This is a genomic window from Pseudomonas sp. FH1, from assembly GCF_000510895.2.
GTDB lineage: Bacteria > Pseudomonadota > Gammaproteobacteria > Pseudomonadales > Pseudomonadaceae > Aquipseudomonas > Aquipseudomonas azotoformans_A.
In genome coordinates, this window is record NZ_AOHM01000001.1 from 55,912 (window position 1) to 112,273 (window position 56,362).

Consider the following 56,362-nt stretch of genomic DNA (forward strand, 5'->3'; position numbering starts at 1 on the left):
GCCACCCACATCCAGTTCACCATTGAGAATGGCCTGTTCGATCGTGCGGCTGCCGCCTTCCAGCAGTTGGATGGTGACCTTCGGGTAGCGCCTGCGGTACTCGGCAAACAGTCCCGCAAACAACGTATCCCCCGCCAATAGCGGCAGGCCCAGGCGCAACTCGCCGCGGGCCAGTTGCTGCATGTCATCCAGCTCACTCAGCAATTCCGTCTGCAAGCGCAGCATGGCTTCAGCCCGTTGCAGCACCACTTCGCCGGCAGCGGTCAGGCGAATGTGTGAACCGGTGCGCTCCAACAGCGGTGTGCCCAGGCTTTGTTCCAGTTGCGCCACCTGTTTACTGACGGCGGATTGACTGATGTGCAGGGTTTTCCCCGCTTGGGTAAAACCGCCTCGGTGGATCACTTCGACAAAGCTGCGCAGCTGTTTGAATTCCATGATCAGGATTCCCATTTGGAATAGTTGGCAGTCTAACAATTCGCTGTGGGGATGGGGTGCGCGTCTCTAAAATGGAGGCCTGCGAGGAACCAAAGCCCATGAAACGTTTCACCCGTCTGTTGATTGAATTGGTCGTGCTGTTGGCCATTTACCTGCTCGGTTGCCAATTGGCCGTGTGGCTGGCGTGGCCGATCCCTGGCGGCGTGGTGGGGCTGGGCCTGCTGCTGGCAACCTTCGCCAGCGGCCTGGTCAAGCCGGCGGCCCTGCAATTGGGCGCCGGAGTATTGATGGCTGAAATGTTGCTGTTCTTCATTCCTGCGCTGATGAGCCTGCTGGACTACGGCGGCCTGTTGCGCAATGACGGCTGGCGTATCCTGCTGGTGATTGGCTTCAGCACGCTTGCGGTGATGTTGGTGACCGCGTTCACCGTCGAACTGGTGTGCCGCTGGAGGCTGCGCCATGAAGCTTGAGCTGATGCCGGTGTTCTGGCTCGCCTTGACCTTGGGCGCGTATGTCTTCAGCCGGTGGATCTACCGTCGCACCGGGCGTTACCTGTTGTCGCCGCTGATCCTGGTGCCGGTACTCTTGCTGGCCGTGGCGGTGCCGATGAACACCGCCTACGCGGAATACTCCGCTGACACCCATTGGTTGATGCTGGTGCTGGGCCCGGTGACCGTGGCCTTCGCGGTGCCGATCTGGCAGCAGCGCACGTTGCTGGCGCGTTACTGGTCGGCCTTGTTGCTGGGCATGATCGCCGGCAGCGTGGCCTCCATCGCCACCTCATTCGGCTTGGCCAAGGCGTTGGCGCTGGACACCTCGGTGACGATGTCCCTGGTGCCGCGCTCCATCACCACGCCGTTCGCCATGCCCGTGTCGTCCGACTTGGGTGGCGTGCCGGAACTGACGGCCGTGTTCGTGATGTTCACCGGTGTGTTCGGCGCCATGCTCGGCGGTGTGCTGCTCAAGTGGTTGCCATTGCGCACCCCCTTGGCGCGCGGCGCGTTGTTTGGGGTGGGTGCCCACGGTGCGGGCGTGAGCCGAGCACACGAAGTGGGCGGTGAAGAGGGCTCCGTCGCGGGCTTGGTGATGGTGTTGACGGGACTGCTCAACCTGTTCGCCGCGCCTTTATTGGCGGCACTTCTCTGACGTCGCTTGGATGGATTTCAACTATTCTCAACGCTGACTCGTACGGTCATCAAGCTGGCTGCCAAGGCAACTACGGCGGCCACGGCGTCTGACTAGACTGGCCCATCACTCAAAAAAACAACAAGAAAGTGCGCCAAGGAGGTCGTTGCCGTGAGCCTAGCCCCCGTTCTATCGCCACAGAATGTCAAAGATCAGGTCAGCGCTGCCGAATGGCAGACCCGTGTCGACCTGGCTGCCTGCTACCGCCTGGTGGCGATGCATGGTTGGGATGACCTGATCTTCACCCACATCTCGGCCAAGGTGCCGGGCACTGATGATTTCCTGATCAACCCCTATGGCCTCATGTTCCACGAGATCACTGCGTCGAGCCTGGTCAAGGTCGACCAGGCCGGCAACAAGCTGATGGACAGCCCCTACGAGATCAATCCGGCGGGCTACACCATCCACAGCGCCATCCACGAAGTGCGCCACGACGTAACCTGCGTGCTGCACACCCACACCGCTGCCGGTGTTGCGGTGGCGGCGCAGAAGCAAGGCGTGTTGCCGATCAGCCAGCAATCGATATTCGTGCTGTCGAGCCTGGCCTATCACGCCTACGAAGGTGTGGCGCTGAATCACGAAGAAAAGGCCCGCCTGCAGGCCGATCTGGGTGACAACAATTTCCTCATGCTGCACAACCACGGCCTGCTGACCTGCGGCAGCACCATCGCCGACACCTTCCTGATGATGTTCACGTTCCAGCGCGCCTGCGACATCCAGGTGCTGGCGCAAAACGGTGGTGCTGAATTGATCGGCATCGGCCCACAGATTCTCGCTGGCGCCAAGGCAATGGTGGCGGCTGTCACAAAGAGCGCACAAGGTATGGGGGGCGCGCTGGCCTGGCCGGCGTTGCTGCGCAAGCTGGACACTCAAGACCCTGGGTATAGAAGCTGATGCCACTCGCCGAGATCCCGCTGAGAGCCTGGCGCAAACGCAGCCAGACGTTCGACTTCCACGGCCGCACCATCCGTTATTGGGTGGCGGGGCAGGGTGAACCGTTGCTGCTGATCCATGGCTTTCCCACCGCCAGCTGGGACTGGCACTACCTGTGGCAGCCCCTGGCCCAACGCAACCTGGTGATTGCCTGCGACATGCTCGGTTTTGGTGACTCGGCCAAGCCACTCGATCACGGATACTGCCTGCTGGAGCAGGCGGATTTGCAACAAGCCCTGCTGGAACATCTGCGCGTGGAGCAGCCGGTGCATGTGCTGGCCCACGACTACGGTGACAGTGTCGCCCAGGAACTGCTGGCCCGGCACTACGAGAGTCGCTTTCAGATGGCCAGCTGCGTGTTTCTCAACGGCGGGTTGTTTCCCGAAACCCATCGCCCGGCATTGGTGCAAAAACTCTTGCTCAGCCCGCTGGGCTGGATGATCGGCCGTGCCTTTGGGCGCAATGCCCTGGCAAACAGTTTCAGCCAGATCTTTGGCCCCAACACCCGCCCCAGCGAAAGCGCCCTGGATGATTTCTGGAGTTTGATCGACTGCCATGAAGGCACGCGCATCCTGCACAAACTCATTGCCTACATCCCTCAACGCAGGCGTATGCGTGAGCGTTGGGTGGCGGCGATGCAACAGGATGAAGTGCCACTGCGGGTGATCGATGGCGAGATCGACCCGATCTCCGGCGCTCATATGGTAGAGCGTTACCGCGAGTTGGTGCCCCACGCCGACACGGTGCTGCTGGCCAATATCGGCCACTACCCGCAGATCGAGGCGCCGGTTCAGGTGCTCAAGCACTACCTGGCGTTCCGTGATCGGATTGGGCAACCGGCACCACGATTGGCCTATTCCTGAGCTGACGATTATCCCCCAGCCTTATCGAGCACCATTCAGCCCTGGCCGGCTTTATTGTGACCAAAGCCCCCGTGCCTGACACTCGACCCATTCCCATTGTCGCCTTTGGAGTTCGGTATGAGTCAGTCAGTGCAGTTCCAGGATAAGGTCGTGATAGTCACCGGTGCCGGCGGCGGGTTGGGCCGGGCGCATGCGCTGCTGTTCGCCAAACATGGCGCCAAGGTGCTGGTCAACGATCTGGGCGGTTCCACCCAGGGCGAAGGCGCCAATGCTTCGGCTGCCGACCGTGTGGTGGCGCAGATCCGCGAAGCCGGTGGTATCGCCGAAGCCAACCATGACTCTGTCACCGACGGTGACAAGATCGTGCAGAACGCCCTCGACGCCTTTGGCCGTATCGACGTGGTGGTCAACAACGCCGGCATCCTGCGCGACAAGACCTTCCATAAAATGGACGACAGCGACTGGGACCTGGTTTACCGGGTGCATGTCGAGGGCGCCTACAAAGTCACCCGCGCCGCCTGGCCCCATCTGCGCGAGCAAGGTTACGGGCGGGTGATCTTCACCGCGTCCACCTCGGGCATCTACGGTAACTTCGGCCAGTCCAACTACGGCATGGCCAAGCTGGGCCTGTATGGACTGACGCGCACCCTGGCGCTGGAAGGTCGCAAGAACAACATCCTGGTCAACGCCATCGCCCCAACCGGTGGTACGCGCATGACCGAAGGCTTGATCCCGCCGCAGGTGTTCGAGCGCCTCAAGCCGGAGTTGGTCAGCCCATTGGTGGTGTACCTGGGCAGCGAAGCCTGCCAGGAAACCTCGGGGTTGTTTGAGGTGGGCGGCGGCTGGATCGGCAAAACCCGCTGGGAGCGCAGCCTGGGCGTGGGCTTTGATCCGCAAGCGGGCTTCTCGCCCGATGACGTGGCGGCGCATTGGCAGCAGATTTGCGACTTCGAAGGAGCGGCTCACCCCAAGGACAACATCGAGGCGTTGAAGGAGATGATGGCCAATTTGCAGAAATTCAGCCTGTGATCGTTGCTTGAAAAAGCTTGAATGCTACGGGGCGCTGAGGGCGCCCCGTTTTATTCCATGCATAAAAAAGGCCGCTGCATAGGCAGCGGCCGAAGTAAGACGTTGGATCAAGGAGCGACAAATCAACGTCAGTGAACACCGGTAACAGACTGAAAACAGGCATCAATCCATTTGAATCTGGCTTTTCTTCCGGTTGTGGAAGCGGGCCGTTTGCCCTGAAAGCCCGGTAAGAATAGCCGCTTGTAACAAAATGAGTAATGCCGATTCGTGACAAGGACTGTTGCGCAATCAGCAACAGTTGCGCGGTCCTCCATACATTCCCCTGATAACCCACCATCCACCCAATGCATGCCTGTGCCCGAAGCCCAGGCCAGAGCGCCCTGTCATCCTTTCGAGCGACAACACGAATCCCTCCTTGGTGCGCTTATCGCTCCTGATGGGCGGCAGTAGGGTGGGGCCTTCTGTCACTCACCGGGGAAGACGCATGACAAGAACAACAATGCGCGCCATCTTCAGGCCACAGGCGCTGGCCGCTGCGGTTGCGTTGGGGTGCTGTGCCCAGGCACAGGCTGTTTCATTCAACATTGGCGAGATCGAAGGGCAATTCGATTCCTCGCTGTCGGTGGGCGCGAGCTGGGGCATGCGCGACGCCGATAAAAAGCTGGTGGGCACCGTCAATGGCGGCACTGGCCAGGCGTCTACCGGGGATGACGGGCGCTTGAATTTCAAGAAGGGCGAGACCTTCTCCAAGATCTTCAAAGGTATTCACGACCTGGAACTCAAGTACGGCGACAGCGGCGTGTTCGTGCGTGGCAAGTACTGGTACGACTTCGAGTTGCAGGATGAAGATCGCGAATTCAAACAGATCAGCAATCACCACCGCGATGAGGGCGCACGTTCCTCCGGCTACGAATTGCTCGATGCCTTCGTCTATCACAACTATTCCATTGGCGACCAACCGGGCAACGTGCGCCTCGGCAAGCAAGTGGTCAGCTGGGGCGAAAGTACCTTTATCGGTAACTCTATCAACAGCATCAACCCCATCGACGTCTCAGCCTTCCGCCGCCCCGGTGCGGAGATCAAGGAAGGGCTGATTCCGGTGAACATGCTGTTCGCCTCCCAGAGCTTGACCAACCAACTGACAGTGGAAGGTTTTTACCAACTGAACTGGGAAAATACCGTACTGGATAACTGCGGCACATTTTTTGGTGGGGATGTAGCGGCGCATGGCTGTAATGGCAACTACACGGTGGGTAGCCCGGCGATTGCGCCGTTGCAGCCAGTGGCGGCACGGTTTGGCCAAGGCTTCGAAGTGACTCCCGAAGGCGTGATTGTGCAGCGCGCGCGTGACCGTGATGCACGCGATTCCGGCCAATTCGGTACCGCGTTGCGCTGGCTCGGGGATGATACCGAGTACGGCCTGTACTTCATGAACTACCACAGCCGCACGCCGACGGTGGGCACGATCACCAACAACTCCAACGCAACGACGATGGATTCCATCCGTAACCTTGCCAACTTCCTGCGACCTGGCACAGGTGATGGGCTGGTCACCAGCACGATGCTCGGTCGTGGCCAGTATTACCTCGACTACCCGGAAGACATCCGCCTGTTCGGTGCGAGCTTTTCCACCACCTTGCCTACCGGCACGGCGTGGACCGGCGAGATCAGCTACCGCCCCAATGCCCCGGTGCAACTCAACACCACCGACCTGACCCTGGCGCTGGTCAACCCGACCTCCGGCCAACTGGCCTCGCCAATCCGCAGCAACTTCGGCGACGACAACAAAGGCTACCGCCGCAAGGAAATCACCCAGATCCAAAGCACCATGACCCAGTTCTTCGATCAGGTGCTGGGCGCCGAACGCCTGACGCTGGTAGGCGAGGCTGCGTACGTGCATGTCGGTGGGCTGGAAGACAAATCCAAACTGCGCTACGGCCGCGACTCGGTCTACGGTGCCTATGGTTTCCAAGGTGACACCGATGGTTTCGTCACCGCCAATTCCTGGGGTTACCGCGCGCGGGCGATCCTTGACTACAACAACGCGATTTTCGGGGTGAACCTCAAGCCCAACCTGTCCTGGTCCCATGACGTGGCCGGCTACGGGCCCAACGGCCTGTTCAACAAAGGCGCCAAGGCCATCAGCATCGGCGTGGACGCGGACTACCGCAGCACCTACACCGCCAGCCTGAGCTACACCGACTTTTTCGGCGGCGACTACAACACCCTGACCGACCGCGACTTCCTCGCCCTCAGCTTCGGCGCGAACTTCTGACCTGGCTTAAAGAAGGACAAGCATCCATGCGTAAGACAATTGCAGTGTTGGCCCTCAGCCTGTTGGCCACCCACGTGATGGCAGCGGTGTCGCCGGAAGAGGCGGCCAAGCTCGGCACCACCTTGACCCCGGTGGGCGCCGAAAAAGCCGGCAACGCCGACGGCTCGATCCCGGCCTGGACCGGTGGCATCCCGAAAAACGCCGGCGCCGTGGACAGCAAGGGCTTCCTGGCCGACCCGTTCGCCAGTGAAAAACCGCTGTTCGTGATCACCGCGGCCACCGTCGACAAATACAAGGGCAAACTCTCCGACGGCCAAGTGGCGATGTTCAAGCGCTACCCCGAGACCTACAAGATCCCGGTGTATCCAACCCACCGTACGGTCAACCTGCCGCCGGAGATCTACGAATCGATCAAACGCAGCGCGCTGAACGTCAAGCCGATCAATGACGGCAATGGCCTGGAAGGTTTCACCGGTAATCGCTATTACGCGTTCCCGATTCCGAAGAATGGCGTGGAAGTGCTGTGGAACCACATCACCCGCTACCACGGCGGCAATTTGCGCCGCATCATCACCCAGGCCACGCCGCAGACCAACGGCAGCTACACGCCGATCCGCTTCGAAGAGGAAGTGGCGGTGCCGCAATTGATCCCGGACATGGACCCGGCGAAGGCGGCCAACGTGCTGACCTTCTTCAAGCAGTCGGTGACGGCGCCGGCGCGCCTGGCGGGCAACGTGCTGCTGGTGCATGAAACCCTCGACCAGGTGAAGGAGCCGCGCCTGGCGTGGATCTACAACGCCGGCCAACGTCGCGTGCGCCGCGCGCCGCAAGTGGCGTATGACGGGCCGGGCACCGCCTCCGACGGCCTGCGCACCTCGGACAACTTCGACATGTTCTCCGGCGCCCCGGACCGCTACGACTGGAAGCTGGTGGGCAAGAAAGAGATGTACATCCCCTACAACAGCTACAAGCTTGACCAGCCGACCCTCAAGTACGACGACATCATCAAGGCTGGCCACATCAACCAGGACCTGACCCGCTATGAGCTGCACCGCGTGTGGGAAGTGGTCGGCACGGTCAAGCCGAGTGAGCGGCACATCTACGCCAAGCGCCACATGTACATCGATGAAGACAGCTGGCAGGTGGCGCTGGTGGATCACTACGACGGCCGTGGCCAACTGTGGCGTGTCGCCGAAGGTCATGCGCAGTTCTATTACGACCACCAGACCCCGGCCTACACCGTGGAAACCCTCTACGACATCATCGCCGGGCGCTACATCGCGTTGGGCATGAAAAACGAGGAGAAGAGCAGCTTTGTGTTCGGTTTCGCGGCCAAGGCGGCCGATTACACCCCGGCAGCGTTGAGGGCCGAAGGGGTTCGCTGATCACCCTTTGATCTGGCCGGGACCCTTTAGGCTCCCGGCTTTTTTATGCCCGCCAATCACCCCGCTGAATACTTCTTCAACAACCGCCGACCACAGGACTAGGGTAGGCGCCACGTTGCATAACAATAAAAAAGCAGGATGCAGCAATGACCGCCATGACACGCTGCCTGGACCGTCCTGGATTCATGCCTCGGCTGTCCGCCCATCATTTGTTGCGCCCACGCTTGGCCGAGCCTTTGCTGGTGGCGCGGGTCAGGGTCAAGTTGCTGTGCGCGCCCGGCGGCAGTGGCAAGAGCGCGCTGCTCGCCGAGTGCGCGTTGCAGGCACCCAAGGATTGCCCGGTGTACTGGTTGCCGCTCAATGGTGTTGCCCTGAGCCCCCTCGATCTTTGCCAGCGCTTGGGGCAGAACCTGGGTTTGCCGTTCACCGATGAGGCGACCCTGCTGTCGGACCTTGCGCGTTGGCAGGCCCCGGCGTGGGTGTTCCTCGATGACTTCTGCCGCTTGCCCGCGCCGGACACCGACGCCTTGCTGGATCGCCTGCTCACTGCCAGCAGCCCGGCCCTGACCTGGTGGCTGGGCGCGCGGCGTCGCCCGCTGTGCAATTGGCCGAGGTTGCTGCTGGACGATGAGCTGCTGGAGTTTGGCGCAGACTTGGCGTTCAGCCCTGCCGAGGTCCAGCAATTGCTCATTCATGCGCCGGGGCAGTCCGTCGACAGCGTGTTGCAGTTCAGTGCCGGCTGGTGTGCCGGTACGCGCATCGCCTTGCTGGGGGACGGCCACCCGGAAAAGACCTTGCTCGATTACCTGCAACACGAGCTGTTCAGCACCTTGCCAGCCGAGCTGGCCGAAGCCTGGCGCGTGCTGGCGCATCTGCCGCGTTTCAACGCAGGGTTGTGCGAGCACCTGTTCGGCTTTGGCGACGGCGATCAGTACTTGCACGATCTGCAAGCCCTCGGCGCGTTTATCCAGCCTTGGGAAGACACCGAGTGGCTGCAGGTCTTTCCACCCCTCGCCGATTTGCTGCGTGACGAGCCCTGGCCAGCCAAGCGTTCATGGCATCGCCGCGCCTGCCAATGGTTCACCGCCGAACAGGACTGGCAGGCCGCGTTTGAACAAGCCTTGCTCGCCGAAGAATACGAAGTGGCGGTGAGCCTGTTGCAGCACTTCAGTTTTGAAGACTTGTTCCGCCAGCAGAACGCGATGCTGCTGTTGCGCCTGCATGAACAGCAGGGTGATGAGCTGATGCTCGGCTCGGCGCAATTGGTCGGGTTGCTGACGGCGGCGTTGCTGTTCGCCGGGCGCTTCGAGCAAGCCGCGCAATGCATCCATCAACTGGCACGCTTCGCGCCGCAACCGACGGCGGCGCAACAGCGCTACCTGCTGGCGCGCTGGCAGGCGCAGTGGGGCTGGTTGCTGCATCTGGGCGGTGATGCCGAGCGCTCTCGCGAGCATTTTCTGGAAGCGCTGCAAGCCTTGCCCGACAGCGCTTGGACGTCGCGGTTGATGTGCCTTTCGGGCCTGACCCAGCAAGCCTTGCTGCGCGGTGAACTGGACGTTGCCCAAGCCCTGAGTCGCGAAGCCTTGTGCTTGGCACGTTCCCACGGCTCGTTGCTGCTCGAAGCCTTGTTGGAGTTGGACCACGCGCAACTGCTGGAGCAGCGTGGCGCCCCTTATCGGGCGCAAAGCCTGCTGGAAAATGTGCAGGCGATGTTGCTCAAGCAGCGCCTCAAGGCCGGGCCCTTGGTCGGGCGCATTGCCCTGCGGCGTGGGCACTTGGCGTTGCGGCAAGGGCAGGACAGCCTGGCGGCCGAGTGTTTCGAGGCGGGCTTGAAGATGTGCCTGCACAGCCAGGACAAACGCGTACTTTACGGATTTCTCGGCCTGGCCCTGCTGGCCGCCAACCGTGGCGATTACGCCCAGGCCTTTGTGCAGCTGCGCGATGCCGAGCGGCTGATGCAACAGCGTCAGGTGCCCGACACGGTGTACCGCGCGGTGTTGCTGCTGGTCAGCGGGCATTTCTGGTTGCAGCAGGGGCGTGCCGAACTGACGGTGGAGGCGGTGCGCCGTGTGCTTCGCCACTTCCGTGGGCCTCAGGCCCGGCAGGCGCCCCCCGCCACCTTGGAGTTGGTGCCACGTCTGGAGTACCTGCTGGTGCTGGCGGAAGTGAAACTGGGTTGCGCCGATCAGCCAGTGGCGCGGCTCACGGCCTTGCTGGACACCACCCGCCAGCGCGGCATGCTCTGCCTGGAAACCGAGTTGCACTTGGTGCTGGGCGAAGTGGCCTGGCAAATCGGTGATTCCGCGCTGGCGCGCCGCTCGCTGCAAACCGGGCTGGCGCTGGCGGCACGCTGCCAGGTGCAGCAGGCGGTTCGCGAGCTGCGCTTGCGCTCGCCGGGGTTATTGAGCGAGCTGGGCTTGGAGCCGCAAACGCCAGCGTCGGGAGCGGTAGAGAGCCCACTCAGCCAGCGTGAACTGGAAGTGCTGCAGTTGATCGCCCTGGGCTATTCCAACCTGGAAATCGCCGACCGGCTGTTCATCTCCCTGCATACGGTCAAGACCCACGCGCGGCGTATCCACAGCAAGCTCGGCGTGGAGCGGCGCACGCAAGCGGTGGCCAAGGCCAAGACGTTGGGGTTGATGACCTAGGCGCAGAACGCCTGTCGGTACTCGCCGGGCGTGGCGCCCATGGCTTGGCGGAAGCGATGGGTGAAGTGGCTGGCGCTGGAGAAACCGCACATCAAGGCGATTTCACTCAAGGGCAGGGCGCCACTGCGCAACAGGGCCTGGGCGCGGGTCAGTCGGCGGGCCAACACGTACTGATGGGGCGGCAGGCCGAAGCTTTGTCGGAACATCCGCGCGAAGTGGTATTCCGACAGCGCACACATCCCGGCCAGTTGGCCCAGGCTGATCGGGTCTTCCAGGTGCTGGTCGATGTACTCCACCAACAGCCGTCGCTGATGCGCCGCCAGCCCGCCTTTCAACCGCAGGCCCTCGCGGGCGCCGACCTGGCTGAGCAGGGTGTGGCTGAGCATTTCGTGGGCCAGGCTGCTGGTCAGCAGGCGCTCGGCGGGTTCGTGCCAGTTCAGCGCGATCAACTGGTGAAAGCGCCGGGCCTGGCTGGCGTCTTCCAGGAAGGTGCTTTCGCGCAGTTGCAGGGTGCGCGGTTCGCGGTCGAGCAGGGTGACGCAGCCGAGGGCGAATTGCTCCGGGCTGAAGTACACGTGGGCCAGGCGGATTTCGCCGTTGATCACCCAGGCCGACTGATGCTCGGCGGGCAGGATGCACAGCTTGTCGGGCCCGCCCTTGGTGCCGGGCCGGTCGCGCCGAAAGGTGCCGGTGCCGCCGCCGATGTAGCAGGACAAGGTGTGATGGCTGGGCGCCTGGTAATCCTGGGCATCGTGATGGTTGCTCCACAAGGCTGCAGACAAGCCGTCACCGAGCTCGGCGCACGCTTCGAGGCGTGCATTGGGCGAGCGGTTAAGGGCTTGAAAGACTTGCAGGGATTCCAGATCAGGCATGGTTCGTACTCTCCGACGCCTTGCATCCTACTCCGCGCGGCGCGTGCTGTGCGCCCATCGCCCGACAAAAGCGCAAGATTGTGCAAGAGCGCGGCATGGATCGCGGGCCACACTGTGGCTCAATCGATGGAGCCCGCTATGAACCTTTCCCTGTATTTACTCACCGTGCTGATCTGGGGCACCACCTGGATCGCCCTTAAATGGCAGTTGGGCGTGGTGGCGATTCCGGTGTCCATCGTCTATCGCTTCGGCCTGGCGGCGCTGGTGTTGTTTGCGCTGTTGTTGCTGAGCCGTAAGTTGCAGGTGATGAACCGGCGCGGGCATTTGATCTGCCTGGCCCAGGGGCTGTGTCTGTTTTGCGTGAACTTCATGTGCTTCCTGACGGCCAGTCAATGGATTCCCAGCGGGTTGGTGGCGGTGGTGTTTTCTACGGCCACGCTGTGGAATGCGCTGAACGCACGGGTGTTTTTCGGCCAGCGGGTGGCGCGTAACGTGTTGATGGGCGGCGGGTTGGGCTTGATGGGCTTGGGTCTGCTGTTCTGGCCGGAACTGGTGGGGCATACCGCCAGCCCGCAGACCTTGCTTGGCTTGGGATTGGCACTGTTGGGGACCATGTGTTTCTCAGCGGGAAATATGCTCTCGAGTCTGCAACAGAAGGCCGGTCTGAGACCGCTGACGACCAATGCCTGGGGCATGTTGTATGGTTCGTTGATGCTGGCGACCTATTGCATGGTGCGCGGGATTCCGTTTGAGATGGACTGGAGTGCGCGGTATGTCGGCGCATTGTGGTACCTGGTGATCCCAGGTTCGGTGATCGGTTTTACCGCGTATCTGACCCTGGTTGGCCGCATGGGGCCGGAGCGCGCGGCGTATTGCACCGTGCTGTTCCCGGTGGTGGCGTTGAATGTCTCGGCGTTTGCCGAGGGCTACCAGTGGACCGCGCCGGCGTTGGCGGGGTTGGTGCTGGTGATGCTGGGTAATGTGTTGGTGTTTCGTAAGCCCAAGCCAGTCCCTGTCCCCACCGAGAAAGCCTTACTTCAGCCCTAGGCGCTTGGCCATCCGTCCGAGGTTGGCGCGGTCCAGGCCGAGTTCGCGGGCGGCGCTGGCCCAGTTGTGCTGGTGGCGCTCCAGGCAGGCGCTGATGACCTGGCGTTGGTAGTGCTCGGTGGCTTGGCGCAGGTCGCCTGTCACAACGGGTATCACCTCGGTGTGTGCTTCGATCACGGGTGCGCTGACGTCGGGCAGGTCCAGGTCCTGGGCATTCAAGCTGAGAATCTTCGGACGCTCGCGACAGTTTCCCAAGGCTTTCAGCGCGCTGCGTCCGATCAAATGCTCCAGCTCTCGTACATTCCCCGGCCAGTTATAGGCCAGCAGCGCCGCCTGGGCGTCGCTGGTCAGGCGCAGGCTGCCCAGGCCCATGCGTGAGCGGTTCTGTTCCAGGAAGAAACCGGCCAGCAGCAACACATCGCGCCCGCGTTCGCGCAGCGCCGGCACTTGCAGCGGGTAGACGCTGAGGCGGTGATAGAAGTCGGCGCGGTAGCGGCCATTGCGTACTTCGTCAGCGAGGTCGCGGTTGGTGGCGGCGATCAGGCGCACATCCACCTGGTGTTCCTTGTCCGAGCCCAGGCGTTGTAACTGACCGCTTTGCAGCACCCGCAGCAGTTTTGCTTGCACGGTCAGTGACAGTTCGCCCACTTCATCGAGGAACAGCGTGCCGCCGTTGGCCAGTTCGAACTTGCCACGGCGTTCGTTCAAGGCGCCAGTGAAGGCGCCGCGCACATGACCGAACAGCTCGCTCTCCACCAGGGTTTCCGGCAGGGCGGCGCAGTTGAGGCTGATCAGCGGTTTATCTGCGCGCGTCGAAGCGGCGTGGATGGCCTGGGCCACCAATTCCTTGCCCACCCCGGTTTCGCCGGTGATCAGCACGGTGAGGTCACTGCCGCCCACCAGCTTGATCTCTTCCACCAGGCGCTTGTGGGGTTTGCTCTGGCCGATCATCTCCTTGTGCTGCTGGCCGCTGGCCTCGCGGTAGATTTCGGCGCGCAGGGTCAGGCGTTCAATGCGTTCGGCCACGTTGACGGTAGCCGCGGCGAGGCTGGCGAAGGCTTGCAGGGCATCCAGTTCCACGCGCTCGAAGCGCTCGGTGTCGAGGGCGTCCAGGGTCAGTAGGCCCCAGGGCTGATCGTCGACGAACAGCGGGCAGCCCATGCAATCGTGGACTTCCAGGTGCCCGTGCAGGCCATCGACCAATCCGTCATAGGGGTCGGGCAGTTCGCTGTCACTGTCAAATCGCGTAGGGCCGGGGCTGCTCAGCAACACGGCGAAACGTGGGTGTTCGCTGACCTTGAAGCGCCGACCCAGGGTGTCGGCACTCAAACCGTCGACGGCCAACGGCACCAGCCATTCGCCGTCCAGGCGCAACAGCGCGGCGGCGTCACAGGGCAGCAGGGCGCGCATGGCTTGTAACAGGCGACGGTAACGCTCGCCTTCGGGCAGTTCGCGGGACAGGTCAGCGACCAGGGGCAGCAGGGTGGTGAGCAGCGATTGCGCAGTCATAATGACTCCTTGTAGTCCTTATGACTATACTTTGTAGGAAGTCATACTGACTACACATTAAATAAGTCATTGAAATATATAGGTTTATTAGTTGGCATGAATACTGAGTAGGTAGAGGCAATCAGTAAAGAAGCCCAGGAGGCTCCCATGCTTAGTGCCCAAGACCGTGCCATCGTCAAATCCACCGTGCCCCTGCTGGAAAGCGGCGGCGAAGCGCTGATCACCCATTTCTACCGCATGATGCTTTCCGAGTACCCGCAAGTTCGCCCGCTGTTCAACCAGGCCCACCAGGCCAGCGGCGACCAACCCCGCGCCTTGGCCAATGGCGTGTTGATGTATGCGCGGCATATCGACCAGTTGGACCAACTGGGTGACCTGGTGGCCAAGATCATCAACAAACATGTGGCCTTGCAGATCCTGCCGGAGCATTACCCGATCGTCGGCGCCTGCCTCCTGCGCGCGATTTCCGAGGTGCTGGGTAGCGAGATTGCGACCCCTGAAGTGATGAGTGCCTGGGGCGCGGCCTACGGCCAATTGGCGGATATCCTGATCGGCGCCGAGGCAGCGATCTATGACGAGAAAGCCCAGGCGCCCGGTGGCTGGCGCGGCGCGCGGCCGTTCATCGTGGTCAAGCGCGTGGTGGAGAGTGACGAAATCATCTCCTTCTACTTTGCCCCGGTAGATAACGGCCCGATTCTCGCCGCCGCGCCAGGCCAATACATCGGCATGAAATTGGTGCTCGATGGCGAGGAAGTGCGCCGCAACTATTCGCTGTCGGCCCTGACCGATTCGGGCCTGTACCGCATCAGCGTCAAGCGCGAAGCGGGCGGGAGGGTGTCCAACTACCTGCACGACCAACTGCATGTCGGCGCGACCATCGATCTGTTCACGCCTTCGGGTGAGTTCATCCTGGCGGCCAGTGACAAACCGCTGGTGCTGATCAGTGGCGGGGTCGGCATTACGCCAACCTTGCCGATGCTCGAAGCCGCCCTGGCTACCCAGCGCCCGGTGCACTTCATTCACTGCGCGCGCAATGGCGGGGTGCATGCGTTCCGTGATTGGGTTGATGCGCTGGCAGCACAGCATCCGCAGCTCAAGCGCTTCTACTGCTACTCCGAAGATGATGGCGTGAGCCCGGCGGCGGACAAGGTGGGTTTGCTCAGCCAGGAACAGCTTGCGGCGTGGTTGCCCGAGCAGCGCGACATCGATGCCTACTTCCTTGGCCCTAAAGGCTTCATGGGCGCGATCAAGCGCCACCTCAAGGCCTTGGGCGTGCCAGAGAAGCAAAGTCGCTACGAGTTCTTCGGCCCGGCTGCGGCGCTGGAATAAATACACCTATCCTTTGGCGAGGGAGCAAGCTCCCTCGCCACAGTCCACTACAACATTTCCGCAGATTAATCCCCCGTTAACCCCCCTCTGTTTAAACCACTCCCTGTGTGTAAACTTGCGGCCATTGGCACAACCAAACAAAGGGAAACGGTGATGAGTGACGAATTGCGTTTAGGCAGGGAGCGGCGCTTTCTGGTGTTGCTGGGCATCATCTGCCTGGCGCTGATCGGCGGTGCGCTGTATATGCAGGTGGTACTGGGCGAGGCGCCATGCCCGCTGTGCATCCTGCAACGCTACGCCTTGCTGTTGATCGCGATCTTCGCGTTCATCGGCGCAGCCATGCGCACTAAAGGGGCGCTCACGTTTTTCGAAGGGCTGGTGATCCTCAGCGCCCTCGGCGGTGTGGCCGCAGCCGGTCACCACGTGTACACCCAGTTCTTCCCCCAGGTCAGCTGCGGCATCGATGTGCTGCAACCGATCGTCGATGACCTGCCACTGGCCAAGGTGTTTCCCCTGGGCTTCCAGGTCGACGGCTTCTGCAGCACCCCGTATCCGCCCGTGCTGGGCCTGTCCCTGGCGCAGTGGGCGCTGGTCGCGTTCGTGCTGACGGTGATCCTGGTGCCGTTGGGCATTTACCGGAATCGCCAGCGCAAATCCTGAGCCCATTCCTGAAACGCCCCGGTCCTTCTTGAGCGAAGGCCGGGGCGTTTTTGCGTGTAGGGATTTGTGAACAGAGCGTGACGCCGGACAACTTTGGGTGTGCGCAGTGTGCGACATGTTGTCACACGGAAGCTGCCGCAGGACGTTTCTGACCCGCCGAACGGCCGCTTAAATTTGCATAAAACGGCCAAGATGTGCTGTCAGTTCGTGGTTCTGACGTGGCCACGGACCTCGCGCCGCGCCAGCAATTGGGTGATGTCCGAATGCCTTGTTTTATGGGGGCTTGCATCGGTTTGGCATGCCCTTACAGCGCGTAAGGACTGTGGCGGATTGCCCTATAACACGGCAATTTTTGTGGTTTTTGTTGAGAATCTAACGCGATAAGATCGCGAACCTTTGCAATATTGGTGAAGGATTATTGCTGTAATCGATAAAAATTATTTCTTTATAAGACATGGTTTATACATCGCTAGCTAACTACAATCGCCCGCACTGAATGTCCGGTGCTGTTCAATATTTGAGCACTGGAGCGGTCGAGGGGCAGATGGACGGCTCTGTGCGACCCCAAGGTTCCGACAGCCTTTCAACTATCCGCACCAAATGGAATTGGTCTGTAACAAGGCCTTTAACCACGAAATCGAATAAGAACTCACCGCAGGTCCGTGAAACGCCACAGATGGCGTGATGGGCAGGCTCTTATTCAATCGAAGAGAAATGCCAACCCTTGGCAGGGTGAAGTGTTGGCGATCAAAACCCAACTGCATTGCGCAAGCTGCTTTAGAGGTCGTGAGATGAGTAAAAACAGGTACCCCCGATTACTAGGCTTTTTGCCGCTGCTGGGCATGATGTTAATGCTGGGAGGCTGCAAGTGGACCTTGATGGACCCAAAAGGACAGATCGGTCTGGATCAACGAAACCTGATCATCACCGCCACCCTGCTGATGTTGTTGGTTGTGGTGCCTGTGATCATCATGACCTTCGCCTTCGCCTGGAAATACCGCGCGTCGAACACCAGCGCCACCTACGCGCCGAAGTGGTCGCACTCCACCAAGATTGAAATCGCAGTGTGGCTGGTGCCGATCCTCATCATCATCGCCCTGGGTTACATCACCTATAAGTCGACCCACGAGCTGGACCCGTACCGTCCGCTGGAGTCCGACGTCAAGCCGATCAACATCGAAGTGGTCGCGCTGGACTGGAAGTGGCTGTTCATCTACCCGGACCTGGGTATCGCCACGGTCAACGAAATCCAGTTCCCGGAGAACACTCCGCTGAACTTCCGGATCACCTCCGACGCCGTGATGAACTCGTTCTTCATCCCAGCCCTGGGCGGTCAGATCTACGCGATGGCAGGCATGCAGACTCGCCTGCACCTGATCGCCAACGAAAAAGCTGAAATGGAAGGCATCTCCGCAAACTACAGCGGCGCTGGCTTCACCGGCATGAAATTCAAAGCGATCTCGACGAGCCAGGAAGGTTTCAACGCCTGGGTAGCCGAAGTCAAGGCCGCACCTAAACAGCTTGATCAAGCTGAATACGACGCCCTGACCAAACCAAGCCAGAACAACCCAGTCGCTCTGTACTCCGCGTATGAGCCGGACCTGTTTCAGAAAATCGTCGACAAGTACGAAGGTATGAAGCCAGGCAAGCCGGTCAAGCACGAGAAGAAAGAAGTGGCCGCGGTTGAAGGTTCTGACACGGGCTCGCATTCAACTGCTGGGGCAGAGGAGTAAACGATGTTTGGTAAATTAAGTTGGGATGCGGTCCCGTTCCACGAGCCGATCGTAATGGTGACCATCGCCATGATCGCGCTGGGTGGTCTGGCACTGTTTGCAGCAATTACGTATTACAAGAAGTGGACCTACCTGTGGACCGAGTGGTTGACGTCTGTCGACCACAAGAAAATCGGTGTCATGTACGTCATCGTTGCCATGGTCATGCTGCTGCGTGGTTTTGCCGACGCCATCATGATGCGTACCCAGTTGGCCATGGCCACCGAGGGTTCGCCTGGCTACCTGCCGCCTGAACACTATGACCAGATCTTCACCGCCCACGGTGTGATCATGATCATCTTCATGGCGATGCCATTCTTCACCGGCCTGATGAACCTGGCCTTGCCGCTGCAGATCGGTGCCCGTGACGTTGCCTATCCGTTCCTGAACTCCCTGAGCTTCTGGCTGCTGGTCTCCGGCGTTGTGCTGATCAACCTGTCCCTGGGCGTCGGCGAATTCGCCAAGACCGGTTGGGTTGCGTATCCGCCATTGTCGGGCCTGCAATACAGCCCTGGCGTAGGTGTGGACTACTACATCTGGGCGCTACAGTTATCAGGACTCGGGACGACATTGACGGGGGTCAACTTCCTGGCCACCGTCCTGAAAATGCGCGCCCCTGGCATGAAACTGATGGACATGCCGATCTTCACCTGGACCTGCACCTGGGCCAACGTCCTGATCGTGGCTTCGTTCCCGATCCTGGCCGCTACCATGGCGCTGCTGTCGCTTGACCGTTACTTGGATTTCCACATTTTCACCAATGAACTTGGTGGCAATCCAATGATGTACGTGAACCTGTTCTGGGCATGGGGTCACCCTGAGGTGTACATCCTGATCCTGCCAGCGTTCGGTATCTTCTCCGAAGTGATCTCGACCTTTACCGGCAAGCGCCTGTTCGGTCACCACTCGATGGTTTACGCATCGGGCGCGATCTCTGTACTGGGCTTCATGGTATGGCTGCACCACTTCTTCACCATGGGTTCGGGGGCCAGCGTCAACGCCTTCTTCGGCCTGGCGACGATGCTGATTTCCATCCCGACGGGGGTGAAGCTATTCAACTGGCTGTTCACCATCTACCACGGTCGTCTGCGCATGACCAGCCAGGTCCTGTGGACCCTGGGCTTCATGGTGACCTTCGCCATCGGCGGCATGACCGGCGTACTGCTGGCCATCCCGGGTGCTGACTTCGTCCTGCACAACAGCCTGTTCGTGATCGCTCACTTCCACAACGTGATCATCGGTGGTGCGGTATTCGGTTACATCGCTGGTTTCAGCTTCTACTTCCCGAAAGCGTTCGGCTTCAAGCTGCACGAAGGTTGGGGCAAGGCTGCGTTCTGGTTCTGGATCTCGGGCTTCTTCGTCGCGTTCATGCCGCTCTATGCACTGGGCTTCATGGGCATGACCCGTCGTCTGAACGCCACCACCAACCCTGAGTGGGTGCCGTACCTGTACGTTGCCATGTTCGGTGCAATCATGATCGCTGTAGGTATCGCCTGCCAGTTGATCCAACTGTACGTGAGCATCCGTGACCGTAAGCAGAACGCTTGCGACTCCGGCGACCCATGGAATGGCCACACCCTGGAATGGTCGACTTCGTCGCCACCGCCGTTCTACAACTTCGCCGTGATCCCTACTGCGAACACCATTGATGCGTTCACCGAAGCCAAGGAAGACGGTACTGCGTACCAGCGTCCTAAGCACTACGAGCCGATCCACATGCCAAACAACACCGCCACTGGCGTGGTGATGGGTGCGCTGTTGACCGTGTTCGGTTTCGCGATGATCTGGCACATCTGGTGGCTGGCAATCGTGGGCCTGGTTGGCACTATCGGTTACTTCATCGTTCACGCCGCGCGTGACGATCAAGGCTACATGGTGCCGGTCGAGACGATCGAACGCATCGAAGCCGAGCAACACGCTCGCCTGGTAGCCGAGAAGAAGATCCCGGCCAACCGTGTAGAAACCTCGTTGGAACAGGCTTAAACCATGTCGAACTTAGTGACCAATGCTGGACACGCCCATGTCGATGACCATGGGCACGATGACCATCACCACGACTCGGGGCCGATGACCGTTTTCGGTTTCTGGCTCTACCTGATGACCGACTGCATCTTGTTTGCGTCGATCTTCGCGGTGTACGCGGTACTGGTAAACAACGTAGCGGGTGGCCCGTCGGGCCACGACATCTTCGAACTGCCTTACGTGCTCGGCGAAACCGCCTTGCTGTTGTTCAGTTCGATCACCTACGGCTTCGCCATGTTGGCCTTCTACAAGGGCAACAAGAAAGGCGTACTGAGCTGGTTGGCACTGACCTTCCTGTTCGGCCTGGGCTTCATCGGCATGGAGATCAACGAGTTCCACCTGCTGATCTCCGAAGGCTACGGCCCGCACCGTTCCGGCTTCCTGTCCGCGTTCTTCACGCTGGTAGGTACCCACGGTCTGCACGTAACGGCTGGCCTGCTGTGGATGGCGGTGATGATGTATCAGGTCAATAAACACGGCCTGACCAACACCAACAAGACTCGCCTGAGCTGCCTGAGCCTGTTCTGGCACTTCCTGGACGTGGTCTGGATCTGCGTCTTCACCGTTGTTTACCTGATGGGGACTCTGTAATGGCTAATGCACACTCCCATGACCATGACAGCCATGATGCGAGCCACGGCAGCGTAAAGTCGTACGCCATCGGCTTCATCCTGTCGGTAATCCTGACGCTCATCCCGTTCGGTCTGGTGATGTACCCGACCCTGCCTAAGTCGATCACTTTGATGATCGTGCTGGCATTCGCGGTGATTCAGGTTCTGGTTCACCTGGTGTACTTCCTGCACCTGGACCGTTCCAAAGAGCAACGCGATAACGTGATTGCGTTCGTGTTCGCAGGGTTGGTAATCCTGCTGCTGGTTGGCCTGTCGATATGGATCATGTTCAGCATCCATACGTTCATGATGGCGAAGTGAGGTAAGACCCGATGTCGCTTAAGCACTTTATCCAAATCACCAAACCGGGGATCATTTTCGGTAACGTGCTTTCTGTGGCGGGCGGTTTCTTCCTGGCCTCCAAGGGACATGTCGATCTGGCCATCTTCCTGGCTGCAATGATCGGCACTTCCCTGGTGGTAGCTTCCGGATGCGTGTTCAACAACTGCATCGACCGTGACATCGATATCAAGATGGAACGCACCAAGAATCGCGTGCTGGTGCAGGGCCTTATCTCCCTGAAACTGGCACTGATCTACGCGACCGTCCTGGGTGTTGCCGGTGTGGCGTTGTTGTACAAGGTGGCCAACCCGCTGGCGGCGCTGTTTGCCGTGATCGGTTTTGTCATCTACGTCGGTCTCTACAGCCTCTACCTCAAGCGCAAGTCGGTCCACGGCACGCTGGTGGGCAGTCTGTCGGGGGCGATGCCGCCGGTGATTGGTTATGTGGCTGTAACCAATAGCTTCGACATGGCCGCGCTGACGCTACTGGTGATGTTCAGCCTGTGGCAGATGCCGCATTCCTACGCCATCGCGATTTTCCGCTTCAATGACTACCTGGCCGCGTCGATTCCGGTTCTTCCGGTTAAACGTGGCATCCAGGTGGCCAAGAAACACATCCTGCTGTACATCCTGGCCTTCCTCGTGGCGACCTTGATGTTGACCTTCAGTGGCTACGCCGGCATGAGCTACCTTGCCGTCGCCGCCGCCATGGGCATGTACTGGTTGTACATGGCCTGGACCGGCTACAAGGCGGTGGATGACACCGTCTGGGCACGCAAGCTGTTCGTGTTCTCGATCTTCACCATCACCGCGCTCAGCGTGATGATGTCCCTGGATTTCCAAGTGCCGAAAGAGCTGTTGCTGACCTACGCTCACTGAGTGGTCCCGCAGTGAAAAAGCCCCGCCTTCGAGAGAAGCGCGGGGCTTTTTCTTGGGCGGTGGTTTAAATCCCTGGGTATTTTTATCGTCATACCCTTGAGTACGAGCTGTGCGAATCCATCCCTCGCCAACAAGGAGTTGCCACATGGTCAGCGTTAGTCGTCGGTCCCTTCTCGCTATAAGTGCTGCCCTGCCATTGCTGGGGCGGCTGGATTGGGCGATGGCAGCGCCGCCGCCAGCAAAGTCTGACAAGGTACGCCTCAACTACAACGAAAGCCCCTACGGCCCCTCAGGCGCTGCGCGTGAGGCGATGCAGCGAGGTATCGCGACGTCCGGGCGTTATCCCTACAACCACATGTACGCGCTGGCCGGGTTATTTGCCCAACAGCAGGGTATTGCCGAAGAACAGGTGGCAGTGTTTGCAGGCTCCATGGCCGCGTTGCGTTATGCCGTACTCGCATTCACCACCGAAACCCGCGGCCTGGTGATGGCCACACCGTCTTATGAAGTGCCGCGCCAGGCCGCCGAGTCGAACAAGGCGCCGGTGAAGGAAGTCAGCCTGGATGCCGAGCATGCTCACGACATTCCGGCCATGCTCGCAGCCGATCCGCAGGCCGGCATGCTCTACCTGTGCAACCCCAACAATCCCACTGGCACCATTACACCGACCGAGGCCATCCGCCACGCGTTGGCGAACAAACCCCAAGGCAGTGTGCTGGTGGTGGACGAGGCTTACATCGACTTCGCCGACGTACCCAGCGTGGTCAGTTGGGTCAAGGACCACGACGACCTGCTGGTGCTGCGCACCTTCTCGAAAATCTACGGCATGGCCGGCGCCCGCCTGGGCTTGGCCATCGGGCATCCAGCGTTGCTGGAGCGATTGGCCGTGTTTGGCGGCGACAACGTGCCGGCTGGCACCACCTTGCTCGGCGGCCTGGCCAGCCTGGAGGACGTAAAGCTGTTGCCACAACGCAAGGCGCTCAACAATCAACTGCGTGATGAAACCGTAGCCTGGTTGAAGGGGCGTGGTTTCACCTGCACGGCTTCCCAGGCCAATTGCTTCATGATCGACGTGAAGCAGCCGGCGGAGCAGGTGATCGAAAAGCTGGCGGCGCAGGGTGTGCTGATCGGACGAGTGTTTAAAGGCTGGCCGCAGTGGGTGCGGGTGACGGTGGGTAACAAGCAGGAAATGCAGCGTTTTCGCGAGGTGTTCGCGCAGCAGATCGTGAGTATTTAAGCCCCTGAGACCTGTTTCATTCTCGTCCTTTACGGCGTATTTTTTACGCGATGAGTCGACGTTGTCTCAAGCGCTTCGGGATAGAAGCCTTCAGCTCAGGTCGCCGGGCTCATTCCGTAGTAACGATCAAGGACGATACCTATGCGACGCAATGCCCAACCCCACGATGCGCCCGAATCCGTGCGGCAATTACTCGACGTCGAACTGAGCCGGCGCGGGCTGGGACATTTCGAGGTCTACCAGTGCGGGCCGACGCTAGATGAAGCAGAGATCATTTCCAACTACCCCGAAGCCTTGGAGCAGTCCGACACCGCCGATGATTTTTATCGGCGCGACCGGCTGGTCTCCCTCACCCGCAAACGCATCAAGCCGTTTTTCTGGAGTGACGAAAACCTGCTCAAACCTGCCGCCGACGCGGTGCCTGTGCCGGGCCCGTGCAAGCCGGTGGGCGAAGGCGCCAGTTTCATCGTGCATGGCAATCAGGGCTTCTACTCGGTGCTTAACCTTTGCAGCTTTGGTGAAGGCCAGCAGTTTCGCGAGACAGTGCTGGCGAACCAGAGTGAGCTGCAGATGTTGTTGGTGTCGGTCTATGACGAGGCCCTGGAAAACCGCCCGCCCGTTGAGCGGCCTAACGTGCTGACTCCCCGGGAGACTGAAGTGTTGTCCTGGTCGAGCCTGGGCAAGACCTACAACGAGGTGGCGCTCCTGACCAGCATGACGTCCCATACGGTCAAATTCCACATGACCAACATCTTCGCCAAGTTGGACGTCACCAACGGCAAGTCAGCGGTTCGCAGGGCCTTGGAACTGGGTTACATACGTTCCCCGTCATAAGCCCCGAACGGGTCCGGCGCTGCTGTCTACCTGTCCATATGGGCAGCTTGTTGGCCGGGCAGAGGTGCATTACGTTTCCCCGCTATTGAGTCCGATGCCGGATGAGCCGGCATCGTCATGGCGAGGGAGTGTTTCCATGAAACGTTGCGAAACCGGTTGCAGGGTGTCCCGATGATGGGCACTTACCGAGCCTTGCGCAGCCTGAATGCTCGGCTGCAGTCACTGTTCATGATCACCTTGGTGTTCCGTATGGGGACCCTCGCGTTTCCCTTCTATGCGGCGTACCTGATCCAGCAACACGCCGTATCGTCGGGCACTGCGGGGCTGTTGGTGGGGTTGTACGGTGCCGGAGCGTTATGCACCGACCTGGTTATCGGCGCGGTCATCAAGCGTTTCTCGGCGCATCGGGTGATCCTGGCTTCACTGCTGTTCAATGCGTTGCTGCTGCTGATCATCCCTTCGGTGGACAACACCCTTGCACTCTTGCTGCTGTCTTTTCTCTGGGGCGCCTGTTACGAAGCGTTCACGCCCGCGACGTACTCCGAGACGGTTGCTCACAGCTCGCTGGATGCTCGCAAAGTGGCGTTTTCCTGTAACCGCCTCGCAATCAATATCGGGATGGCCATCGGGCCCTTGCTGGGAAGCCTGGTGTTCCTGCGCAATGCGGATGCGGTGTTCTACATCAACGCGGCCCTGTCGCTGTTGGCCTTAGGTGCGTGCCTGATGTTCGGGCGAGCAACACCCACGACGTCGGGCTTGCCTGTCGCCGGCAAAGGCGAGGGGTTGCCCGAGGTGGCGGCCCATGAACGCTCGCGGCTGCTGGTGATATTGCTGGCGGCACTGCCGGTGCATGTGGCTTACGCCTTGCCCCCCACGTTTCTGTCGGCCTTCATCATCCATTACACCTCGCTGCCTACGTATTACGTGGGCGTCATCTTCTTCATCAATGCACTGTTAGTGATTATGTTCGAAGTGCCGATCAACCTGCGTATGGCACACGTGTCCAGTAGCCGCTCGCTGGTTGCAGGGTTCCTGCTGGCGGGCGTTGGCTTCTTTTTGATGGGATTCGGACAGGTGGCGGCACTGTTGATGGTGGCCACGGTGTTGTGGAGCCTTGGCGAGATGATCGTGTTCCCCGGCATTACCCACTACATCAGCAGCATCTCCAGCCGTGGCACGGTGGATCGCAACCTTGGCTACTACTCGGCAGGCGTGAATATCGGCGTCATGATCGCGCCGTCGCTGGCGTTCATGCTGGTGTCACGGCCGTCCTTGCCGTCGCCATGGTTGCTGGCAGGTTTTACCTTGTTGCTGTTCGCCGTCGCCGTTGGAGTGATGAAAACCTCGACGGTCTTATGGAACAAGCAGGCATGAGGGGGGACGAGGCGCACCGCATTACGCGGACGCCTCGTTGCACTACGTCATGACTGGGCGCTGATGGCGTAGCCGTCGAAGGCGCTTTGTTGCTGCAAGGCGGTCACGATGCTCTTGCGGGTGACCGGTTGCTCGGTGCCGCTGTTGTCGACGAAGGTTTCACTTTCCAGCTCCGCTTCGCTGCCTTCACCCACGAATGCAAAGCCCAGGAACTCGAACACTTCACGGTCGACGTTCGGCTTGGAGCGCGGCGTGCGCAGCGGCAAGGTGACGCTGATACCATCCTTGCTGATCACAAACACTTCGGCTTCTTTCTTGGGCCGTGAGGTTTTGCTCTTGCCGGCGCTCGGGTTGCTGATGGCCTGGTGGCTCTGGTTCAGCACCTTCAATGCCAGGCCATAGACCAACGCCTGGAACTCAGGATCGTCCTTGAAGCTGGACAGGATACGGCTGATCGAAAATTGGCTGCTCAGGTCTTCCAGGGCAGCGTTATCGGCGGCCTCGGCGTCCTTGAGTTGTTTGAGCTGGCCCATGAGGTCGTAGGCCTTGTCGTCGTCGAAAGCATCGTGGGCCTGACGGATGGCCACGCGCAGTTCGCGGATCTGGTCGCTTTCCTTGGACGTGTGGAACGCGTCCAGCACCATCTCGCTGATGATCTTGGCCGCAGGCAGGTGCTGTGAAAGATTGATGGCGTTTTCGTATTCAGCTTTGGCGTGCAAGGCGACTACGGATTCTTCGGGGGCGGATTGTTCGGTGTAAGAATCGGACATTGAAATTTCACTACTTCAGTAAACGAGGACAAAAAAGCGTCGGGCATTTTCAGGGGGCAGGGAGGTCAGGTCAAGGCAGCACAATGCCCTTATCCCGACGCAACGCCGTCAGCGCCCGCTGCAACCGTACGGCCCGTCCGCAAAACAGACCTACGGTAAACCCCGACACGCCTCCCACTGCCATCAGCATCGACGGCGTGCTCAGCAGCAGCGGATGCACGGCTTGCTGGTAACCGAAGTAGTACTTCACCGCGAAGAACAGTTGCGAGATCAGCAGGGTTTTCCAGGTGCCCGGCAATACCAGGGTCTCGCCATTGGCATCCAGTTGCGCCCCTTCAGCGTTGAACAACACCATCCCCACCAGGCTGCCCAGCACCGCGCCGGCAACCCAGGCGCCGCTCGACAAGATTGAAGGCGCCAGTGACATCAACGACCACACCACCAGCACCACCGGCAGGATCACCAGCGAGCGACGATTCTCGCGTCCGCCCAGGCAGGCCTTGATGCCGTAGTAGCAAATCCACAGGTAAATGGCGTAGACCCAAATGGGCGTGCCTTGGAGGATGTCGAGCATGGTGTGCGTCCGTGCAGAGATGCGTTGGCTAGATTTCGGAAGGTATCAGGTGACTGCTGGTAAATACTGTCAGTAGTGATAACGGCACATCAGTATCTGCACTTCGTCGTCTTCAATACCATAAACCAGACGATGCTCTGCAGTGATCCGTCGAGACCAGAAACCACTCAGGTTGTGTTTGAGCGGCTCAGGCTTGCCAACGCCCTCGAATGGATCCCGCTGGATTGCTTTGATCAGCAGGTTTATACGCTTGAGCCCTGCTTTGTCGTTCTGTTGAAACCACAGATAGTCGTCCCAGCCCTCAGGGGTAAAGAGTATTTTCATTCTTCAATTAACCGCCTTGGCTTCGCTTTACCGGCTCTGAGGCTGTTGACTGAGTTGATGAGGCGTTCGGCATTTTTAGGCGAGCGCAGCAGATAGGCAGTCTCTTCAAGGGCATTGAATTCTGACAGTGAAATCATCACCACCGGCTCACCCTTTTGCCGGGTCAGTAGCAGTGGAATGTGATCTTCGTTAACCCGGTCCATTGTTTCGGCCAGATGAGCGCGGGCATTGGTGTAGTTGATAGTTTCCATGACGGTGTCCTCGTTCGATTGCTGGAACGTACAGAAATACGTACAGGTCTTCAAGGGGTATCTTATCAACGGTCGAGCGAATGACGTGCCAGCTATTTGCCCCTGATCCACATCAACACTCCCCGCCCCCAAAACCGTTACAACACAGAGGCCTGATGAACCCATAAAAACGACCACTGACCTGCGCTGAGGGGACCGTCCCACGCCAGGTTATTAAAGGACTAATGCGATGGCGCTTTCCCTTTCCCGCCTGGCCTTGCTGGGGGCGACGCTCTGCTTGTCTCTTCCCCTGCACGCCAACGTTCCCGACGCTTCGCTGATCGAACAGGGCAAATACGTTGCGCAACTGGGCGACTGCATCGCCTGCCACACCGCCAAGCAAGGCAAGGTGATGGCCGGCGGCCTGGAACTGAGCACGCCAATGGGCACGATCTTTTCGAGCAACATCACGCCGGACCGCGAGACTGGCATTGGCGCCTACACTTTCGAGCAGTTTGACCGCGTCATGCGCGAAGGCGTGACGCCGACGGGGATGAACCTGTACCCGGCGATGCCGTATCCGTCCTACGCCAAGATGAGCGAAACGGACATGCGTGCCCTGTTTGCCTACCTGATGCAAGGCGTCGAGCCGGTGCAGCAGGCCAATCTTGAGGCGGACATGGGTTTTCCGTTCAACCAGCGCTGGGGCCTGGCCCTGTGGAATTTCGCCTTCGTCGATAAACGGCCTTTCAAGCCGGATCCGGCACGTGATGAACAACTCAACCGTGGTGCCTACCTGGTCCAGGGCCTGGGCCACTGTGGCTCCTGCCACACGCCACGGGGCATCGCGTTCCAGGAAAAAGCCCTGAGCGACGAGGGCTCCAGCGGCCAGCATTACCTGGCCGGTGAAACCGTCGAGCATTGGCGTGCCCTGAGCCTGCGCAACCTGTGGACGGTGGAAGACACCGTGCAACTGCTCAAGACCGGGCAAAACCGCTTTGCCACGGTCGCCGGCAACATGGCCGATGTGATTCACCACAGCACCCAGCACTTCAGCGATGATGACCTGACCGCCATCGCTAGCTATCTGAAGTCGCTGCCGCCCGGCAAGGACGACCTGCCCATGCCGTCCGTGGCCCTGGCGCCTGCCACGCCACCGGCAGATCTGTTCACCAGTCGTGGCGGCCTCGGGTACATGCAGTTCTGCAGCGACTGTCATCGCAGCGATGGTGCGGGCGTGAAAGGTCTGTTCCCACCCCTGGCCGGCAACCCGAGCATTGCGTCCAGCAACCCGACGTCACTGTTGCACATCACCCTGACGGGCTGGGAAACCGCACAAACGGCAACACACCCGCGGGTCTACACCATGCCGGGTTTCGCCCGTTTGAAGGATCAGGAAATCGCCGAGATCCTCAGCTTCGTGCGCTCCCGCTGGGGTAACGAAGGCACGCCGATCAGCGCTGCCCAGGTGAAGAAACTGCGCGACCAACTCAACCCAGTTACCACCGATTCGTCGGCCTTCGAAACCCCGCGCCTGGCCGAGTTGCTCGCGGCGCCCAACGCCGACCAGGTGGTTCGAGGTATGCGCCTGCACCTGCAAACCAAGGAGTTGCTGCCCAACAATGTCGGCAATTCACTCAATTGCACCAGTTGCCATCTCAACGCCGGCACAGTGGCAGATGGCTCGCCATTTGTGGGCGTTTCGGCGTTTTTCCCCAGCTACGCCCCGCGTGCGGGCAAGGTGGTGACCCTGGAAGAGCGCATCAATGGCTGCTTCCGTCGCTCGATGAATGGCAAACCCCTGCCGCCGCAATCGGCGGACATGCAAGCGATGGTCGCCTACTTCGACTGGATGAAAAACAACACCCGCCCCGAAGACAAGGTGGCCGGGCGCGGCGTGGGCAAGGTCGACCCGGCGATCAAACCGGACCTGGCCAATGGCAAACAGGTCTACGCCAAGCAATGCGCTGTGTGCCATGGCGACAACGGCCAGGGACTGGCACGGGCCGATGGCGAACTGATCTATCCGCCGCTGTGGGGCGATCAATCGTTCAACATCGGTGCCGGCATGGCGCGCACCTACACGGCCGCGGCGTTCGTCAAACGCAACATGCCGATTGGCTTCCACGAGAAATTCCCGTTGGGGCAGGGCGGCTTGTCGGACCAGGAAGCGGTGGATGTGGCGGCGTATTTCTCCGGCCAACCGCGTCCGGACTTCCCGGACAAGGTCAAGGATTGGCCGAACGGCGGTAAACCTGTCGATGCGCGTTACTAGTCCAACTGTTTGAGGCAGGCCTCGAGAATGTCCAGGCCTTCCTCCAGCACCACAGGCTCGATGGTCAGCGGTGCCAGCAGGCGGATGATGTGCCGCGACTTGCCGCTGGGCATCAGCAACAAACCGGCGTCCCGCGCCAGGCCGAGTAGTTGGGCCAGCTGTTTCGGCGCGTGTGAGCCGTCGGTGTTGGCCAGTTCGATGCCGCGCATGGAACCAACGCCCGTCAGGCGGCCGAGGTAGGGTGTCAGGCCTTGTGCACGCCAGGCCTCATAACGGCTGACGATGGCTTCTTCTTGCTGTGAGCCCCAGGTTTTCAGGTGTTCATCGGTCATTGCATCCAGCGTTGCCAGCGCTGCTGCACAGGCGATGGGATTGCCGGAGTACGTGCCGCCCAGGCCACCTTTGGGCAGGTTGTCCATCAACGCCTTGCGCCCTACGACGGCGCCCAGCGGTACACCGCCGGCGATGCTTTTACCCAGCAGGATCAAGTCCGGCTCGATCCCCAGGCGCGAGAAAGCAAAACGCTCGCCGGTACGGCCAAAGCCCGATTGGATTTCATCGGCAATCAGCAGAATGTTGTTTTCGTCGCAAAAGCGCCGCAGCGCCTGGGCGAATTCAATGTCCAGCGCCAGGAACCCGCCTTCGCCCTGCACCGGCTCGATGATGAAACAGGCCACGTCGTTGACGTCGATTTCCACGCTGAACAGGCGGTCCATGGCCTTCAGCGCTTCGGCGCAGGTCACGCCGTTATCGGCGCTGGGGTAGGGCAGGTGATACACAGGGCCGGGTAGTACCCCGACCTTTTGCTTGTAGGGCGCGACCTTGCCATTCAAGTTGAGCGTGGCCAGGGTACGGCCGTGAAAGGCACCATCAAATGCGATCACTGCGCTGCGACCGGTGGCGCCGCGCACGATCTTCAGCGCGTTTTCCGCCGCCTCCGCGCCGCTGTTGGTGAGCATGCCGCTGACGGCGTAGTCCACCGGAATAAACGCGGTAAGACGATCCATCAACTCGATGTAGGGCGCGTGAGGTGCTGCGTTGAACGCGTAGTGGGTCAACTGAGTCGCCTGGTAACGGATGGCTTCGACCACGCCGGCGTGGCAATGACCGAGGTTGAGCACACCAATGCCGCCGACAAAATCGATATAGCGTTTGCCCGAGGTGTCCCAGACCTCAGCGTTTTTGCCGTGGCTGAGGCTGATGGGGTGAACGATGGAAATCGACTGGCTGATGGTTTCGCGGCTCATGAATCGGGGACTCGGCAGTGACGGGCTTGTTTTTATCTAAGCCGGGCGCCCGCCCTTGCCGCAAACGAAATAAAGTCGCCGGGTCATGACTGAAAGTCGGGATGTGTGCCGACGTACTCCACCATCCAGTTGAGGAAGGCTTTCACCTTGGGAATCTCGCCGGCATGTTCGGCATGGGCGATGAAGTGCGCGCCGCTGCTGGGCATCGCATAGTGCCAGGGAATCATCAGGCTGCCCTGGGCCAGTTCATCCGCCACCAGATACTGCGGCACCAGCGCCACGCCATAGCCTGATTGTGCTGCGCGGATGCACATGTAGAACGTGTCGAAACGCGGCCCATGGTAGCTATTCTGTGAGTGCAGGCCCTGTTCCAGGAACCATTCGTGCCAGGCTTCCGGGCGCGAGGTGCATTGCAACAAGGTGTGGTGTGACGAGGCATCGCTGCCTTCGGCGACAAAACCTGGTGCACACACCGGCACCACCGCCTCACGAAACAGCTCGATGCAGCTCGCCCCCGGCCAGGAGCCCTGACCGAAGAAAAACGCGATGTCGGCCTTGGCCTGCAACACGTCGAAAGGCTCCAGCTCGTTGCGCACGTCCAAATGGATATTCGGATGTTTCGCCGCAAAGTCCTTGAGCTTGGGCACCAGCCAGCGGTCGCCGAAGGTGGGTTGTGTGGCGATGCGCAGCACTTCAGTTTCGCCGCCGTAGGTGAGGATGTAGCGGCTGGAGATATCCACCTGGGTGAGGATCTTATGCACCTCGGCCAGGTACAGCGAGCCCGCCGGCGACAGGTACAGGCGCTGGCGCACCCGATCGAACAGGTTGTGGCAAAGCATCTCCTCCAACTGCGCCACCTGCTTGCTCACCGCACTCTGGGTCAGGTGCAGCTCTTCGGCGGCGCGAGTGAAACTCAAATGGCGGGCGGCGGCCTCGAAGCATTGCAGGGCCGTCATCGAGGGGGTCAAGCGTTTTGAAATCATGCACTTCATTCCAAATCGGAAGGAGCCTTTGCCTAAAGGTCGTTTGTGGCAGTGGCGCAAAGCCGTTGATACTGCCCGGCAGCACTATAAACCGGCGCGGGCTGTGGAGCGCCGAATAATAAGGAATGACAGGGAGCGCCTTGCATGAACCCATTCAAAACTACTTTGGCCGCCATCGGTGCCACCGCCGTGCTGGGCTTGGCGAGTACCGCCCAGGCGGGCACGACCCTGGACGCCATCCAGAAAAAAGGTTTTATCCAGTGCGGTGTCAGTGACGGGCTGCCGGGCTTCGGCGTGCCGGACAGCAAGGGCAAGATGACCGGTATCGATGTAGACGTGTGCCACGCCGTGGCAGCGGCTGTTTTCGGCGATGCGTCGAAAGTGAAATTCACCCAGTTGACCGCCAAGGAGCGCTTCACCGCGCTGCAATCCGGTGAAATCGACCTGATCTCACGCAACACCACCTGGACCAGTTCCCGTGATTCGGGCATGGGCCTGGTGTTCACAGGCGTGACCTACTACGACGGCATCGGTTTCCTGGTGAACAACAAGTTGGGCGTCACTGCAGCCAAGCAACTGGACGGCGCCACGGTGTGCATCCAGGCCGGTACCACCACCGAACTCAACGTGTCCGATTACTTCCGCACCCACGGCATGAAATACACGCCGATCACCTTCGACACCGCCGACGAAAGCGCCAAGGGCCTGGAGGCCGGGCGTTGCGACGTGCTGACCACCGACCAGTCGGGCCTGTACGCCCAGCGCATCAAGATGGCCCACCCTGACGAATTCGTGGTGTTGCCGGAAGTGATTTCCAAGGAGCCGCTGGGGCCGTTGGTGCGCAAGGGGGATGACGAGTGGTTCAGCATCGTCAAATGGACCCTGTTCGCGATGCTCAATGCCGAGGAAATGGGCATCACCTCGCAGAACGTCGAAGAACAGGCCAAGACCACCAAGAACCCTGATGTCGCGCGGTTGCTGGGGGCGGACGGCGAATACGGCAAGGACCTGAAACTGCGCAAGGATTGGGTGGTGCAGATCGTCAAGCAAGTGGGCAACTATGGCGAAGTGTTCGAGCGCAACATCGGCCAGGGCAGCGTGCTGAAGATCAAGCGCGGGCTTAATGCGCTGTGGAACAACGGCGGCATCCAGTACGCTCCGCCGGTTCGCTGACACGCCGGGGTGTCATTCGGACACCCCATCCTTCCCCGCCGCTTTGGCGCGATACAACGCCTGATCGGCGCGCGCAATCAAGGCGGCGGGGGGGCTCCTCCGTTTGACGCTCGGCCACGCCCAGGCTCAGGGTGACCTTGAAGTCGTCCCGGTGCGGGCTGTTCTTCAACTTCAAACGGATACTCGCCGCCATTGTCTTGGCGATCTCCAGCGAGGTTTTGGGCAAGACCAGCACAAATTCATCGCCGCCCCATCGGGCCAGCAAGTCACTTGGGCGGATACAGCTTTGCAGGCATTCAACCACCTGCACCAGCGTCTGATCGCCCACACCGTGGCCGTATCGGTCATTGATCGACTTGAAGTCGTCGATATCCATCGCAATCAGCACCAGTGGCAGGCGAAAGCGCTGGGCGCGGTCGCACTCTTCCAGCAACACTTTTTCCAGGCGGTAGCGATTGGCGACCAGGGTCAGGGCATCCCTTTCGGCGAGGGAGCGGTTTTCATCCAACTGTAGCTGCAACTGCTGATTGACCCGCGACAGCTCGCGCGTGCGTTCGGCCACTAGCGCTTCAAGGGATTGATTGCGCCGTTCCAACTGTTCAACGGAGCATTTTCTGAGATGAATATCACGGTGGGCGCCTACCATGCGCGCCACCGAGCCATCCACATTGCGCGCAATGACGTAGCCGCGGTCTTCGATCCACAGGTAGCTGCCATCTTTTTTTCGGCAACGGTACTCGGCCTGGTAGTGGGGCGCGCGGCGGTGGATGTAGTCGTCGAACAGCTTCATCACGTGAGGATAGTCATCCGGGTGAATCACGTTCTCCCAGGTGAACACGCTGTTCTCCAGCGCATGGCGGTGATAGCCGAGCATTTCGTACCAGCCGGGGTTGCGGTAGACGAACCCGGTATTGGCGTTCCAATCCCAGATCCCGTCGCTGACCAACTCCAGGACGGTGTGCAGCATGTCGGCGTTGAAGTGAGAGAAGTCCTGCTTTAACGGATTATTGTCGGAGGTATCGTTCATCTGCGCATTCCCTTGCGTAGGCAGGCATCTGAAGCCTGCCATGGTTGTCGCCGATACTCCGTGGCTGGGGCTACTGTACAACGGGGGCTGGAGGCTTTGAATAGGGCAGATGTACGGCTTATGATTGATGGCGATAGGCTATTGTTTTGGGGCCACCATTCTCGTTGGTACCTTCCCATCCGCGTTGTGCTGGTAAATCGCTTCAGGCTGACCTCGCTCATTGAAAAACACCTGGCCGATCCCCGCCGAATTCCATAACCGCTCACCGGCTTCGGCATGCTCAGGAATATGTGGCACCACCTGCATGGTACGGCGGCGCGTGAACCAGTTGAGGGGCGAGCGGGGTGAGTAGAGCCAGCGGTTGAGGCGGTCGAACCACTCCAGTAGTCGTGGTGGGAATTCGTTCTTGATACCGCTGCTGGTGATCTGCCAGATCCTGGGGCCGGCGTTGCGATGGCGGATCAGCACTTCGTAGACGAACGAATAGTGCACATCACCGGAGAGGATCACGTAGTTACCTGGCGTGCGCGAGTGGCGGAAGATATTGAGGATCACCTGTGCAGCGCCGCGATGGGCCATCCAGTTTTCCGCATCCACCAGCAAGGGGTGGCCGCACCAGCTAAAGACTTTCTGCACCGTCTCGATCAGCTTGACGCCAAAGATCGGCGCGGGTGAGACGATGATGGCCGAGGGGTGGTCCAGCAGTTCCTGTTGAAGTTCGCTCAAGGCTTCCCAGTCCAGCAGGCCGGACGGTTGCTTGAGGGTGAACTCGCTGCGCCAACGACGGGTGCGGGTGTCGAGCACCACCAGGGCAGGGGTGGTAGGCAGTACGTAGTGCCAGCGTTGAAATTTCAGCAGTGTTTCGAGCAGTTCATCCTGCGCCGTGGCGTCGAGATGGTTGGCTTGGGGCTGAGCAGTGAGCGCTTGGGTTTGGTCGATCAGTTCACCAAACGCATCCGGCTGGTTGCCCCAGCCTTGGCATAGCAGGTAAGCCAGCAAAGCATTGCCAATGATGCGCTTGGAAAAGGGATGGCCGTAGGCGGTCTCTTCCCATTGGGCGCTGAGGTTCCAGTCATCGGTGATGTCGTGATCATCAAAGATCATCAAGGTGGACAGGTGGGCAAAGACCCGCGCGACGCCTGGCAGGCCGTCGCGGAATCGATCTATTTGTATTTGTTCGCGGGCGTAACGCTGCTGACGTTCTGTATTCAGATGCGGCGGTTGAGGCGTGATCAGCGTCCAGGGCGTTGGCGACCACACCAGCAAGTACATCGCGATGACTTCGGCAAAGGTCACTAGGTGGTTGTCGGCGGTGCTGCTGGTGAAGATCGGTTTTTTCACACCGCCAAAGAAGCGTTCGCGCAGGTTTTCGTTGCTGTCCAGCGCCGGCAGCAAGTCGGCGCGATGGTAGTAACTGGCGTGATGTTCATAGAGGCTGGCGCTGTCATCGATTACGGCGCCTTCCAGGTATTCGTCGAACAGGCCCAGGCGTGCGATCAATGCGTGAATCGCCCGCAACATCGGCCCGGCGACATCATCGGCGTAGACCTGGTCGCCACTCATCATCAGCAGGGCCGGGCGGTCGCTCGGGCGTTGGGCGTCGGCCAACAGGCGGTCTACACACAGCAGGCCCTCATCGGCGCTGTGGTGGGGTTTGCGGCATGAGCCATGGACCAATTGATGGATGCGGCTGTGTAAAACGAAACTTGGGAATTGGGCGTTGGCGTACAGCAGGTGCGGTGCCCAGTCGGCGATTCCGGTGTTGTCGAACAACAGGTCGTAGCTGATCGCCTCGTCCAGAGGCAGTGCGTTGTCCAGTGTCACATCGATCAGGTGGATAAAGGCATGGCGCCCCACGCGTACGACCTGGCAGTTGTCCAGGGGGACCTCGAGGGTTCGGGCGGGCAGATGCAGTTTCAGCGTCAATTCCAGTACTCGGCTCCCCACCACCCACAACACCAGGCGCCGAGGTTCGAGGCGTCGTAACAGCGGGCCAGCCAGTACGGCGGGCAGTGTCTCGGTGAGCGGCATGCAGGCAAGATTTCCAGGCGGGATTGGACCGGAAAGATTAATCCAGTGAATGTCATGGTTTTGTTAAGGAAAGTACGAAGGGCCGTGCACTGCCCTTCGCATGAGGCGGTTACAGCACTCGGCCTCGACCCAGGCTGTCCATCCCACCGCCGTTTCTGCGTCGGTCACTGCTCGTGGTGCGATCAGGGTCGGCGGCGTTCAGTTGTGTTTCGTCAATGCTGCGCTTCCTGCGCTGGGGCTCTGCATCATCCTGCTGCAGTGGGGGGTATTGAAAGTTGCCCAGTGAGTGATTGATTGCGCTAAGCATGGATGTTTCCTTCTATAGGAGTAGAGGATTACTTCGCCTTTCAGAGCGAAGTGAGACCAAACCTATAGAGGGTGAGAAAGACCGGCTATAAACGCGCTGCTGCAAGATATGACTGGTGTTGGCGCCTTTTTTCAAAAGTCGTCAGAGGCGCCATTCGCGCAACTGTCTAGACCGGTAGATGTAGCGCCTTGCTTGCCCTCCCGCACAAACGCCGCCCGATTTTCCGCTACCACATTACGCAACGCGCTGTAGTAATCCGGCAGCTTCTGCAGGCTGTCGGTGAGCGGCAAGAGCGATGCCCGTGTATCGACCGTACCGCCGACCAGGCTGAGGGTGCCCAGGGTCTGTACCGTATCGCTGTCGCCCAGCGGCGAGACCAGGAAGCTCAAGACCTTGCCCACTGCGTCCCGGCTGTTGCTGGTACCCAACAAGGGCAATTCAACAATGGGGCCGCTGCCCATGCCCCACACGCCGAATGTCTGGCCGAAGTCTGCTGTGTGGCGCGGGATGCCCAGACGGTCGGATACATCGAACAGCCCCACCACGCCCACCGTCGTATTCACTGCGAAACGCCCCAGGGTATTGACCGAGCGCCGCGGGTTGCCTTGCAGCAGGTCGTTGATAAACACCTTCGGCTCGCTGAAGTTGCTCGCGAAGTTATGCACACCTTGCTGGAAAAAATCCGGCAGGTAACGGTAGCCGCGAGCCACGGGAGCCAGGGCGTAGTCGTCCACCGCACGGTTGAAGGCAAACACCCCACGGTTGACCGGTTCGGCCGGGTCATACACCGGGTAGTTCACCTGTGCACATTGCGTGGTGGGCGTTACGGGAGGCGGGCTCGCACAGCCCGTCAGGTAAGACACAGTCAGCAACAGCACGGCCTGGCGGGCCAGATGCTGGGGGTACGTCGGCGAGCGCATGGGCACAGTCTCCGCAAAAGGGAGGCCGATGCTGGCATTGCGGGCTTGCGCAAAGATGTCTGGTTTATTGCGTCGTTGACGCTTTATTGCAGGGTTGAAATATATGACGGGCCGCGCCGAATGGTTTTAGATGACACCTTGTCCCAGCCCAGTGAAGACCGTCGGTGAGCAACCTGTTGATCGTGGACGATGACCTTGAAGTCCTCGCCCTGCTGAAGAAATTTTTCCTGCAACACGGCTATACGGTCGAGACCGTGGCCAGTGGCATCGAACTGTGGGCGGCCATGGAGCGCCAGCCCGCCGACCTGATCATCCTCGACCTGATGCTCCCCGGCGACAACGGCTTGCTGTTGTGCCAGCGCCTGCGGCAGCAATACGCCACGCCGGTGATCATGCTCACCGCCATGGGCGAACTCAGTGACCGTGTTGTGGGCCTGGAAATGGGCGCCGATGATTACCTGAGCAAGCCTTTCGACGCGCGAGAATTGCTGGCCCGAGTGCGTGCGGTGTTGCGCCGGGCGGGGGAGAGCCGGCCGCCCTTGGGCGATGCCGCGCGCCCGCTGATCCGTTTTGCCGGCTGGCAACTGGACCTCACGCGCCGCGAACTGCGTTCGCCCGACCAAGTGATGATCCCATTGTCGTCCGGCGAGTTTGACCTGCTGCTGGTGTTTGTCGAACACCCGCAACGGGTGCTCAGTCGCGAACAACTGCTGAACCTGGCGCGCGGCCACAGCCATGATGCATTCGACCGCAGCATCGACGTGCAAGTGAGCCGCCTGCGTCGCAAGCTGGAATTCGATACCAAGCGCCCGGCGATGATTCGCACGGTGCGCAACGGTGGCTACCAATTCACCGCCAGCGTGACCCGTTCATGAAGCTGCGTCCGCGCGACACCGTGGCGCGCTGGATCGCGCTGACCATCCTGATTGCGATGTTGACTGCGCTGGCGTTCAACGCTTTGTTCGTGCAACTGGCAGGGGTATGGGCCCGACCCCCACTGACCGAAATCGGGTTGTTGGAAAGGATCGCCGTGGTGGTGCGCGTGGTCGAGGCCTCCGAACCGTCGCAACGTTCACATTTGGCCCAAGCAGTCGGTGACGAAGGGTTCACGGTGACGTGGGCCGCCCAGCGCCAGGCCTTGGGGTTGCCCGTTCTGGCCGACCCCGACTTTCACTCGGGCGAGCAGGCCTTCAAGCACCTGCTCCAGGGCCCACCTCGTCCGATGGAGGCGTATGAACCGTCTGACTGGCCCGACGGCAATGGCCGCTACGCGCTGCTGGTGCGACTGGCCGACCAATCCTGGCTGATGTTCAGCGCGCCGTCGCGCAGTTGGGGGCTGGACGATGGTGCACGTAGCCTGATCGTGGTGCTGCTGGTGCTGATCTCGACCGCGCTGGTCACCCTGGTCGCGACCCGTCGCCTGGCCCGACCTCTGCAGCACTTCACTCAGGGCGCGCGGCGCTTTGGTGCCGACTTTCGGGCGCCGCCCATCGAGCCGGTCGGCCCGCACGAAATCCGCCAGGCGATCCTCGCCTTCAACAGCATGCAAGCGCAACTACGGCATTTCATCCAGGACCGCACCCAAATGCTCGCCGCCATTTCCCACGACTTGCGTGCGCCGCTGACCCGGCTGCGTCTGCGCGGTGAGTTTATCGAGGACGCTGATCAGCAGCAAAAGCTGTTTCGCGACGTGGACGAAATGCAGGCCATGATCAACACCGCTCTGGAGTTTTTCCGCGATGACGCCCGGCTGGAACAAGCCACCCAACTGGACCTGGCGGAATTACTGCAAACCCTGATCGACGACTACCGTGACCAAGCCATCGAACTGACCTTTTGCGGCCCGCCGCGCCTGGTGTATTTCGGCCGTCCGCTGGGCCTCAAACGCGTGATGACTAACCTGATGGACAACGCGATTCACTACGGCACCGCGCCGCAGATCGAGTTGCAGCAGAAGAATGGAGAGGTGGTGGTTCGAGTACTGGATCGCGGGCCAGGCATTCCCGTTGAGCATCGTGAGCAGGTGTTCCTGCCGTTCTATCGCCTTGAAGGGTCACGCAACAAAAGCACGGGCGGTGTTGGCTTGGGGCTCTCTACCGCTCGGGCGATTGTGCTGGAACATGGCGGCACCTTGACCCTGGCCGAGCGCCAGGGTGGAGGGTTGGAGGTGGTGGTGGTGTTACCTGTTTAGCCCAAGGTCCGTCAGGTATGCGAGTCGTCAATCACCTTCGGCACCGTAAATCGAAACTCGCTGCCACGGCCCACTTCACTTTCGGCAACAATCTTGCCGCCATGGGCCTGGACGATGCCTTGCGTGATGTACAGCCCTAGCCCGCTGCCGGTCGGGTTATTTTCCGCCTGTGTCCAGTAGCGGTCGAACACATGGGGCAGCTGTTCCGGCGCAATACCTTCGCCGGAATCGCGCACGGAGAACACGATTTCTTCGCCATTGCTCATGGCGCTGATCCCGATATTGCCCTGGCGCGGGGTGAACTTGATGGCGTTGCCGATCAGGTTCGACAGCACCTGGAACAGGCGCTCCGGGTCGGCATTGATCTGCAGGCCCGGCTCGGTGTTGAACGACAGGTCGATGCCTTTCTCCATCGCCAGGGGTGCCAGCAACGAGTAGGCCTCGTCGAAGATCTGGCTCACATCCAGAATCACCGGCCGCACCACATAGCGCCCGGCCTCGATTTTCGAGGTGTCGAGCAAGTCTTCCAGCAGCACGTTCATCCGCCCGGCGGCCTGTTGCATGGTGTCTATGGCCGAGGAAATCCGCCGCGAAGTGTGTGGGCCATCGGAGCTGAAGGCCTTCTGCATCATGCCGCACAGCATGGAGATCACCGTCATCGGGTTGCGCAGGTCGTGGGACACCACCGCCACCAGCTCATCGCGGGCGCGCACCGCTTGTTGCTCGCGCAGCACCTGGCGAGCCAGGTCGTTTTCCAGGGCCGAGCGGCGCAGGTCGTTGGCGGCAAAGTGGTCGCCATGGCTCCACTTGGTGGAGATGCCGGCCATTTCCACCTTCCAGATTTCAAACGAGGTGCGTGGGCGAAGGCGCAGGCCGGCGTCGGAGTTTTCCAGGTCCAGCGGTTTTTTCGGGTCGCCGCTCCAGTTGATGTTCTCTTTCACTTCCGGGCGGAACCACAGCACGCCGTTATCCACAGGCTTGGGCAGACTCATCGCCAGCACGCCACTGGCTACCTGTTGGAACTCGACGGCCGGCGGGTACACCGACGACAGGTTATGGCTGGAGAACACCGGCTCGCCACCTTCTTGCAGCCACTTGTGCAAGGCACGGATCTGCGCCGGCTCCGGGCAGTTACCGTAGCGGTGCAGTTGCTTGTCTTCGATGATCGCCACACCGCCGGACAGGGTCAGGTCCATCAGTAACTGACCTTGCTGTGCCAGCCCGTCGAACACGTTTTCTTCCGAGCGCTTCATCGCCTGGTCGAGCAAGGCCAGGGCCTCGACTTTCTCTTCACGCTGACGGCTCAGGTCCAGGGCTTCCATGGCGCTGATCTGCAGCGACAGCACCTGGCCGATGGTTTGGCAGGCTGTGCGCAGGCCATTGGGCACCAGCAACGGCTCACGGTTGCCGCAGCTGATCAGGCCCCACAGTTTGTCGCCCTTCATCAGCGAGATACTCATGGACGACAACACACCCATGTTCTGCATGTACTGGCAATGAATCGGCGACACGCTGCGCAGGGTGGCGAAGCTCAAGTCCAACGGCTGGCCGGTATCCGGGCGCAGCTTGGGCAGCAGCGGCACGGGCTCGTAGGCCGCGTTCGGGATGATGCGCAGCCAGTTGGTGCGATACAGCTCACGGGCTTGCTCCGGGATGTCGGACGCGGGGAAGAACAACCCGTTGAACAGTTCCATGGACGGTGCCGACGCTTCGGCGATCACCTGGCCATGGCCTTCGTCTTCGAAGCGGTAGATGAGCACCCGGTCGTAACCGGTCATGGCCTGGATTTCATTCACGCTGATTTCGTACAGTGCTTGCAGGGTTTTCGCCGACTGCAAGCGCTGCAGCATTTTGCCCAGGTCACTGGTGCGACCATTCAGCGCCCGTGGGCGGAAATCCTTGAGCAGCGGCTCGAACTCCAGTACCAGCACCTGCTGATGGCGATGCAACAGGCCTTCGAATTCCGCGCCGTTAAACGTGACGTGCAAGGGCCGCGCATCGAAAAACGTATTGTTTTGCGCCATGTCGGCAACCGCCTTGGCGCGCTCTGCGCCTACCAGCGTTTGCAGTGGCTGGCCCAGCAACGCCTCGGCGGCATGGCCGAACAAAGTGGCGACGTTGGCGCTGACCTGGATGATGTTCAGGTCCGGCTCCGACAACGTCAGCAGCACACCGTGGGGCTGGATGGCGCCGGGAAAACGGATGGGCTCGTCGGCACAGTTGGCAAGCAGCTCTTCAAAATCTTCGGGTTTCATAGCAGTACCTCCTGGCTGTCGAGCCATTGCTCAAAGCAGCTGAATGTTGATCGGGCAGCCTCCACCGCGCGCTGTTTGGCTGGTGCGTCGAGTGGCTGGTCGCCCAGGTAATCAAGAAAGTCTTTCCAGCGTCGGCCGGTCTCTACCCCGTAGATATTGAGAAACGCACCGCCGTTGTCGGCATTCACGTTCAGGCGCTGGTCCATTTCCCGGCGCAGTACTTGGCCGCCCAGGGTCGCGCCTTCGAGTACATACAAGGCGCCCAGGCAGGCAGCTGGGGTGTCGAACGTGGGGAGTTCAAGGCAACGGGGCAGGGTGTCGACAGCTCGGTCATCCAGGCCCAAGGTATTGAGATCACTGACCAGCGTCGGCGTTTTCACACGCAACGCGCAGTCGTAGCCGTCAGGAATCAAGCCACTGTCGTACAGTGCTGACTCGACTGGACCATAAAAACCGTAATACGCCTGGAGCAGGCGCCGATACCAGCCCGCATCCAGGCGCTCGGTGAAAAACGGCAGGCGCTTTTCCAGCGCCACATGCAACAGGGCCGTGCCTGTGCGCAACGCTTCCAGCAATGAGGGCGCACCAACGTCATGGGCCTGTGAATGCATTCAATGAGCTCGAGCTGTGGGCCTTTCGGCCATGAATGACGCGTGGAAATGGGCGACGATTCTACACACCTCAAAGCCTTATTCTGTACGCACAAGGCGAAAAGGCTGACCAGCGGATCAGAAAAGTCGCTCCTTGCTCATTAATGACCGCAGCGTTTGCCCTGAAGTTCGGTATAAATGATGTCGTGACGCTATCAATGCATGGACGACCCCTGTTGGGTCAGCGCCGTTTGCACACACTCCAGCAAGATTTCGGCACTCCACGGTTTGGGTAGAAACCGCACGGAACCTCCCAGTTGTGCCGCCAGTTTAGTGTTGCCGGAGGTCAGCAGCACCGGCACCGTTGGCCAACGATGGGCCACCACCCGGCTCAAGTCATAACCATTGAGCAACCCCGGCATCTGGATATCACTGACAATCAAGTCCACCGGATCATCGCCCCGTTCCAGGTAAATCATCCCTTCATCCGCCGAAGGAAACGACGTCACCAGCGCGCCGAAATCCTCCAGTACATCCACCATCAACGATCGAATGATCTCGTCGTCTTCCAACACTAAAATCGATGGCTGAGCCATGATCCTTACTCCACCATCAGGGTTCATTAAGGTGGAGTAGAACACGTCTATATAGGTTCGATTGGATATCTATGGGGCGATGGATGGTCGTTTCAGAGGTGCTATCCGGTAAAGTGCAGGGCTCGCTTCAACGTGCTCAAGGATTGATATGTTTATCCGCGACCCTTTGGTTCCAGAACTGATCTAGAAATGGAGTCCCCATGAAGTACCGTGCTTTGATGATCCTCGTCCTGATCCTCACCACAAGCCCCGCCTTCGCCGCCGGCGACGCCGAGGCGGGCGGCAAGCTCTTCACCAAGACTTGCGGCGGTTGCCACAGCATCGGCGAAGGTGCGCGAGGTGGGTTCGGGCCAGAGCTCAACGGCATCATCGGAAGGCCCGCCGGGACCACCACGGACTATCAGTACTCCGACGCGATGAAAAACTCCGGCGTGGTCTGGACCCGGGACAAACTCGCCGCCTACATCGAGGCGCCGAAGAAGGTGGTGAGTGGCACGCGGATGATCTTCTGGGGCATCAGTGATCAGGAGAAAATCGAAAACATCCTGGCGTACTTGGAAACCTTTCAACCCAAATGATCACTCGCGTACGTTTCTGAACAGCATCAACCGCGCACTCTCATGCAGCCCTCGGGTCAGCCCCTGCAAGCGCTGAAACTCTTCGGGGTGTTGTTCGGCCACGTCGTCTCGAGGGGTTTGCGACGCCAGGTCATGCAATGTCGGTGAACTACCGTCGTGCTGCATCTGCAACAGGAAGTCCTTCGTCACGCCGCCAATGATCGGGAAAGTCCCTTCGCGCAACACCAGCGGTACCACGCGCTCACCCTCAGGCGCGGGCTGCTGGATGTCGCGTCCCATCGCGCCGTTGCGAAACGGCATACCGGCCATGCCCGCCACGGTGGGCAGCAGGTCGGCCAGGCCCACAGCCTCTTCAATCACCCGAGGTTCCAGGCCGGGTGCGTGGATCAGCAGCGGCACGTTGTTGCTTTCCAAACCCAGTTGCTCGAACGCCGGCGCCATGTGCGGGATCTGGCTGATGCGCGTGTTGTGGTCTCCAAAGAACACAAAGATGCTGTTGTCGTACCAGCCGCCGGCCTTGGCGATGTCCATCAGGCGGCCGATGTTGCAGTCCAACAGGCGTACCGCGTTGTACTGCTCGACGCTGCGCGAACCGGCGGCCTGGACCTGTTCCAGGGTCACGTCCTTTATCTGGAAACCATCGTTCTGCTTGGGAATGGTGAACGGGCGATGGTTGCCGGAGGTTTGCAGGTAGGCGAAGAACGGCTGGTCCTTGGGCACGGCGCGCAGCAAGTGGTCGCCTTCCTTGAACAGGTCCAGGTCGGAAATGCCCCACACGTCCACCCGTGGTGAACGCCAGTGGCTTTCGTCATACAACTGCACGCCGTCGATGCTCTGGCGGATCAGTGCATTGATGTTCGCCCAGCCGGCGTTGCCGCCGATCATGTAGAACTTCTGGTAACCCTCGAACGCGTTGATCAGCGTGTGCTGCCGGGTGATCAGCGGGTTGCGCGTGGCGGTTTCCTGGCGTGTCACGTCCGGCACGCCGCTGATGCTCGCCCACACGGTCTTGGCGGTGCCGGTGACGGGTACGTAGAAGTGTTTGAAGAACCAGCTCTGGCTGGCGAGTTTGTCCAGGTTTGGCGTGGGGTTCAGCGGGTTGCCGTAGGCACCGACGGCGCTGGTGCCGAGGGATTCAAGCATCACGAAAACTACGTTGGGCGGGCGCTCGCTGGCCAGTCGGTAGGGTTGCACGCCTTGTTCGCGGGTGAAGTTTAGTTGCTGCGCGTCGGGCTGATCAACTCCCAGGTAGTGGGCGATTTGCGGGTAATGCTCGCGCACTTGGGTTTCATCGAATTGCGACTGGCCGACCTTGAGCGTGTCGTACAGGAACAGCACCGGGTTCAGGCCCACGGCGGCCACCTGGCTATTGCCGGAGAAGAACGCATCGCTCCAACGCAGGGGCACCGGATTTTCCAGGTTCAGGTTGGCGACGCGGCCGAGCAGGGCCAGTAGCACCGCGACAATACCGATCACCGAGACCGATGCCAGGGTCCACTTGCCGATGACGGTGTTGGGGCGATCCAGGGTCAGGCGTTCCAGGCACACCAGCGCCCACACCCACAGCGCGACGGCCGCCAGCCAGCAAGCGGTTATCCACAGCACCGGGTAGGTTTCCCACATCATCTGTTGAGATATCTGCGCGTCTTGCAGGTAGCGCAGCACTGTCGCGTTGATGCGTACGCCGAGGTAGGCGTAATGGCCGAAGTCGATGATGTAGACGAGGCCCACCAGGGCCAGTGCGACCACCAGATACCCGCGAGCCAGCCAGCGCAGAGCGGGTTGGGTCATGAGGTTCCAGCGTGGCAGCCAGGCCAGGAGCGCCAGCGGCAGCAGGATCAGCACCGCCAGGCGCAGGTCGAAGCGCAGGCCGATGCCCAGGGTTTCCAAGAGTTGCGGGGTGTTGAATGCCAGGCCGGAAAAGCCCACTACAAATACCAGGCGCAACGCCGCCAGCAACACAAACACCAACCCGATCGCGCCCACGCCGTAGCGCAAGCGGCGTGATTGCAACGCACTCATTGTTGACCTCTCTGCCATTTCAAAAAGACCGCGCTGGCCAGCAACCCCACGGTGGCGATCAGGCAGTAAACCGTCAGCAGTGGGTCCACCAGATAGTCCCAATAGTTTTCCGACGCCTTGAGCCGCAGCGCGAACGCCAGCGTGCCCAGCGCCAACATCCACACCGCCAGCGCATTGCGCAGCCATAGCATCACTAATGCGGCCACCGCTACCAGCACAATCATCGGCCGAGGGTTGAACCCCCAGCGATACGGATCGAAGTACGTCAGCCCCAACGTGGCCGGGTACAGCACCAGGCTCAGCAGCCCGAACACCACCAGCATCTGCACCTGATGGCGGCGATTGAGTGCCTGCACCAAGCCCAGTCGGCACAACCCCACCCACGCCAAAAACACCAAGGTGCTGATCGCCAGGTCATCGGTAAAGCTGCGCACATACGCCGCCAGCGGCAGTTGGTTGATCGGGATGAAACTCACGGCCACCAGCACCGGCAGCAACCACGGCCGCCACGGAGCGGTAAAGCGCAGCGCGCACAACGCCACAAACCCCAGCAATACAAAACTCAAATGGGCCTGCCACACCGAAACCATCACAGACGCTCCGCCAGCCAGGCTTCGTTGAAGCTGACATGTTTGATAAAGGTGTTATTCCACGAGTAAACCAAGTGGTACGTACCGTCTGGGCTACGGCTGAAATACGGGTATTCGTATTCGAAATCGCAGCCGACGGGTTTGCACACGCGGTAGTCCAGGCTGCTGAGAAAGCGTTGTTCCAGGGGCAGGCGTTTCGCGCCGCTGGAGGCGCGGAAACCTTCACCGATGATTGCCTTGTAGGCCTCGGGGGAGAAGGGCTGGCCCAGCGGGTCCGGCGATTGGTCCAACTGCACCACGGTGCGCCACTGGCTGAGCTGGGCGTCTGTGCCGTAAAGGCTGAGTTTGAAGCGGCCGTCTTGCAGGTCGTTGAGTGCCACCAGCAATCCGTCATCTTGCGTGCCCACGGCGGCCAACGACGAATTGGGGTTGGCCGGCTCCAGTGGGTACGGTTCGCTCCAGGTTTTGCCGGCATCAACGGTGCGGCTGGCCAATACGCGGTGATGGGTGTCGCCCGCGTAACGCAACATCGCCACGGCGCGTTGGCCGTCCAGCGGCACGATGGTCGGTTGCAGGGAATGCTTGCCGCGGCTGATGCGGAATTTATCGATCACCGCCCCGTCGGCGCTCAAGTACAGGTACTCGGCAAACTTGCCCATGAATTCGTGATACACCGGCAGGCCGATGGAGCCGTCGGCATGAAACACCGGCGCGGCGCGTACCAGGGTGCTGATATTGAAAAACGGCGAGGTCACCAATTGCCTCGGTGCTGACCAGGTGGCGCCAAGGTCATCTGACACCATCACATTGATCGCACTGGCCGCCCAGCCACCGACGGACACCGACACGTAAAACATCCACAGGCGTTTATCCGGCGCCAGCGCAATCACCGGGTTGCCGAGCTTGCGGATATAACGCTGGGTGCCGTCGCGAGTGCTTTCCCTCGTCGCCAGTACTTGCTCGGCGCCCCATTCGCCGCTGCTGGCATCGAAGCGTGCGGTGCGCACCTGCACATCGGCGGCGCCTTCGCGCGAACCGGCAAACCACACCGCCATCAAGTCGCCGCCGGGCAGGGCGGTGACGGACGAAGAGTGCACAAAATCCGTGAGTTGGGTGGACACAAACCGGCTGGTGTAGTGCGGGGCCGCCGCCACTTTCGCGGTATTCGGGTTCGCCTGGGCAAATGGCGCCAACACATGGGGCGGATGGCTTTGCCAGGCGGCAAAAAACACGGCCAACAGGCTGCAAATCAATAAGGCGGAGCGCATAGGGGACCTGTGGATAAAAGGATTACGGCACACGTTCATCCGGCAGGCGCTTCCTGCGACCGGTGAGCATGGATAACGGCAGGTTGTCGCGCACCTGGACACTTTCAAACAGCGCGGCCAGTACGTGGAGACACACCAGGCCCAGCAGCGCATTGGCGGCGGTTTCATGGATTTGCAGCGGCCAGTCGGCGCCCCACAGGGCATCGACTTCCTGCATCAGGAAACCGCTGAATCCGATGGTGAGCAGTGCCAGCAACATCAACAGCATCACCAGCGCGCCAATTGGCGAGTGGCCCAGGCGATGCTGCGGCCGGCCATTGAGCAATGAGCGCACGTGGGCATTCAGGCGTATGGGTGTCGGCCAGAAATCCGCCCAACGCGCACTGCGTGGCCCGACAAATCCCCACACCAAACGCACCAGCAGCCAGGCCATGGCGTAATAGCCCAGCCAGACATGCCAGTCGTCGCCTGCTTCGTTAAAGAAGTAATTGGCGACAAAGACCCCGGCGATAGACAGATGAAACAGCCTCACCAACGGGTCCCACAGGCGCAGGGATTCGCCTGGCATCAGCCTTTGATCTCAGTCTTTACGGCTTTGCCGGTGACGGGGTCGTGGTAGATCTCGACCTTGCGCTTGTCCTTGTCGAAGCCGTAGATCTCGTAGCAGTTGCCGTCGGTGACCTTGAACTTGCTGATGGTATAGCCTTCGGCCTTGAGCTTGTCCTGGAAGGCTTTTTCATCTTGCCATTGCGAGCGCTCGGCGGTGGTGCACTGCGGGCCGGCAATGGCCAGTGGGCTGGCGAGGATCAGGGACAACAGGAGAATTTTGCGCATGGAAAAGCTCTCAGCAGATGTGGGAGGTTTCACAGTGCAAAACCAACCTTAGTGCAACCTTAGTTGGCAACGAGCCGTAACATCTTTGTAGGAATTTTCCTGGCCATAACCCGGCATGATGCCGCCGTTTCCCACAGAGATTTCGTGATGCGCCTACTCCTTGTCGAAGATGACCGCGCCCTCGGCCAAGGGATTCGCGTGGCCTTGGCGGCCGAAGGCTATACCCTCGATTGGCTGCACGACGGCGTCGCTGCCTTGCATGCGTTGCGTACGGAAGCCTTCGATTTGCTGCTGCTTGATCTGGGTCTGCCACGTCTTGATGGTCTCGACCTGTTGCAGCAACTGCGCGCCGAGCAGCATGACCTGCCGGTGCTGATCCTCACCGCCCGCGACGGCACCGCGGAACGCATCGCTGGCCTGGACGCGGGTGCTGACGACTATCTGGTCAAACCTTTCGACGTCGAGGAACTCAAGGCTCGCGTGCGTGCGCTGTTGCGCCGCAGCCAGGGCCGCGCGCAACCGATGCTGGAGCACGCCGGCATCAGCCTCGACCCGGCGACCCAGCAAGTGCGTTTTCAGGATGGGGAAATCATCGTGACGCCGATGGAGTACCAACTGTTGCATCAACTGATGGTGCGCCCCGGCAAAGTCGTGACCCGCGAGCGCTTGTCCCGTGCGCTGTACGGCTGGCAGGACCGGGTCGAGAGCAACACCTTGGAAGTGCTGATCCACAACCTGCGCAAAAAGTTATCCACCGAGCTGATCCGCACCGTGCGTGGTGTTGGCTATGTGCTGGTGCTCACGCCATGAGCTCGGTGCGTGGGCGCATCCTTATTCCGGTGCTGGTGCTGATCCTGTTGGGCGATGCCCTGATCAGTTGGCTGGTATTACGCGACAGCCACCACGAAATCGAAGAAGTCTACGACGCCCAACTCGCCCAAAGCGCCCGCCTGCTGCAAGGTGTACTGCGCCAACGCGACCCCGGCGACGCCGATTGGGACCGGCTGCATGAGGCGTTTGACCAGGCCATGAGCCGTGTGGGAGAGGAGGGCGTTGCCCATCCTTATGAAACACGCCTGACTTTCCAGATATGGCGTACGGACGGCCAACTGTTGGTGCGCTCCGCTGAAGCACCAATCCTCAGTGTGCCGCCTGCGACGCTCGGCTCCCATGACCTGATGGACAATGGCCACGACTGGTGCGCTTTCCTTCTCGCCGACCCGCAGCAAGGCGTGCTGATTTGGGTGGGCGAGCGCGATGACATTCGCCAGGACGTGATCCAGCGCATCATGCGTCACACCCTCTGGCCCACGTTGATTGGCGTGCCGCTGCTGACACTGTTGATCTGGCTGGTCATCGGCTGGGGCCTCAAGCCCTTGCGCGCCATGGCCCTGTCGATTCGCGGGCGTAACACCGACACTCTGCAGCCGCTGCACCTCAAACCTTTGCCCAACGACCTGGAGCCGATGCAGACCGCGTTGAACCGATTGCTGGTCCAAGTAGATGATTTACTCGGGCGTGAACGCCGCTTCATCGCGGACGCCGCCCATGAATTGCGCACGCCCTTGGCGATTTTGCGCATCCATGCACAGAACGCCCAAAGCGCCGAGACACCCGAGCAACGCCGCGAGGCCTTGGACTTTTTGGTCAACGGCGTCGACCGCGCCACGCGCATCGGCAGTCAGTTGCTGACCATGGCCCGTATCGAACCGCAACTGAACAACCCTAAGTGCATCCCTGTGCAACTCACCGAGCTGGTGCGCGAAGAACTGGCGGAATTGACCCCGCTGGCCATGGAAAAAGGCGTGGAACTGGTACTCGAAGGCAATCAAGAATGTTGGGTCGAGACCGAACCGGTGGCCTTGGCCATTGCGCTGCAAAACCTGGTGACCAATGCCCTCAACTTCTCCCCGGCGGGCAGCGAAGTGAAAGTGGTGATTGGCGCCAACGGCCTCAGTGTGGAAGACCAGGGGCCGGGCATTGACGAGGCAGAAATGGGGCGCCTGTTCGAACGCTTCTACAGTCGAGGCAATGCCAATGGCGCGGGGCTGGGCTTGGCGATTGTCGAAATGATCGTGGGTAAGATCGGCTGTCGGTTGGCACTGCGTAACCGGGAGCAAGGTGGGTTGCGCGCGCAGTTGGTGTTTAACGAATCGGCATAAGTGGAGGAACATTCTGTTTAAACGCGGGTCCAGTCATTACTCACTCTCACCCCGATAAGGACATCCCCCGTGAAGCGAATCGCGCTGCTCTCCATCGCCTTGGCCCTGGGCGCCTGCCAATCCAATCAACGCGACTCGTCGCCCAGCCTGTTCAAGGACGGCATTCAACTGCGCCAGAAAACCGTGGCCGTGGATGCGGAGCACGCCAAGGTCATCATGAAGGCCACCGGCGGCACCAACCCCGTCGAATTCGCCATCCGCCGCGAAGGCGACCCCGACCAACGCCTGGAAACCCTCGGCACTGTGATGGATACCGGTGAAGGGAAAGTCTTCAACTGGATTGCCAAGGTCAACCAGACGGTGGCGAGTGCGGGGTTCAAGCGGTTTCCACAATTGGAGATTCAGGCGGACCCTGGCAAGAAACTCACCGTGTCCAGCTCGGCGAGAAGCCAGGGCAATGGGGTTTACTACAGCTGCGGGCCGGTGATGAACACGTTCAGCCCGGAAAAGGCCAAGGTGTATTTGGTGGAGTTCCAGTTCCGGCTCAACCGTGCGGCGTGTGCGCTGCAGGTGTTTGATATTACGGATCCGGAGAATCGGGTGTTGGTTGGGGGGTCGGGGAGTGAGGTGAAGGAGGGGTAAGGGGCGAGGGGGACGACCAACCCTCATTCGCAAGCTCTGAGATGAATCGCCCCTGGTTCTCTAGACACCTTATGTCGGCATAAATCGGTGATTGGTGTGCGAAAAGTGGACAAGGGCTTCGGTCGGTAGCTATTTTTCGAATATTGCGATTTTCGTTTGTTTCGTTTAGCTTTGGTCGTAACTGAGTTATGTGTCGCCGGAGTTGCATCATGATCACCAACCACCTTCCCAAAACGATCCTTCCGCTGGAAAAGGAAGTCGAAGCGGCCGTACAAGGTCAGCGCGAATTGGCGTCTCTGTTGTCGACCAAATTCGAAACCCAGCGAATCGATATCTTCGACAAAGAAGACAAGCCCCACACCCTCGTACTCCCAACCTCAGCACTGCGCTTGTTGGTGGATATCCTGGGCGAGTTGGCTATCGGCAATGCCGTCAAGGTAGTCCCTGTGCATGCTGAACTCACCTCGCAGGAGGCCGCCGACCTGCTTAACGTTTCACGGCCGCACTTGGTCAAGATGCTGGAGGAAGGTGCCATTCCCTTTACAAAAACCGGTCGACATCGGCGAATCCGGTTTTCGGATTTGATGGCGTTCAAGCAGAGGCGAGCTGAGGAAAGCCAGAGAGCAATGGAGGCGCTTGCTAAACAGGCCCAGGAGTTGGGAATGGGGTATGACGGATGAGGTGTTCGCCTTTTACCGCTGTATATGATGCTTGTGTTCTCTACCCGGCGGCGCTTAGGGATTTGCTGATGTGGCTTGGCTTGTCAGGGTTGTATCGAGCGAGATGGACTAGCCAGATCCATGAGGAGTGGAAGCGCAACGTACTCAAAAACCGGCCCGACCTCACGGCTGAGCAAGTGAATTGCACGTCTGAGTTGATGGACAAGGCCATACCTGACGCTTTGGTTACGGGGTACGAGGACTTGTGTTCGAGTTTGGATTTGCCTGACCCTGACGATCGTCACGTGCTGGCCGCTGCGATACGAAGCAAGGCTGAGGTGATCGTAACCTTCAACTTGAAAGACTTTCCACCGCACATCCTGGCAGCTTATGACATTGAGCCGATGCATCCGGATGACTTTATTTCGGATCTTTGGGATCTGGATCAGGCGGCGGTGTTGGGTGCGGCGCAGAAACAAAGGCGGGCGTTGAGGCGACCTCCGATGGAGGCGGGGAATTATCTAGAGATGTTGATGCGGCAGGGGTTGGTGCAGACGAGTAAGGTACTGGGGCCTTATGAAGTGATGTTGTAGTTCTGGAAATATTCATAGTCTTTTTTTCACCGATCAGCCCAACAGGTGCTTGGAAATCAACCGTGAGATTTCGACGATCGAGGTCTTCCCCGTAAACTCGAATTTCACCTTCCCCAACGACGAAAAGTAAATCTCCAACTCCGAATCCAGATCAAACGTCCCGGACGTCTCCACCGAATACGCGACGATGTTCTTGTACGGCAGCGACGTGAAATCCTTCTTGCTACCGGTAATCCCCTGCACATTCACCGCGATAATCCGCTTGGTGGTAAACACCACCCCATCACGCATGGCCTTGTACGCATCCACCACTTCTTCGCCGTCCAGCAGCAGGTCGGCGACGCGCTCGGCGTATTCGTTGTTTTGCTTGAGTTTGAAGAAACCTTTGTTGTTGAAGTCGATCATGGGCCTGCCTCTTGGGTGTATGCCGTTTTGCTCGCGGATCTGTATCTAACGCGGGCATTTTGAACGCCCTACCATGGCGGCCAACCTTACAACCTTGGCCAGATGTTTCAAAAAGCGGAGCCCCATCATGCCTGAACTGTCCAACTGGCTGGCCTATGCGTTCATCTCACTCGGCATGGTGCTCACGCCCGGCCCGAATATGATCTACCTCATTTCCCGCTCGATCTGCCAGGGGCGCACGGCCGGATTGATTTCACTGGGCGGCGTGGCGTTGGGTTTTCTGGTTTATATGTTGTGCGCGGCATTGGGGATCACCGCTTTGGTGATGGCGGTGCCGTTTGCCTACGACGCGTTGCGCTTCGGCGGGGCGATGTACCTGGCGTATATGGCTTGGCAGGCGATCCGTCCGGGGGGACGCTCACCGTTCCAGGTGCGGGACTTGCCCAAGGACAGTCCGCGCAAGCTGTTCACCATGGGCCTGGTCACCAACCTGCTGAACCCCAAGGTGGCGGTGATGTACTTGTCGTTGCTGCCCCAATTCATCGACCCGAACGGTCATAGCAGTGTGCTGGCGCAATCGCTGGTGCTGGGTTTTACGCAGATTTTTATCAGCGTGAGCGTCAATGCGGTGATTGCCACCATGGCGGGCTCCATCGCGGTGTTTTTTGTCACCCGGCCGGGGTGGCAGGTGGTGCAGCGTTGGTTGATGGGGTCGGTGTTGATGGGGTTGGCGGTGCGGATGGCGGTGGAAGGGCGGCGCTAGCTTCAGCGCGCCATGACGTTGACGATAACATGCAGGATGAAGGCTGGCCCGTAACAGGGCTGTCCGTGTTCATCTTCTATTCGCCAGATGGACGTGACTGTGCAGGTTTCCTTGGGCGCAGCGAACTCTACGGTAATATGCACAGGTTGGCCGGGCAGTGTCTGTGCGATGGGGATTTCGTTGTTAAGGCTGCGCAGGTGTGTGTCCATCACCACTTCCAGTGGCGTGCCCATGGCGGAGCGCCGAGCGATGACGTATTCGCCGTCAACGCGAACCAGCTTTCGGCCGCGCCAGGGCTGCGCACCGATGTTCTGAATCTCCCAGGTTTTATGAAACGTTTCGCCGGGCAGCACGACAGTTTGGTCGGGGGTGGTGACGTCTGCGTTGAACACGGCTATGTCACTTCGATCCTGCAGGCCTACCGCGCGGTTGGTGGTTGCCATTGAATGTGGATCGACCGGTGCGCCTGCCAGGTCCGCGAAGTAACGGAACAGCAGCAACGGTGAAACCTGTAGCACCTTCGCCAGTTTAATCAGTGTGCGTACCGAGGGATCTTTGGAAGCACCGCCCGCCAGCCCGTAGAGATAGGTCCGGGAAATACCGGCTTCCTTGGCCAAGGTGGTCATGGACTTGCCCAGTTCCCGGCTGCGCCTTACGAGGAGGGCGCGGAGGGTGTCGCGGGTCTTGATACTCATAGTCGATGGTTGGTTCCCTGTCCTTGGTGAGGATCGCCAACGTGTTCGCCAAAAAGGACAACCTGCTCGCCGCTGCGTGTAATGAGCAATGCACACTTGAACCCTGCTGGCGACGTTGTGAAGGACATGGAAAGGTCTCTTTTTGGTTGGCTATATCCAGTGTCGCGGTTTCTCACATGCTTGCGAACCTAGTGTGTGTTGCATTCCTTTACATCTATTTATGGATATAGCGATGACTCAGATAAAAGCGTGCTGTGATTCCATTGTTCGATCAGGTTTTGGCATCTTGCAAATACCTGAAGCCATGTTGCAGAGCTACAAACAAATCGTTGATGGCTACTCAGCGATTTCGCCCAATACCAAGGCATCCTTTTCATTCAGCCAGGACACTGACGGCTTTTTCCCGTTCGGTGCCGAATATTCAAATATCGAGGACCATCCCGACCTCTGTGAGCGCTTCTGCTACTGGCCTGCGCATGCATCGAAGCGGATAGGTTTTGAATTCACCCGGAGCGGCTTTTTCGCGGCTGTGGATATCTTTGAGCAACAGATCAGCGAGTTGGCTCAAGAGTTGATGGACGGTATCTGTGGCGAGTTTGGAGTGAGCCCTTCTCCGTTTCGGTCGGCGTCCTACGTACAGTTGTGTGTATACGGTGCCCAGGCTGCAGACATTGAGCGTCGATTCGCCCAGGATCCTCATGAAGACGGTCACATTCTGTCGTTCATTAAACCCACTCGCGAGGGGTTGGTCTTGGTAAAGGGTGGTGCATTAGAGCCGGTACGCCTGCTGGAGAACGAAATTGCGGTTCTGGCTGGCTCATTGCTTACCGACCTTTCCGGCTATGCAATTCCAGCGGCTTACCACGCGGTGCTCGCGCCCCAAAGACCGGTAGCCAGAAGCTCGTTGATCTACTTTGCCAACCCGAGCCCAGGACAAGTGCTAACCAGTTTTTTCCGCCGACAGTCAATTGACTTGAATAGCGTTGTAAACGCCCGTCATACGGGGTTTGGCAATCAGCCTATTCAGCTCGTCTAAATCTGCCCGAGGGCACGGACATTTCATGGCTCCTTACTTCAGTGCGCTCTACCTTGAAGGCTTGCTGCTAGGTATTGGTCTGTTCGCCGCCCCGGGGCCCAAAGACACCTTGGTCATCCGTCAAGGTGTCAGCCGCGGTCCTATCTGGGGCGTGGTTGCTGTATGTGTAGTTGCCGATATCCTCCTGATCGCGATGGGCATCACGGGTTTAGGCGCGCTGTTGGAAAGCCGACCAAGGCTGGTAGCGCTCTTGCTGCTTTCAGGCGCGGCCTATCTGCTGTGGTTCGGTGGCCAACGCCTGTTGGCGTGCCTGCGTGATCAGTCGATGCCGGATAGCCAAGGTGGGAATTCGCAACGAGGGCTGTTACGCACGGCAGTGGTGCTGGGGTTTGCCAACCCCTATGCATGGCTCGATACCGTCGTACTGATAGGCTCCATCGGCGCCGCCAAACCGGCAAGTCACCAAGTACTCTTTGCGATGGGGGCGATGACCGCGTCGCTACTCTGGTTTGTGTTGTTGGCGCTGGGCTGTCAGCGCTTGACGGGATTGTTTCGAGCACCGGTGGTATGGCGCTGGTTGGATGCGGGTGTGGCGGTGTTAATGGTGTTTCTCGCCGGAATGCTGATCACCGACTCACTGGATGTCTTTCAAGTAGTCCTTGAGGGTGGTTAACGGTGGGTGCAATTCATCGAGATGATTTACGTTTTGCACGTTAGTCGCCAACCTTTGCAATTCGCGACCCATTACCGTGTCGGCGCCATTCAATGCATTGAGGGCTTGATCCGTACATTCCACCAGTTTGGATTGAATCCCACCCAAATCCCCCTGCCGCACCAACAACCCAAACACCTCGCGGTCATACCCCTCCATCACCGGATCATCCCGTAAAACCGGGCTGCCGCCGTCCGTCTCGTGCACCAGCTTCAGTGCAAAGAGCGCAACCGCTTCCAGCGTCAATTCCATGGTTTCGGTTCCTCGGCGTCTTTGGGGAATAGTAGGGGAGGGCGATGATCCCTGTTCTGTGGCGGAAAAAAAAGACCTGCGGCTACTTGCCTGCTGCAGCAGTGGGGACGCTTTTGCTCGTTGTAGTGGCCAGTTTTTCTCATTACCATTGGGAACAATTCTTATTCGTAGGGCTTTGTATGCCCCCGCTTCCCGAGCGCGTCGCCGCACCTTTCAGTGTTGGCAGCCTGTATTCGGCCCATCACGGTTGGATTCAACGCTGGCTGGCCCGAAAACTCGGCAATGTCAGTGATGCCGCCGAGCTGGCTCACGATGTCTTCGTCAGGCTGTTGAGCCATCCGCGTGAATTCGGCAGCGAAGGGCATGCGCGTGCGTATCTCAGCACTTTGTCGCGCAATGTGTGTGTGGATTTTTTCCG

General features: G+C 59.9%; 55 protein-coding genes and 1 pseudogene (2 of these 56 running past the window's edge). 33 read left to right on the top strand and 23 right to left on the bottom strand.

From position 1 onward, the window contains the following. Positions 1–435, bottom strand: partial view of a LysR family transcriptional regulator gene (locus H096_RS00280; RefSeq protein ID WP_033896202.1) — the 5' portion only. It extends 462 nt beyond the left edge of the window; 435 of the gene's 897 nt are visible here — the first part of the coding sequence; it begins with the start codon at positions 433–435; the stop codon falls past the left edge of the window. A 98-nt stretch (positions 436–533) separates the two neighbouring features. On the opposite strand from H096_RS00280, the gene H096_RS00285 reads away from it, so the two are divergent. The 8 genes from H096_RS00285 (at position 534) to H096_RS00320 (ending at position 10,753) form a co-directional block, all read left to right on the top strand. After that, positions 534–905: a CidA/LrgA family protein gene (locus H096_RS00285; protein WP_033896203.1), complete on the top strand. Its 372-nt coding sequence runs from the start codon at positions 534–536 to the stop codon at positions 903–905. Beyond that, positions 895–1,581, top strand: coding sequence for an LrgB family protein (locus H096_RS00290; protein ID WP_033896204.1), 687 nt, complete (start codon positions 895–897; stop codon positions 1,579–1,581). Before H096_RS00285 ends, H096_RS00290 begins: the two co-directional genes overlap by 11 nt. A gap of 150 nt (positions 1,582–1,731) precedes the next feature. Further along, entirely contained in the window at positions 1,732–2,514 is a 783-nt protein-coding gene (locus H096_RS00295; protein ID WP_033896205.1) for a class II aldolase/adducin family protein, read from the top strand. Next, entirely contained in the window at positions 2,514–3,416 is a 903-nt protein-coding gene (locus H096_RS00300) for an alpha/beta hydrolase (RefSeq protein WP_033896206.1), read from the top strand. Before H096_RS00295 ends, H096_RS00300 begins: the two co-directional genes overlap by 1 nt. Positions 3,417–3,533: 117 nt before the next feature. Next, positions 3,534–4,445, top strand: a complete 912-nt coding sequence (locus H096_RS00305) for an SDR family oxidoreductase (protein WP_033896207.1) — start codon at positions 3,534–3,536, stop codon at positions 4,443–4,445. Positions 4,446–4,929: 484 nt separating this feature from the next. Next, the gene (locus H096_RS00310; protein WP_082461359.1) at positions 4,930–6,720 is read left to right on the top strand and encodes a DUF1302 domain-containing protein; all 1,791 of its coding nucleotides are present in this window, start codon (positions 4,930–4,932) and stop codon (positions 6,718–6,720) included. Positions 6,721–6,746: 26 nt separating this feature from the next. Further along, positions 6,747–8,105, top strand: a complete 1,359-nt coding sequence (locus H096_RS00315; protein ID WP_033896209.1) for a DUF1329 domain-containing protein — start codon at positions 6,747–6,749, stop codon at positions 8,103–8,105. Between the two features lie 146 nt (positions 8,106–8,251). Next, a complete protein-coding gene (locus tag H096_RS00320) occupies positions 8,252–10,753 on the top strand; it encodes a LuxR C-terminal-related transcriptional regulator (protein ID WP_033896210.1) in 2,502 nt (833 codons plus the stop codon). Here H096_RS00320 and H096_RS00325 read toward each other — a convergent pair. Then, positions 10,750–11,625 (bottom strand): AraC family transcriptional regulator, encoded by an 876-nt coding sequence (locus tag H096_RS00325; protein WP_033896211.1) that lies wholly within the window; start codon positions 11,623–11,625, stop codon positions 10,750–10,752. The two genes, H096_RS00320 and H096_RS00325, sit on opposite strands and share 4 nt — an antisense overlap. Before the next feature lie 138 nt (positions 11,626–11,763). Here H096_RS00325 and H096_RS00330 point away from each other — a divergent pair, with 138 nt between their 5' ends. Continuing rightward, positions 11,764–12,672, top strand: coding sequence for a DMT family transporter (locus H096_RS00330; protein WP_033896212.1), 909 nt, complete (start codon positions 11,764–11,766; stop codon positions 12,670–12,672). Here H096_RS00330 and norR read toward each other — a convergent pair. Next, positions 12,658–14,181, bottom strand: a complete 1,524-nt coding sequence (gene norR, locus H096_RS00335) for a nitric oxide reductase transcriptional regulator NorR (RefSeq protein WP_033896213.1) — start codon at positions 14,179–14,181, stop codon at positions 12,658–12,660. The genes H096_RS00330 and norR overlap by 15 nt on opposite strands. A gap of 147 nt (positions 14,182–14,328) precedes the next feature. On the opposite strand from norR, the gene hmpA reads away from it, so the two are divergent. The 10 genes from hmpA (at position 14,329) to H096_RS00385 (ending at position 25,240) form a co-directional block, all read left to right on the top strand. Then, positions 14,329–15,510, top strand: a complete 1,182-nt coding sequence (gene hmpA, locus H096_RS00340; RefSeq protein ID WP_033896214.1) for an NO-inducible flavohemoprotein — start codon at positions 14,329–14,331, stop codon at positions 15,508–15,510. A gap of 153 nt (positions 15,511–15,663) precedes the next feature. After that, a complete protein-coding gene (locus H096_RS00345; RefSeq protein WP_033896215.1) occupies positions 15,664–16,170 on the top strand; it encodes a disulfide bond formation protein B in 507 nt (168 codons plus the stop codon). Positions 16,171–16,961: 791 nt separating this feature from the next. Next, positions 16,962–17,903, top strand: a complete 942-nt coding sequence (gene cyoA / locus H096_RS00350; RefSeq protein ID WP_028617882.1) for a ubiquinol oxidase subunit II — start codon at positions 16,962–16,964, stop codon at positions 17,901–17,903. Positions 17,904–17,906: 3 nt separating this feature from the next. After that, complete coding sequence (gene cyoB / locus H096_RS00355) at positions 17,907–19,925, top strand: cytochrome o ubiquinol oxidase subunit I (RefSeq protein ID WP_033896216.1); 2,019 nt, start codon at positions 17,907–17,909, stop codon at positions 19,923–19,925. 3 nt (positions 19,926–19,928) lie between these two features. After that, the gene (locus H096_RS00360) at positions 19,929–20,555 is read left to right on the top strand and encodes a cytochrome o ubiquinol oxidase subunit III (protein WP_010206435.1); all 627 of its coding nucleotides are present in this window, start codon (positions 19,929–19,931) and stop codon (positions 20,553–20,555) included. Next, positions 20,555–20,896 carry a cytochrome o ubiquinol oxidase subunit IV gene (gene cyoD, locus H096_RS00365; RefSeq protein ID WP_010206434.1) on the top strand — a complete coding sequence of 114 codons (342 nt, stop codon included), beginning with the start codon at positions 20,555–20,557 and terminating at the stop codon, positions 20,894–20,896. The genes H096_RS00360 and cyoD overlap by 1 nt, the downstream gene beginning before the upstream one ends. A gap of 11 nt (positions 20,897–20,907) precedes the next feature. Then, positions 20,908–21,795: a heme o synthase gene (gene cyoE / locus H096_RS00370; protein WP_003194050.1), complete on the top strand. Its 888-nt coding sequence runs from the start codon at positions 20,908–20,910 to the stop codon at positions 21,793–21,795. A gap of 145 nt (positions 21,796–21,940) precedes the next feature. Beyond that, positions 21,941–23,032: a pyridoxal phosphate-dependent aminotransferase gene (locus tag H096_RS00375; RefSeq protein WP_033896217.1), complete on the top strand. Its 1,092-nt coding sequence runs from the start codon at positions 21,941–21,943 to the stop codon at positions 23,030–23,032. A 141-nt stretch (positions 23,033–23,173) separates the two neighbouring features. Continuing rightward, positions 23,174–23,866, top strand: a complete 693-nt coding sequence (locus H096_RS00380; RefSeq protein ID WP_033896218.1) for a LuxR family transcriptional regulator — start codon at positions 23,174–23,176, stop codon at positions 23,864–23,866. A 174-nt stretch (positions 23,867–24,040) separates the two neighbouring features. Continuing rightward, on the top strand, positions 24,041–25,240 hold the full coding sequence (locus tag H096_RS00385; protein ID WP_191982984.1) for an MFS transporter: 1,200 nt from the start codon (positions 24,041–24,043) through the stop codon (positions 25,238–25,240). A gap of 47 nt (positions 25,241–25,287) precedes the next feature. On the opposite strand, the gene H096_RS00390 is transcribed toward H096_RS00385, so the two are convergent. From H096_RS00390 to H096_RS00405, 4 genes are all read right to left on the bottom strand, one after another. After that, positions 25,288–26,010, bottom strand: coding sequence for a hypothetical protein (locus H096_RS00390; protein ID WP_033896220.1), 723 nt, complete (start codon positions 26,008–26,010; stop codon positions 25,288–25,290). A gap of 70 nt (positions 26,011–26,080) precedes the next feature. Beyond that, complete coding sequence (locus tag H096_RS00395; protein ID WP_033896221.1) at positions 26,081–26,584, bottom strand: DUF6622 family protein; 504 nt, start codon at positions 26,582–26,584, stop codon at positions 26,081–26,083. A gap of 69 nt (positions 26,585–26,653) precedes the next feature. Beyond that, a complete protein-coding gene (locus H096_RS00400) occupies positions 26,654–26,908 on the bottom strand; it encodes a Txe/YoeB family addiction module toxin (protein ID WP_033896222.1) in 255 nt (84 codons plus the stop codon). Continuing rightward, complete coding sequence (locus tag H096_RS00405) at positions 26,905–27,159, bottom strand: type II toxin-antitoxin system prevent-host-death family antitoxin (protein WP_033896223.1); 255 nt, start codon at positions 27,157–27,159, stop codon at positions 26,905–26,907. The genes H096_RS00400 and H096_RS00405 overlap by 4 nt, the downstream gene beginning before the upstream one ends. A 229-nt stretch (positions 27,160–27,388) precedes the next feature. Between H096_RS00405 and H096_RS00410 the strand changes: the two genes are divergently transcribed. Then, positions 27,389–29,413, top strand: coding sequence for a c-type cytochrome (locus tag H096_RS00410; RefSeq protein WP_033896224.1), 2,025 nt, complete (start codon positions 27,389–27,391; stop codon positions 29,411–29,413). On the opposite strand, the gene H096_RS00415 is transcribed toward H096_RS00410, so the two are convergent. Then, the gene (locus tag H096_RS00415) at positions 29,410–30,660 is read right to left on the bottom strand and encodes an aspartate aminotransferase family protein (protein ID WP_033896225.1); all 1,251 of its coding nucleotides are present in this window, start codon (positions 30,658–30,660) and stop codon (positions 29,410–29,412) included. The genes H096_RS00410 and H096_RS00415 overlap by 4 nt on opposite strands. A gap of 83 nt (positions 30,661–30,743) precedes the next feature. Beyond that, entirely contained in the window at positions 30,744–31,643 is a 900-nt protein-coding gene (locus H096_RS00420) for a LysR substrate-binding domain-containing protein (RefSeq protein ID WP_033896226.1), read from the bottom strand. Between the two features lie 144 nt (positions 31,644–31,787). Between H096_RS00420 and H096_RS00425 the strand changes: the two genes are divergently transcribed. Further along, positions 31,788–32,816 carry an amino acid ABC transporter substrate-binding protein gene (locus H096_RS00425; protein ID WP_033896227.1) on the top strand — a complete coding sequence of 343 codons (1,029 nt, stop codon included), beginning with the start codon at positions 31,788–31,790 and terminating at the stop codon, positions 32,814–32,816. Between the two features lie 12 nt (positions 32,817–32,828). On the opposite strand, the pseudogene H096_RS00430 reads toward H096_RS00425, so the two are convergent. The 3 genes and pseudogenes from H096_RS00430 to H096_RS00445 all read right to left on the bottom strand — a co-directional run bounded on the left by H096_RS00430 (position 32,829) and on the right by H096_RS00445 (position 37,101). After that, a pseudogene (locus tag H096_RS00430) lies at positions 32,829–33,843 on the bottom strand (diguanylate cyclase). A gap of 138 nt (positions 33,844–33,981) precedes the next feature. Then, positions 33,982–35,874 carry an alkaline phosphatase D family protein gene (locus tag H096_RS00435; protein WP_033896228.1) on the bottom strand — a complete coding sequence of 631 codons (1,893 nt, stop codon included), beginning with the start codon at positions 35,872–35,874 and terminating at the stop codon, positions 33,982–33,984. A gap of 438 nt (positions 35,875–36,312) precedes the next feature. Beyond that, positions 36,313–37,101 (bottom strand): VacJ family lipoprotein, encoded by a 789-nt coding sequence (locus H096_RS00445; protein WP_033896230.1) that lies wholly within the window; start codon positions 37,099–37,101, stop codon positions 36,313–36,315. Positions 37,102–37,265: 164 nt separating this feature from the next. Between H096_RS00445 and H096_RS00450 the strand changes: the two genes are divergently transcribed. Together H096_RS00450 and H096_RS00455 are read left to right on the top strand one after the other, a co-directional pair. Continuing rightward, on the top strand, positions 37,266–37,976 hold the full coding sequence (locus tag H096_RS00450; RefSeq protein ID WP_033896231.1) for a response regulator: 711 nt from the start codon (positions 37,266–37,268) through the stop codon (positions 37,974–37,976). Continuing rightward, entirely contained in the window at positions 37,973–39,292 is a 1,320-nt protein-coding gene (locus H096_RS00455) for an ATP-binding protein (RefSeq protein ID WP_033896232.1), read from the top strand. Before H096_RS00450 ends, H096_RS00455 begins: the two co-directional genes overlap by 4 nt. 11 nt (positions 39,293–39,303) lie before the next feature. Here the strand turns inward: H096_RS00455 and H096_RS00460 are convergent, their stop codons facing one another. From H096_RS00460 to H096_RS00470, 3 genes are all read right to left on the bottom strand, one after another. After that, positions 39,304–41,547 (bottom strand): ATP-binding protein, encoded by a 2,244-nt coding sequence (locus H096_RS00460; RefSeq protein ID WP_033896233.1) that lies wholly within the window; start codon positions 41,545–41,547, stop codon positions 39,304–39,306. Continuing rightward, a complete protein-coding gene (locus tag H096_RS00465; protein WP_033896234.1) occupies positions 41,544–42,158 on the bottom strand; it encodes a biliverdin-producing heme oxygenase in 615 nt (204 codons plus the stop codon). Before H096_RS00465 ends, H096_RS00460 begins: the two co-directional genes overlap by 4 nt. A 194-nt stretch (positions 42,159–42,352) precedes the next feature. Continuing rightward, on the bottom strand, positions 42,353–42,733 hold the full coding sequence (locus H096_RS00470) for a response regulator (protein WP_016979625.1): 381 nt from the start codon (positions 42,731–42,733) through the stop codon (positions 42,353–42,355). Positions 42,734–42,933: 200 nt separating this feature from the next. Here H096_RS00470 and H096_RS00475 point away from each other — a divergent pair, with 200 nt between their 5' ends. Next, positions 42,934–43,311, top strand: coding sequence for a cytochrome c family protein (locus H096_RS00475; RefSeq protein WP_033896235.1), 378 nt, complete (start codon positions 42,934–42,936; stop codon positions 43,309–43,311). Here the strand turns inward: H096_RS00475 and H096_RS00480 are convergent, their stop codons facing one another. From H096_RS00480 to H096_RS00500, 5 genes are read right to left on the bottom strand one after another with little or no spacing between them, the layout of a single operon-like run. Continuing rightward, positions 43,312–45,333: an LTA synthase family protein gene (locus H096_RS00480; RefSeq protein WP_033896236.1), complete on the bottom strand. Its 2,022-nt coding sequence runs from the start codon at positions 45,331–45,333 to the stop codon at positions 43,312–43,314. Next, entirely contained in the window at positions 45,330–45,923 is a 594-nt protein-coding gene (locus H096_RS00485) for a hypothetical protein (protein ID WP_033896237.1), read from the bottom strand. Before H096_RS00485 ends, H096_RS00480 begins: the two co-directional genes overlap by 4 nt. Next, positions 45,923–47,191 (bottom strand): sialidase family protein, encoded by a 1,269-nt coding sequence (locus H096_RS00490; RefSeq protein WP_033896238.1) that lies wholly within the window; start codon positions 47,189–47,191, stop codon positions 45,923–45,925. Before H096_RS00490 ends, H096_RS00485 begins: the two co-directional genes overlap by 1 nt. Positions 47,192–47,213: 22 nt before the next feature. Beyond that, on the bottom strand, positions 47,214–47,759 hold the full coding sequence (locus H096_RS00495) for a cytochrome b/b6 domain-containing protein (protein WP_033896239.1): 546 nt from the start codon (positions 47,757–47,759) through the stop codon (positions 47,214–47,216). Further along, complete coding sequence (locus tag H096_RS00500; protein ID WP_033896240.1) at positions 47,759–48,025, bottom strand: PepSY domain-containing protein; 267 nt, start codon at positions 48,023–48,025, stop codon at positions 47,759–47,761. The genes H096_RS00495 and H096_RS00500 overlap by 1 nt, the downstream gene beginning before the upstream one ends. A 147-nt stretch (positions 48,026–48,172) precedes the next feature. Here H096_RS00500 and H096_RS00505 point away from each other — a divergent pair, with 147 nt between their 5' ends. The 5 genes from H096_RS00505 to H096_RS00525 all read left to right on the top strand — a co-directional run bounded on the left by H096_RS00505 (position 48,173) and on the right by H096_RS00525 (position 52,081). Beyond that, on the top strand, positions 48,173–48,835 hold the full coding sequence (locus H096_RS00505) for a response regulator (protein ID WP_033896241.1): 663 nt from the start codon (positions 48,173–48,175) through the stop codon (positions 48,833–48,835). Beyond that, positions 48,832–50,187 carry a sensor histidine kinase gene (locus tag H096_RS00510; protein WP_033896242.1) on the top strand — a complete coding sequence of 452 codons (1,356 nt, stop codon included), beginning with the start codon at positions 48,832–48,834 and terminating at the stop codon, positions 50,185–50,187. Before H096_RS00505 ends, H096_RS00510 begins: the two co-directional genes overlap by 4 nt. Positions 50,188–50,256: 69 nt before the next feature. Beyond that, positions 50,257–50,829 (top strand): hypothetical protein, encoded by a 573-nt coding sequence (locus tag H096_RS00515; protein ID WP_033896243.1) that lies wholly within the window; start codon positions 50,257–50,259, stop codon positions 50,827–50,829. 209 nt (positions 50,830–51,038) lie between these two features. Beyond that, the gene (locus H096_RS00520; protein WP_033896244.1) at positions 51,039–51,509 is read left to right on the top strand and encodes a helix-turn-helix domain-containing protein; all 471 of its coding nucleotides are present in this window, start codon (positions 51,039–51,041) and stop codon (positions 51,507–51,509) included. Continuing rightward, the gene (locus H096_RS00525; RefSeq protein ID WP_033896245.1) at positions 51,506–52,081 is read left to right on the top strand and encodes a PIN domain-containing protein; all 576 of its coding nucleotides are present in this window, start codon (positions 51,506–51,508) and stop codon (positions 52,079–52,081) included. Before H096_RS00520 ends, H096_RS00525 begins: the two co-directional genes overlap by 4 nt. Positions 52,082–52,114: 33 nt before the next feature. On the opposite strand, the gene H096_RS00530 is transcribed toward H096_RS00525, so the two are convergent. Beyond that, positions 52,115–52,486, bottom strand: a complete 372-nt coding sequence (locus tag H096_RS00530) for a PH domain-containing protein (RefSeq protein WP_016979611.1) — start codon at positions 52,484–52,486, stop codon at positions 52,115–52,117. 127 nt (positions 52,487–52,613) lie between these two features. Between H096_RS00530 and H096_RS00535 the strand changes: the two genes are divergently transcribed. Beyond that, complete coding sequence (locus H096_RS00535) at positions 52,614–53,249, top strand: LysE family translocator (protein WP_033896246.1); 636 nt, start codon at positions 52,614–52,616, stop codon at positions 53,247–53,249. Positions 53,250–53,251: 2 nt separating this feature from the next. Here H096_RS00535 and H096_RS00540 read toward each other — a convergent pair whose 3' ends face one another. After that, positions 53,252–53,944 carry an NBR1-Ig-like domain-containing protein gene (locus H096_RS00540; RefSeq protein ID WP_033896247.1) on the bottom strand — a complete coding sequence of 231 codons (693 nt, stop codon included), beginning with the start codon at positions 53,942–53,944 and terminating at the stop codon, positions 53,252–53,254. A gap of 232 nt (positions 53,945–54,176) precedes the next feature. Here H096_RS00540 and H096_RS00545 point away from each other — a divergent pair, with 232 nt between their 5' ends. Next, positions 54,177–54,980, top strand: coding sequence for a 2OG-Fe(II) oxygenase family protein (locus tag H096_RS00545; protein ID WP_033896248.1), 804 nt, complete (start codon positions 54,177–54,179; stop codon positions 54,978–54,980). A 25-nt stretch (positions 54,981–55,005) separates the two neighbouring features. Next, positions 55,006–55,653 (top strand): LysE family transporter, encoded by a 648-nt coding sequence (locus tag H096_RS00550; RefSeq protein ID WP_051421931.1) that lies wholly within the window; start codon positions 55,006–55,008, stop codon positions 55,651–55,653. On the opposite strand, the gene H096_RS00555 is transcribed toward H096_RS00550, so the two are convergent. Next, positions 55,615–55,944, bottom strand: a complete 330-nt coding sequence (locus H096_RS00555; protein ID WP_033896249.1) for a hypothetical protein — start codon at positions 55,942–55,944, stop codon at positions 55,615–55,617. The genes H096_RS00550 and H096_RS00555 overlap by 39 nt on opposite strands. Positions 55,945–56,123: 179 nt before the next feature. Between H096_RS00555 and H096_RS00560 the strand changes: the two genes are divergently transcribed. Further along, positions 56,124–56,362, top strand: partial view of a sigma-70 family RNA polymerase sigma factor gene (locus H096_RS00560; protein WP_033896250.1) — the start only. 298 nt of this gene lie beyond the right edge of the window; 239 of the gene's 537 nt are visible here — the first part of the coding sequence; its start codon is at positions 56,124–56,126; the stop codon falls past the right edge of the window.

Coding starts and splice junctions, on each gene's coding strand:
- H096_RS00520 (WP_033896244.1), top strand. CDS start 51,039: ATGATCACCAACCACCTTCCCAAAACGATCCTTCCGCTGGAAAAGGAA.
- H096_RS00545 (WP_033896248.1), top strand. CDS start 54,177: ATGACTCAGATAAAAGCGTGCTGTGATTCCATTGTTCGATCAGGTTTT.
- H096_RS00395 (WP_033896221.1), bottom strand. CDS start 26,584: ATGCTCGACATCCTCCAAGGCACGCCCATTTGGGTCTACGCCATTTAC.
- H096_RS00300 (WP_033896206.1), top strand. CDS start 2,514: ATGCCACTCGCCGAGATCCCGCTGAGAGCCTGGCGCAAACGCAGCCAG.
- cyoD (WP_010206434.1), top strand. CDS start 20,555: ATGGCTAATGCACACTCCCATGACCATGACAGCCATGATGCGAGCCAC.
- H096_RS00500 (WP_033896240.1), bottom strand. CDS start 48,025: ATGCGCAAAATTCTCCTGTTGTCCCTGATCCTCGCCAGCCCACTGGCC.
- H096_RS00400 (WP_033896222.1), bottom strand. CDS start 26,908: ATGAAAATACTCTTTACCCCTGAGGGCTGGGACGACTATCTGTGGTTT.
- hmpA (WP_033896214.1), top strand. CDS start 14,329: ATGCTTAGTGCCCAAGACCGTGCCATCGTCAAATCCACCGTGCCCCTG.
- H096_RS00510 (WP_033896242.1), top strand. CDS start 48,832: ATGAGCTCGGTGCGTGGGCGCATCCTTATTCCGGTGCTGGTGCTGATC.
- H096_RS00435 (WP_033896228.1), bottom strand. CDS start 35,874: ATGCCGCTCACCGAGACACTGCCCGCCGTACTGGCTGGCCCGCTGTTA.
- norR (WP_033896213.1), bottom strand. CDS start 14,181: ATGACTGCGCAATCGCTGCTCACCACCCTGCTGCCCCTGGTCGCTGAC.
- H096_RS00290 (WP_033896204.1), top strand. CDS start 895: ATGAAGCTTGAGCTGATGCCGGTGTTCTGGCTCGCCTTGACCTTGGGC.
- H096_RS00465 (WP_033896234.1), bottom strand. CDS start 42,158: ATGCATTCACAGGCCCATGACGTTGGTGCGCCCTCATTGCTGGAAGCG.
- H096_RS00385 (WP_191982984.1), top strand. CDS start 24,041: ATGGGCACTTACCGAGCCTTGCGCAGCCTGAATGCTCGGCTGCAGTCA.
- H096_RS00405 (WP_033896223.1), bottom strand. CDS start 27,159: ATGGAAACTATCAACTACACCAATGCCCGCGCTCATCTGGCCGAAACA.
- H096_RS00315 (WP_033896209.1), top strand. CDS start 6,747: ATGCGTAAGACAATTGCAGTGTTGGCCCTCAGCCTGTTGGCCACCCAC.
- H096_RS00375 (WP_033896217.1), top strand. CDS start 21,941: ATGGTCAGCGTTAGTCGTCGGTCCCTTCTCGCTATAAGTGCTGCCCTG.
- cyoA (WP_028617882.1), top strand. CDS start 16,962: ATGAGTAAAAACAGGTACCCCCGATTACTAGGCTTTTTGCCGCTGCTG.
- H096_RS00420 (WP_033896226.1), bottom strand. CDS start 31,643: ATGATTTCAAAACGCTTGACCCCCTCGATGACGGCCCTGCAATGCTTC.
- H096_RS00345 (WP_033896215.1), top strand. CDS start 15,664: ATGAGTGACGAATTGCGTTTAGGCAGGGAGCGGCGCTTTCTGGTGTTG.
- H096_RS00480 (WP_033896236.1), bottom strand. CDS start 45,333: ATGAGTGCGTTGCAATCACGCCGCTTGCGCTACGGCGTGGGCGCGATC.
- cyoB (WP_033896216.1), top strand. CDS start 17,907: ATGTTTGGTAAATTAAGTTGGGATGCGGTCCCGTTCCACGAGCCGATC.
- H096_RS00485 (WP_033896237.1), bottom strand. CDS start 45,923: ATGGTTTCGGTGTGGCAGGCCCATTTGAGTTTTGTATTGCTGGGGTTT.
- H096_RS00445 (WP_033896230.1), bottom strand. CDS start 37,101: ATGCGCTCGCCGACGTACCCCCAGCATCTGGCCCGCCAGGCCGTGCTG.
- H096_RS00460 (WP_033896233.1), bottom strand. CDS start 41,547: ATGAAACCCGAAGATTTTGAAGAGCTGCTTGCCAACTGTGCCGACGAG.
- H096_RS00495 (WP_033896239.1), bottom strand. CDS start 47,759: ATGCCAGGCGAATCCCTGCGCCTGTGGGACCCGTTGGTGAGGCTGTTT.
- H096_RS00360 (WP_010206435.1), top strand. CDS start 19,929: ATGTCGAACTTAGTGACCAATGCTGGACACGCCCATGTCGATGACCAT.
- H096_RS00475 (WP_033896235.1), top strand. CDS start 42,934: ATGAAGTACCGTGCTTTGATGATCCTCGTCCTGATCCTCACCACAAGC.
- H096_RS00390 (WP_033896220.1), bottom strand. CDS start 26,010: ATGTCCGATTCTTACACCGAACAATCCGCCCCCGAAGAATCCGTAGTC.
- H096_RS00470 (WP_016979625.1), bottom strand. CDS start 42,733: ATGGCTCAGCCATCGATTTTAGTGTTGGAAGACGACGAGATCATTCGA.
- H096_RS00550 (WP_051421931.1), top strand. CDS start 55,006: ATGGCTCCTTACTTCAGTGCGCTCTACCTTGAAGGCTTGCTGCTAGGT.
- H096_RS00415 (WP_033896225.1), bottom strand. CDS start 30,660: ATGAGCCGCGAAACCATCAGCCAGTCGATTTCCATCGTTCACCCCATC.
- H096_RS00285 (WP_033896203.1), top strand. CDS start 534: ATGAAACGTTTCACCCGTCTGTTGATTGAATTGGTCGTGCTGTTGGCC.
- H096_RS00305 (WP_033896207.1), top strand. CDS start 3,534: ATGAGTCAGTCAGTGCAGTTCCAGGATAAGGTCGTGATAGTCACCGGT.
- H096_RS00490 (WP_033896238.1), bottom strand. CDS start 47,191: ATGCGCTCCGCCTTATTGATTTGCAGCCTGTTGGCCGTGTTTTTTGCC.
- H096_RS00330 (WP_033896212.1), top strand. CDS start 11,764: ATGAACCTTTCCCTGTATTTACTCACCGTGCTGATCTGGGGCACCACC.
- H096_RS00555 (WP_033896249.1), bottom strand. CDS start 55,944: ATGGAATTGACGCTGGAAGCGGTTGCGCTCTTTGCACTGAAGCTGGTG.
- H096_RS00530 (WP_016979611.1), bottom strand. CDS start 52,486: ATGATCGACTTCAACAACAAAGGTTTCTTCAAACTCAAGCAAAACAAC.
- H096_RS00380 (WP_033896218.1), top strand. CDS start 23,174: ATGCGACGCAATGCCCAACCCCACGATGCGCCCGAATCCGTGCGGCAA.
- cyoE (WP_003194050.1), top strand. CDS start 20,908: ATGTCGCTTAAGCACTTTATCCAAATCACCAAACCGGGGATCATTTTC.
- H096_RS00310 (WP_082461359.1), top strand. CDS start 4,930: ATGACAAGAACAACAATGCGCGCCATCTTCAGGCCACAGGCGCTGGCC.
- H096_RS00535 (WP_033896246.1), top strand. CDS start 52,614: ATGCCTGAACTGTCCAACTGGCTGGCCTATGCGTTCATCTCACTCGGC.
- H096_RS00525 (WP_033896245.1), top strand. CDS start 51,506: ATGAGGTGTTCGCCTTTTACCGCTGTATATGATGCTTGTGTTCTCTAC.
- H096_RS00325 (WP_033896211.1), bottom strand. CDS start 11,625: ATGCCTGATCTGGAATCCCTGCAAGTCTTTCAAGCCCTTAACCGCTCG.
- H096_RS00540 (WP_033896247.1), bottom strand. CDS start 53,944: ATGAGTATCAAGACCCGCGACACCCTCCGCGCCCTCCTCGTAAGGCGC.
- H096_RS00425 (WP_033896227.1), top strand. CDS start 31,788: ATGAACCCATTCAAAACTACTTTGGCCGCCATCGGTGCCACCGCCGTG.
- H096_RS00455 (WP_033896232.1), top strand. CDS start 37,973: ATGAAGCTGCGTCCGCGCGACACCGTGGCGCGCTGGATCGCGCTGACC.
- H096_RS00410 (WP_033896224.1), top strand. CDS start 27,389: ATGGCGCTTTCCCTTTCCCGCCTGGCCTTGCTGGGGGCGACGCTCTGC.
- H096_RS00505 (WP_033896241.1), top strand. CDS start 48,173: ATGCGCCTACTCCTTGTCGAAGATGACCGCGCCCTCGGCCAAGGGATT.
- H096_RS00320 (WP_033896210.1), top strand. CDS start 8,252: ATGACCGCCATGACACGCTGCCTGGACCGTCCTGGATTCATGCCTCGG.